Annotated in this window: 46 protein-coding genes, 1 pseudogene and 1 riboswitch (1 of these 48 running past the window's edge); of the genes and pseudogenes, 33 read left to right on the top strand and 14 right to left on the bottom strand. The window is 41.0% G+C overall.

The features are described from left to right. The 12 genes from nifN to L8106_RS10145 all read left to right on the top strand — a co-directional run. Positions 1-594, top strand: partial view of a nitrogenase iron-molybdenum cofactor biosynthesis protein NifN gene (gene nifN, locus L8106_RS10200; protein WP_039895938.1) — the final stretch only. The gene continues 768 nt to the left of window position 1, outside the view; only the last 594 of its 1,362 coding nucleotides appear in the window; the start codon falls outside the window, past its left edge; the stop codon is at positions 592-594. Between the two features lie 157 nt (positions 595-751). Continuing rightward, positions 752-1,237: a DUF269 domain-containing protein gene (locus L8106_RS10195; RefSeq protein ID WP_009784193.1), complete on the top strand. Its 486-nt coding sequence runs from the start codon at positions 752-754 to the stop codon at positions 1,235-1,237. Between the two features lie 13 nt (positions 1,238-1,250). Further along, positions 1,251-1,664: a nitrogen fixation protein NifX gene (nifX, locus tag L8106_RS10190; RefSeq protein ID WP_009784192.1), complete on the top strand. Its 414-nt coding sequence runs from the start codon at positions 1,251-1,253 to the stop codon at positions 1,662-1,664. Between the two features lie 130 nt (positions 1,665-1,794). Continuing rightward, positions 1,795-2,274: a NifX-associated nitrogen fixation protein gene (locus L8106_RS10185; RefSeq protein WP_009784191.1), complete on the top strand. Its 480-nt coding sequence runs from the start codon at positions 1,795-1,797 to the stop codon at positions 2,272-2,274. A 73-nt stretch (positions 2,275-2,347) separates the two neighbouring features. Further along, positions 2,348-2,581 carry a CCE_0567 family metalloprotein gene (locus L8106_RS10180; protein WP_009784190.1) on the top strand — a complete coding sequence of 78 codons (234 nt, stop codon included), beginning with the start codon at positions 2,348-2,350 and terminating at the stop codon, positions 2,579-2,581. Then, positions 2,578-2,907 carry a nitrogenase-stabilizing/protective protein NifW gene (gene nifW / locus L8106_RS10175; protein ID WP_009784189.1) on the top strand — a complete coding sequence of 110 codons (330 nt, stop codon included), beginning with the start codon at positions 2,578-2,580 and terminating at the stop codon, positions 2,905-2,907. Before L8106_RS10180 ends, nifW begins: the two co-directional genes overlap by 4 nt. 6 nt (positions 2,908-2,913) lie before the next feature. Then, positions 2,914-3,726: a HesA/MoeB/ThiF family protein gene (locus L8106_RS10170; RefSeq protein ID WP_009784188.1), complete on the top strand. Its 813-nt coding sequence runs from the start codon at positions 2,914-2,916 to the stop codon at positions 3,724-3,726. A gap of 40 nt (positions 3,727-3,766) precedes the next feature. Further along, entirely contained in the window at positions 3,767-4,135 is a 369-nt protein-coding gene (locus L8106_RS10165) for an iron-sulfur cluster assembly accessory protein (RefSeq protein ID WP_009784187.1), read from the top strand. 42 nt (positions 4,136-4,177) lie between these two features. Beyond that, positions 4,178-4,516, top strand: a complete 339-nt coding sequence (locus tag L8106_RS10160; RefSeq protein WP_009784186.1) for a 2Fe-2S iron-sulfur cluster-binding protein — start codon at positions 4,178-4,180, stop codon at positions 4,514-4,516. A 261-nt stretch (positions 4,517-4,777) separates the two neighbouring features. Next, entirely contained in the window at positions 4,778-5,155 is a 378-nt protein-coding gene (locus L8106_RS29525; protein ID WP_050779103.1) for a hypothetical protein, read from the top strand. Beyond that, positions 5,152-5,511 (top strand): hypothetical protein, encoded by a 360-nt coding sequence (locus L8106_RS10150; protein ID WP_009784184.1) that lies wholly within the window; start codon positions 5,152-5,154, stop codon positions 5,509-5,511. The genes L8106_RS29525 and L8106_RS10150 overlap by 4 nt, the downstream gene beginning before the upstream one ends. A 29-nt stretch (positions 5,512-5,540) precedes the next feature. Next, positions 5,541-5,759 (top strand): hypothetical protein, encoded by a 219-nt coding sequence (locus tag L8106_RS10145; protein ID WP_009784183.1) that lies wholly within the window; start codon positions 5,541-5,543, stop codon positions 5,757-5,759. A gap of 212 nt (positions 5,760-5,971) precedes the next feature. Here the strand turns inward: L8106_RS10145 and L8106_RS10140 are convergent, their stop codons facing one another. Next, positions 5,972-7,573 carry a tetratricopeptide repeat protein gene (locus L8106_RS10140; RefSeq protein ID WP_009784182.1) on the bottom strand — a complete coding sequence of 534 codons (1,602 nt, stop codon included), beginning with the start codon at positions 7,571-7,573 and terminating at the stop codon, positions 5,972-5,974. Positions 7,574-7,735: 162 nt separating this feature from the next. Here L8106_RS10140 and cofH point away from each other — a divergent pair, with 162 nt between their 5' ends. The 3 genes from cofH to L8106_RS10125 all read left to right on the top strand — a co-directional run bounded on the left by cofH (position 7,736) and on the right by L8106_RS10125 (position 12,140). Further along, the gene (gene cofH / locus L8106_RS10135; RefSeq protein ID WP_009784181.1) at positions 7,736-8,908 is read left to right on the top strand and encodes a 7,8-didemethyl-8-hydroxy-5-deazariboflavin synthase subunit CofH; all 1,173 of its coding nucleotides are present in this window, start codon (positions 7,736-7,738) and stop codon (positions 8,906-8,908) included. A gap of 168 nt (positions 8,909-9,076) precedes the next feature. Next, a complete protein-coding gene (locus L8106_RS10130) occupies positions 9,077-10,588 on the top strand; it encodes a DUF2079 domain-containing protein (RefSeq protein WP_009784180.1) in 1,512 nt (503 codons plus the stop codon). A 49-nt stretch (positions 10,589-10,637) separates the two neighbouring features. Further along, on the top strand, positions 10,638-12,140 hold the full coding sequence (locus L8106_RS10125) for a DUF2079 domain-containing protein (RefSeq protein ID WP_039895931.1): 1,503 nt from the start codon (positions 10,638-10,640) through the stop codon (positions 12,138-12,140). A 165-nt stretch (positions 12,141-12,305) separates the two neighbouring features. Here the strand turns inward: L8106_RS10125 and L8106_RS10120 are convergent, their stop codons facing one another. From L8106_RS10120 to L8106_RS10110, 3 genes are all read right to left on the bottom strand, one after another. Then, the gene (locus L8106_RS10120) at positions 12,306-13,412 is read right to left on the bottom strand and encodes a glycosyltransferase family 4 protein (RefSeq protein ID WP_009784178.1); all 1,107 of its coding nucleotides are present in this window, start codon (positions 13,410-13,412) and stop codon (positions 12,306-12,308) included. A 1,134-nt stretch (positions 13,413-14,546) separates the two neighbouring features. Then, positions 14,547-15,911, bottom strand: a complete 1,365-nt coding sequence (locus L8106_RS10115) for a glycosyltransferase family 4 protein (RefSeq protein ID WP_009784177.1) — start codon at positions 15,909-15,911, stop codon at positions 14,547-14,549. A gap of 586 nt (positions 15,912-16,497) precedes the next feature. Continuing rightward, a complete protein-coding gene (locus tag L8106_RS10110) occupies positions 16,498-16,986 on the bottom strand; it encodes a CRR6 family NdhI maturation factor (protein WP_009784176.1) in 489 nt (162 codons plus the stop codon). A gap of 279 nt (positions 16,987-17,265) precedes the next feature. Between L8106_RS10110 and L8106_RS10105 the strand changes: the two genes are divergently transcribed. The 5 genes from L8106_RS10105 (at position 17,266) to L8106_RS10085 (ending at position 25,360) form a co-directional block, all read left to right on the top strand. Then, on the top strand, positions 17,266-17,679 hold the full coding sequence (locus L8106_RS10105; RefSeq protein ID WP_009784175.1) for a Fur family transcriptional regulator: 414 nt from the start codon (positions 17,266-17,268) through the stop codon (positions 17,677-17,679). A 396-nt stretch (positions 17,680-18,075) separates the two neighbouring features. Next, on the top strand, positions 18,076-20,352 hold the full coding sequence (locus L8106_RS10100; protein WP_009784174.1) for a hypothetical protein: 2,277 nt from the start codon (positions 18,076-18,078) through the stop codon (positions 20,350-20,352). Positions 20,353-20,432: 80 nt separating this feature from the next. After that, on the top strand, positions 20,433-22,274 hold the full coding sequence (locus tag L8106_RS10095; protein WP_009784173.1) for a DUF3685 domain-containing protein: 1,842 nt from the start codon (positions 20,433-20,435) through the stop codon (positions 22,272-22,274). 174 nt (positions 22,275-22,448) lie between these two features. Next, the gene (locus L8106_RS10090) at positions 22,449-23,324 is read left to right on the top strand and encodes a PhnD/SsuA/transferrin family substrate-binding protein (protein WP_039895928.1); all 876 of its coding nucleotides are present in this window, start codon (positions 22,449-22,451) and stop codon (positions 23,322-23,324) included. A 209-nt stretch (positions 23,325-23,533) separates the two neighbouring features. Continuing rightward, positions 23,534-25,360, top strand: a complete 1,827-nt coding sequence (locus tag L8106_RS10085; protein WP_009784171.1) for an ATP-binding protein — start codon at positions 23,534-23,536, stop codon at positions 25,358-25,360. On the opposite strand, the gene L8106_RS10080 is transcribed toward L8106_RS10085, so the two are convergent. The 4 genes from L8106_RS10080 to L8106_RS10065 all read right to left on the bottom strand — a co-directional run bounded on the left by L8106_RS10080 (position 25,335) and on the right by L8106_RS10065 (position 29,932). After that, the gene (locus L8106_RS10080) at positions 25,335-25,700 is read right to left on the bottom strand and encodes a Lin0512 family protein (protein ID WP_009784170.1); all 366 of its coding nucleotides are present in this window, start codon (positions 25,698-25,700) and stop codon (positions 25,335-25,337) included. The two genes, L8106_RS10085 and L8106_RS10080, sit on opposite strands and share 26 nt — an antisense overlap. A gap of 28 nt (positions 25,701-25,728) precedes the next feature. Beyond that, the gene (locus L8106_RS10075; protein ID WP_009784169.1) at positions 25,729-26,724 is read right to left on the bottom strand and encodes a pentapeptide repeat-containing protein; all 996 of its coding nucleotides are present in this window, start codon (positions 26,722-26,724) and stop codon (positions 25,729-25,731) included. 5 nt (positions 26,725-26,729) lie between these two features. Then, positions 26,730-28,262, bottom strand: a complete 1,533-nt coding sequence (locus L8106_RS10070) for a hypothetical protein (RefSeq protein WP_156803635.1) — start codon at positions 28,260-28,262, stop codon at positions 26,730-26,732. A 386-nt stretch (positions 28,263-28,648) separates the two neighbouring features. Then, a complete protein-coding gene (locus tag L8106_RS10065; protein WP_009784167.1) occupies positions 28,649-29,932 on the bottom strand; it encodes a valine--pyruvate transaminase in 1,284 nt (427 codons plus the stop codon). 164 nt (positions 29,933-30,096) lie between these two features. Here L8106_RS10065 and L8106_RS10060 point away from each other — a divergent pair, with 164 nt between their 5' ends. From L8106_RS10060 to L8106_RS10050, 3 genes are all read left to right on the top strand, one after another. After that, complete coding sequence (locus tag L8106_RS10060) at positions 30,097-30,930, top strand: Tab2/Atab2 family RNA-binding protein (protein WP_009784166.1); 834 nt, start codon at positions 30,097-30,099, stop codon at positions 30,928-30,930. 17 nt (positions 30,931-30,947) lie between these two features. Further along, positions 30,948-31,820 carry a hypothetical protein gene (locus tag L8106_RS10055; protein WP_009784165.1) on the top strand — a complete coding sequence of 291 codons (873 nt, stop codon included), beginning with the start codon at positions 30,948-30,950 and terminating at the stop codon, positions 31,818-31,820. Between the two features lie 86 nt (positions 31,821-31,906). Further along, positions 31,907-32,341 (top strand): DUF29 family protein, encoded by a 435-nt coding sequence (locus tag L8106_RS10050; RefSeq protein ID WP_039895955.1) that lies wholly within the window; start codon positions 31,907-31,909, stop codon positions 32,339-32,341. A gap of 258 nt (positions 32,342-32,599) precedes the next feature. Here L8106_RS10050 and L8106_RS10045 read toward each other — a convergent pair whose 3' ends face one another. Beyond that, positions 32,600-33,691: a transglutaminase domain-containing protein gene (locus L8106_RS10045; RefSeq protein WP_050779101.1), complete on the bottom strand. Its 1,092-nt coding sequence runs from the start codon at positions 33,689-33,691 to the stop codon at positions 32,600-32,602. A gap of 608 nt (positions 33,692-34,299) precedes the next feature. Between L8106_RS10045 and rbfA the strand changes: the two genes are divergently transcribed. The 5 genes from rbfA to modB all read left to right on the top strand — a co-directional run bounded on the left by rbfA (position 34,300) and on the right by modB (position 40,533). Then, complete coding sequence (gene rbfA / locus L8106_RS10040; protein WP_009784162.1) at positions 34,300-34,728, top strand: 30S ribosome-binding factor RbfA; 429 nt, start codon at positions 34,300-34,302, stop codon at positions 34,726-34,728. Continuing rightward, positions 34,725-36,332, top strand: coding sequence for a glycoside hydrolase family 3 N-terminal domain-containing protein (locus L8106_RS10035; RefSeq protein ID WP_009784161.1), 1,608 nt, complete (start codon positions 34,725-34,727; stop codon positions 36,330-36,332). Before rbfA ends, L8106_RS10035 begins: the two co-directional genes overlap by 4 nt. 385 nt (positions 36,333-36,717) lie before the next feature. Then, entirely contained in the window at positions 36,718-36,942 is a 225-nt protein-coding gene (locus tag L8106_RS10030) for a DUF4327 family protein (protein WP_009784160.1), read from the top strand. 743 nt (positions 36,943-37,685) lie between these two features. Beyond that, positions 37,686-38,498, top strand: a complete 813-nt coding sequence (gene modA / locus L8106_RS10025) for a molybdate ABC transporter substrate-binding protein (RefSeq protein ID WP_009784159.1) — start codon at positions 37,686-37,688, stop codon at positions 38,496-38,498. Positions 38,499-38,634: 136 nt separating this feature from the next. Next, positions 38,635-40,533 (top strand): molybdate ABC transporter permease subunit, encoded by a 1,899-nt coding sequence (gene modB, locus L8106_RS10020; RefSeq protein WP_009784158.1) that lies wholly within the window; start codon positions 38,635-38,637, stop codon positions 40,531-40,533. Between the two features lie 23 nt (positions 40,534-40,556). Here modB and L8106_RS10015 read toward each other — a convergent pair. Beyond that, positions 40,557-40,829, bottom strand: a pseudogene (locus tag L8106_RS10015) (DinB family protein); the annotation flags it as partial. Between the two features lie 239 nt (positions 40,830-41,068). Between L8106_RS10015 and L8106_RS10010 the strand changes: the two are divergent. Beyond that, positions 41,069-41,287 carry a hypothetical protein gene (locus L8106_RS10010; protein ID WP_009784156.1) on the top strand — a complete coding sequence of 73 codons (219 nt, stop codon included), beginning with the start codon at positions 41,069-41,071 and terminating at the stop codon, positions 41,285-41,287. Here L8106_RS10010 and L8106_RS10005 read toward each other — a convergent pair. After that, positions 41,284-41,766: a pentapeptide repeat-containing protein gene (locus L8106_RS10005; RefSeq protein ID WP_009784155.1), complete on the bottom strand. Its 483-nt coding sequence runs from the start codon at positions 41,764-41,766 to the stop codon at positions 41,284-41,286. The genes L8106_RS10010 and L8106_RS10005 overlap by 4 nt on opposite strands. A gap of 745 nt (positions 41,767-42,511) precedes the next feature. Here L8106_RS10005 and L8106_RS10000 point away from each other — a divergent pair. Continuing rightward, complete coding sequence (locus L8106_RS10000; RefSeq protein ID WP_009784154.1) at positions 42,512-43,882, top strand: diguanylate cyclase domain-containing protein; 1,371 nt, start codon at positions 42,512-42,514, stop codon at positions 43,880-43,882. Positions 43,883-43,893: 11 nt separating this feature from the next. Here the strand turns inward: L8106_RS10000 and L8106_RS09995 are convergent, their stop codons facing one another. Beyond that, entirely contained in the window at positions 43,894-48,309 is a 4,416-nt protein-coding gene (locus L8106_RS09995) for a CheR family methyltransferase (RefSeq protein WP_009784153.1), read from the bottom strand. Between the two features lie 114 nt (positions 48,310-48,423). Continuing rightward, a complete protein-coding gene (locus tag L8106_RS09990; RefSeq protein ID WP_009782307.1) occupies positions 48,424-49,701 on the bottom strand; it encodes an RNA-guided endonuclease TnpB family protein in 1,278 nt (425 codons plus the stop codon). A 54-nt stretch (positions 49,702-49,755) separates the two neighbouring features. On the opposite strand from L8106_RS09990, the gene tnpA reads away from it, so the two are divergent. The 3 genes from tnpA to L8106_RS09970 all read left to right on the top strand — a co-directional run bounded on the left by tnpA (position 49,756) and on the right by L8106_RS09970 (position 56,454). Next, positions 49,756-50,160 carry an IS200/IS605 family transposase gene (gene tnpA / locus L8106_RS09985; protein WP_009782306.1) on the top strand — a complete coding sequence of 135 codons (405 nt, stop codon included), beginning with the start codon at positions 49,756-49,758 and terminating at the stop codon, positions 50,158-50,160. 1,194 nt (positions 50,161-51,354) lie between these two features. Then, positions 51,355-51,501, bottom strand: a riboswitch (cyclic di-AMP (ydaO/yuaA leader). Positions 51,502-51,892: 391 nt separating this feature from the next. Beyond that, on the top strand, positions 51,893-53,887 hold the full coding sequence (bchD, locus tag L8106_RS09975) for a magnesium chelatase ATPase subunit D (RefSeq protein WP_009784151.1): 1,995 nt from the start codon (positions 51,893-51,895) through the stop codon (positions 53,885-53,887). Positions 53,888-54,675: 788 nt separating this feature from the next. Next, on the top strand, positions 54,676-56,454 hold the full coding sequence (locus tag L8106_RS09970; RefSeq protein ID WP_009784150.1) for a response regulator: 1,779 nt from the start codon (positions 54,676-54,678) through the stop codon (positions 56,452-56,454). Here the strand turns inward: L8106_RS09970 and L8106_RS09965 are convergent. Beyond that, a complete protein-coding gene (locus L8106_RS09965; RefSeq protein ID WP_009784149.1) occupies positions 56,451-57,356 on the bottom strand; it encodes a LysR family transcriptional regulator in 906 nt (301 codons plus the stop codon). The two genes, L8106_RS09970 and L8106_RS09965, sit on opposite strands and share 4 nt — an antisense overlap. Positions 57,357-57,671: the final 315 nt, after the last annotated feature.

The raw sequence follows: 57,671 nt of genomic DNA, 5'->3' as shown, positions 1-57,671 counted from the left end.
GCGTTGAAGCAAAAGTTCGGCACGAATTACGAGGTGTTTCCTCGCTTAAATGGTTTACAAGCAATGGATCGGCTGGTGTTGCGATTGTCAAAGATTGTTCACTCCCGTCAAGATGCTCATTTTGTACAACCTTATGAGGTGCCGTCGCAGTTCAATCGTCAGCGACGTCAGTTGCAGGATGCCATGTTGGATACGCATTTCTATTTTGGTCGCAAGCGGATTTCGCTGGCTCTAGAACCGGATTTGTTGTATCAAACCAGTTGGTTATTGCATGAAATGGGTGCTGAAATTCATGCGGCAGTGACGACAACGAAGTCTCCTCTGCTGGAAAATTTACCCATTGAAAACGTAACGATTGGCGATTTAGAAGATTTTGAGAATTTAGCGGTTGGATCAGACTTGTTGATTGCAAATTCTCACGGGAGAGCAATCGCTCAACGACTCAATGTTCCTCTCTATCGCATGGGTTATCCAATTTTTGACCGTTTTGGAAATGGTCACAGATGCCTAACGGGTTATCGAGGAACGATTCAGTTTCTCATGGATTTAGGTAATCTGTTTATCGAGGCTGAAGAATCCCAAATTAATCATTAAAAGTTGAAATATACAGCTTTTGATTCGATAGGATTTGCACCATAAGCCTCAAAAACCTCAAACTGTATTGACTGAATTAAGTCTATATTCTTTCCAATGTTTCTGACAAGAGTTGCGAATCATTCACCTCCTACACTGCATCTGAAGACCTAGAACTATGATTCACCAGATCGCCATTTCTCACTCCAATTCTTCTCTGTACAATTCCTCTTTTGTCAGAGAGATCGTTAAACAAGTTCGTGTTCAAGATACAACGGCCGCTTATCAAGATTTCTCCGATGAATCGTTGCTAAAATCTTTAATTGGTGATTCGACTTTAGAGGGGAATAAAGATATCCCAAGCCTACAAAAGATTTCGGCTTTTTATCGGGCGATTGCGTCTCGTCTTGAGCAAGAAACGGGTCAAATGGCGGAGGTCTTTCTCAATCTGGGTCAAGATGATGTGGGCTGGATTTTGGTCTTTTGTGGTCGCTTGTTGGTGATTTCTCAGTTCTTACGAGATGCGGATAGTTTCGGTTTTGAATCTGTAGAACACCTCGCGGATTTTGGTGAAGGAATGATTCAAAATTCTTTGGAACGGGCGAGAGAATATTTTGACTTTCCCGTGCGTGGGATTTCTATCCCCTTAAAAAGAGCAAGCTAAAGGAGGTTATACGATGAAAGTTGCTTTCACAACCAGTGACAAGGTTCACATCAATGCTCATTTTGGTTCGGCGCGAATGATTGATGTTTATGATGTCACAAAACAGGGTTACAATTTTGTGAATACTCTGGAATTTGATGATAATCTAAAAGAAGATGGGAATGAGGATAAACTGGTTCCCAAAATCGAAGCCTTATCGGATTGTACTCTGGTCTATGTATTGGCAATTGGAGGGAGTGCCGCAGCGCGTTTAATTCGGAAAAAAATAACGCCTGTTAAAGCCCAATCTGAAGAAGAAGAAGTTTTGGCAATTCTCGATAAATTAGTCAAAACTCTCAATGGGAATCCTCCGCCCTGGCTTCGGAAAGTGATCCAGCAAGAAGAAGAAAAATTATCTTATGCTGGATTTGAAGACGAAGACGAGTAAATCCCTTCATCTAAGTCTTCAATTTCCCAAAAGTTTGTAATGATGTGTTGATGCCACGTCTTTACAAAATTGACATTCTGATTGGATGTCTTCGATTCTTACCTAATATACTAACAACGAACAAACAGCCATGAGTTCAACACAAACTGCCAGCCTAGAAACAGGCACTAATATTGTTGAATCTAATCTATTTCTCCAAGCCTTAGTTCAACAAATTCGCGCTCAAGATCACTACGGTGTTTATCGCAGTTGGTCTGATGAATTAGTTCTTTCTCCTTTTGTTGTCACCAAAAACAAAAAACGTGCAATTTCTGTTGAGGGAGAAGTTGATCCTGCGACTCGACTCCGAATTTTGTGTTTCTATCGAGCAATTGCGACTTGTGTAGAAACAGAAACCGGAAGCTTATGCCAAGTTGTGATTGATTTAAGTCACGAAGGATTTGGTTGGGCGCTGGTTTGGACGGGTCGCCTGATTGTGGTTAACCGCACGCTACGGGACGCTCAACGCTATGGTTTTGACTCCTTGGAAAAATTAGCCACTCAAGGAGAAAAAATGGTCAAATCAGGGATAGATAATATTCAACGTTATTCTGATGCGGCGAAAGCCTAAACAACCGCATCAAAAAGACGGATACTTTCCTGTTTTGTCCCTTGAAGTTACTGACTCATTAGGAGTGGATTAAATGACTCAAACATCAGAAATTCCAACTCCCGAAGCTGTTGAGGAATTGAAAACCAAAATCAAACGCCTCAATAGCAAAGCAGGTCAAAGCAAAATGGACTTGCATGATCTGGCAGAGGGTTTACCCACCGATTTTGAAACATTGCCAGAAGAAGCGGCTAAAACTTACGAAATTTTTCGTGAGTTGTCGGAACTCAAAAAACAACTCAAAACCTGGGAGGCTCAACTCAAATGACGACTACAAGTAAAAGCTTTGCTGAATTCAAGAAGCTCAGAGATGCCGAAGAATTTTTTATCTTCTTTGAGTTGCCTTACGATCAGACCTTTGTTAATGTCAATCGTCTTCATATTTTAAAACAGTTCTCGCTGTTAATTGAAGAAATTGACAAAGCGTTTCCGGATCTCAGCGAAGCGGAAAAACTAGACAAATATAAGCTCGCTTTAGAAGAAGCTTATCAAGTCTTTGTTACTTCTAGCCCGCTAGAAACCAAACTCTTTAAAGTCTTCAAAGACGCACCCAAAAACGTGGTATTAACCAAAGATATCGGTACTGAGTCATAAATTATCATGGGCGGATTAGAACTGACACCAACAGAACTTGAACGTTATCGGCGACAAATGCAACTTCCGGATTTCGGGGAAGCTGGACAAGCCAAACTGAAAGCCTCAACTGCTCTGGTTTCAGGCGTGGGTGGATTGGGGGGAACAGTCGCACTTTACCTCGCGGTTGCTGGGATTGGTAAATTAATCCTAGTCCGAGGAGGAGACTTGCGCCTCGATGACATGAACCGTCAAATCTTGATGACCCATGATTGGGTGGGTCAACCGAGGGTGCTAAAGGCGAAGGAAACCCTATCTCAAATCAATCCTGATGTCGAAATTGAGGCGATTCCGGAATTTATTACCTCCGATAACGTCGATGGGTTGGTTAAACGCTCTGATCTTGCCCTGAGTTGCGCTCACAACTTTGACGAACGGGATTTGCTCAACGCTGCTTGTGTATTGTGGGATAAACCGATGATTGAAGCGGCGATGAGTGGAATGGAGGCTTACCTAAGCACGATTATCCCTCGTCAAACCCCTTGTCTATCGTGCATCTTTCCGGAAAAACCCAATTGGGATCGGTGGGGATTTGGGGTCTTGGGTGCGGTTTCTGGAACCCTGGCTTGTTTGACGGCTCTAGAAGCGGTGAAGCTGATTACCGGGTTGGGAGAAACGCTCAAGGGACAACTTCTCACCATGGATTTAGGGAGCGCTAAATTTAACAAGCTTCGCGCTTACCATGATCCCAATTGTCAGATTTGTGGTCAAGGCAAATCAAATCAGATCACGAAGGCTAGTGAGCTTTTGTATCCTTCTTTGGAGAGGCTAGCTAGCTAACCTCCACGAACTACCCTTCATTATTGTTCAGGAGATTGGGATGACTGTTAAATTTACAGAAAAAGCTGCTTTTCGGCTTCGGAGTGTCGTTCGAGATAGTGCTAGTAGCACTGAAACTCAAAAAGGTATTCGTCTGGGTGTGATTGATGGCGGTTGTAATGGTTACGAATATTCAATGGATATTACCAGCACCGTCAAACCAGATGATCTCGTGTTCGAGCAGGACAAAGTTCATATTTATGTCGATCCTAAAAGTGCGCCACTTTTGGATGGGATTGTTATCGACTTTGTGGAAAGCTTGACGCAAGGGGGGTTTATTTTTCAGAACCCCAATGCGACTGAAACCTGTAGCTGTGGTAAATCCTTTGCTGCGGGTGAATGTACCCCTTCTGCTATTCCGTGTAGCTAACAAAAGTTTCTAATCACCGTTCTTAAATGGAGGAGAACACACATGACTGCTACTTACAAAGTTCGTCTCATGAAAGTTGCTAAAAGAAAAAATAAAGAGACGGGCAAGAAAGAAGAGATCGCAGAAGTGGATGTCACCATTGATGTTCCAGAAGATACTTATATCTTAGATGCGGCAGAAGAACAAGAAATTGAGTTACCCTCCTCTTGTCGTTCTGGTGCTTGTTCTAGCTGTGTAGGTCGCATGGTAGAAGGTGAAATTGATCAAGAAGATCAAAGTTTCCTTGATGATGAACAAATTGAGAATGGATGGGTGCTTCTTTGCGTTGCTTATCCTCGCTCTAATTGCACAATCAAGACTCATCAAGAAGCTTATCTCTAACATTAGCGACTAAAAGACGAACAAGCAGTTGGAAGTTGTAGTGATTACCCACGACTATAACTTCCAACAGTTATCTAGTCTCTGAATCTAGTTCAGATTACGTTCAAAATGAAGTTAAAGTTAAGTAAATTCCGCTCTCACTTCACCCTAGAATGTCGATTCAGTTTCAACTTCTCTGAAATCACATGAAGGCTAATTGAATCAGGGGATCAGTCAGCCGAGTGAAGGGGATCGTATCTTGTAATGAGAAGGTTAGGGCTAATGGAAATTCGATGGAAAAAGTTCTTCATCAAGGCTGGCTTTTGGGTCACAACTGAACTTTGGCTGAATATCTTAGGCCTTGATAACTTGGCTGACTATAGTGAGTTTCTCGTTGATCAAGAGTTAGAGGAAGAACTCGCACTCAAGAATCATCGTACCATCAAAATCTCCAATTCTCCGCCACAATATTGTAAAGAAATTCAGGAGTTTTGTCCGGTGAGTACGGCTAAAACTGCTGATGACGCTTCCAGACAAGAGGATTATCAGCATCTATTTAATACATTTGAAAACAAATGTAAGAAGCTGAAAACTCCTTGTACTAAAGTTTGGTGTTTACCCTATGTAAGACCAAGTTGGCTTACTTATCAACGCCTATGATGATTAGTAGAGACTATCTCGTTCAAGAGTTTGTTCATCTTGTCGAGAATTACTATCCTGAAGCCGGAAAGGTTTTAGATTTCTGTTATGTCAAAGTCCTTGAATGCTATCTCGAACGTTCAGGCCGACAATTCTACTATCTGGGGATTTATTATCCTCAAGAAAGAAGACGAGAATTTCAAGCCCAACAATACGCTTTCAAGGACATTTCTGAAAATATGGGATTGATTGAAGTGGTTTCTATTAATGCAACCCGCCTCATTCGTGATCCCATGTCTAAACTTAAAAAGGACAATCCTAAATTCTGGCTAGAGTTGTATTGGATCGCAACTCAACATCATTTTATCGCTAACTAACCTGAAAATCTGAAGGGAGGTTATCTGTTGTGATTGTTCTTTATTTGTGTTTATCAATCTCTTTGGTTGCAGCCCTCTTGATGAAGTTTATTGTTCCTGACGAAATTCATCAAATTTTGGTTGTTTTATCAGGATGTATGATTCTAGCTTGGGTGTTTTTATTAACTCCATTCTCGATGAAACTTCTGATTTCTCTAGCTCTATTTGCGATTTGTCAGCGAATTTACGAGATCACACTTAAACCTTAACTTCACAGTTTGCATTTTCCGATGCAATAGACTCCGTGTTTAATAAATTTAGACACGGGGTTCTATTCTATTAATTGTATGTTTTTACTTGATCTGAATCTCTAATTCATAGAATACCTCAATCAACCCGGTAACTTCAGTAGTCTAATTAACACTTTTCTTTATAAGAAGGTTAATTTTTTACAAAATTATCCCCAAACTGATCACCCTAATTAGGGTTGTGATTGACCTTGTTTTTGTTCCACCGACTCGATACTTTCACGAGTAGCCTTTTCCCCTTCTGTATCTCCGGTAGCTTTCAGCAACACTAACGCTTCCTGGAAACTTTCTAGTGCTTGAGAATACTCACCTAACCCCTCATAAGCCTCTCCAATCTTATTGAGAGTTGCTCCAGTTTTAGCTTGATTTTCGAGCTGCTTATACAAGGATAATGCTTGTTGATAGGTTTGTAAAGCCTGTTGATATTGACCTTGCTGATAGTAGACATAACCCAACTGATCTAAAGCTTCAGAGAGTCTACTGCGATCATCAGCTTTTTGCGCCAAGTCTACTGCTTTTTGATAGGCTGTTAGGGCTTCAGTTGGTTGTTCCTGGGCTTCATAAATTGAACCCATTAAACCATAAACTCGAGCCGCATTATCTTGATCTGCTATTCTTTCCAACAAACCCACCGCTTGCTCAAAATACACTAATGCTTGAGAATTATCACCCAATCTCTGATAAATATACCCCATATTACTCAGCAACCGCCCTACACCCGCTTGATCTCCAATTTGACGACGTAACGCCAAAGCTTGTTGATAAATTCCAATCGCTTTTTCAGTATCTCCACGACTAAAATAGAGCGCTCCTAAATTATTCAATGTGCGACTTTCATCGCGTAAATCTCCCACTTGTTCGCGGTAAGTTCTGGCTTGTTCATAATATTCAAGGGCTTGTTCAAACTGACCTTGACGAGTGTACACCGAAGCAATATTATGTAAAGACTCACCAATATTTTCAGGATCTTGAACCGATTGAGCAATTTTCAATGCTTCTTGATGTAACTTCAAAGCCTCAGAATTTTTATCTGTATTACTGTAGACAAATCCCAAAAGATTTAAACTGCGACTGACTCCAATCTGTGCTTGTTGACTGTTAGCTTCCTGCTGACGATAAATCGTCAAAGCTTTTTGAATCGCTTTTTCAGCTTCGGTATTTTCCCCCATATTCGCGTAAACATCGCCTAAATAATTCAGCGTCGCCGCGACTTCTAATGAATTTTCCTGCTGTTTTTGGCGAAGTTCTAAAACTTGTTGAAAAGTGTCTAAAGCCTCAGAAAATAACCCTTGTCGAAATTGTTCAATTCCTGTTTCATATAATTGTTCGGGATCCGCTTCAGAATCAGATTGAGAGTCATTGCGATCGCCAGGTTTATTTGTCGGGCTAGAATTGTCTTCAGGTTGAGAAGGATTTGGAAGCAGAGGATTATTGCGATCGCCAGGTTTATTTGTCGGGCTAGAATTGTCTTCAGGTTGGGGCTGATTCGGAAACAAAATATCATTATCCTCCTCAGATTCTTCTGGGGTTTGAAGATCATCTATCATCGGTTCTTCAGTGGTCGATTTCTCCTGAGTTGGCGAGTCTTCCTGAACGGGAGAAGGAGAAACTTGAGCGAGAACAACAGAACTTAAACCCCGAGAAAAATCAAAAGGAACGAGCAAACTCAAGACCAAACTTAAACTCGAAACCGGAATTAAAAACCTCAACAACTTAGAGATAAAAACCCCAGAAAAGTTGTTAGCCGATTGAGAATGATCAGGTTTAATCAACATAGACTTAAAGAGATTAAAAAGCGAGTGTATATTTAAAGTTCAAAATCGAAACTCAAAATCGAACCCAAAAATCATTATCATAATTGATAGCAAGGGCGAGGCGAGAAAAACGGTTCACACTGGATATCAGAATGAGCCTTTTCTCCAAACCTGCCTGATATCATGCAACATTCCACAAAAGCGGGCTTTCTCATGTTCACTCAAACCATAGATGCTATTTTAAACCGTGCTGTTGCCCAAGAGGATATTTCAGCAAAAGAAGCGGTTGTCTTACTCCAACAAACCGATCCGGCAATCATCACAATTATCCGGGATCTCAGCGACAAATTGCGCCATCAACAAGCCGGAGATACCGTCACCTACGTGATTAACCGCAATATCAATTTTACAAATATTTGTGAACAGCATTGTAATTTTTGTGCATTTCGGCGAGACGAGGGAGAAGACGGTGCATTTTGGTTAGATACTGCTCAAATTTTAGAAAAAACAACCGCAGCCGTTCAACTCGGAGCAACCGAAATTTGTATGCAGGGCGGACTCAACCCCCAAGCCAAAGTAAACGGTGCATCTCTGCCCTATTATCTCAAATTAATTGCCACAATCAAACAAACCTTTCCCCAATTACATCTTCACGCCTTCTCACCCCAAGAAATCCAATTCATTGCCCGTCAAGACCATCTTCGCTATGATGTTGTGATTGCCGCCCTCCAAGAAGCGGGATTAGACTCCATGCCAGGAACCGCAGCAGAAGTTCTCGATGATCGTGTGCGTCAGGTGATCTGTCCTGAAAAAATCAACTCGGCAACTTGGCTAGAAATCATTGAAACCGCCCATCGTTTAGGCGTTCCGACAACCAGTACCATGCTCTGTGGTCATATTGAAACTCCGCAACAGCAAATTGCCCATTTAGAAAAACTGCGATCGCTTCAACAAACCGCCATTAAAAACAACTATCGCGCTCAGATTACTGAGTTTATCGCCTTACCATTTGTGGGTCAAGAAGCCCCTCCCTCTCTACGCCGACGAGTTGGACGAGATCAGCCTGTCTTAAGCGATAATTTGTTACTCACCGCAGTCGCCCGTATTTTCCTCGGAAACTGGATTTCCAACCATCAGCCGAGTTGGGTCAAACTTGGGCTTGCAGGGGCGACAGAAGCCCTAAAATGGGGCTGTAATGACATTGGCGGAACTCTGATGGAAGAACACATTACCACAATGGCAGGAGCAATAGGCGGAACTTGTATGGAACCCGAAACGTTACAGCAGGCTATTACTTCTATTGGGCGTCCTTTTCAACAGAGAGATACTCTTTACACTCACCAGTTAGGAGTTTAGGAGTTTAGGAGATGGGGAGGTGGGGAGGTGGGGAGGTTGGGAAAAAACTGAAAACTGAAAAAACTGAAAACTGGTAACAGGTCACTGAAAAAACTGATCGCATTTTGTCTCTAATCCTGTACGATCAATCCGACATTATTCCCGAAATTACAGATAGATTGAATCTTAATGCAAATATCGCCTGAACCTTCTTCCTCAACAAAATCTCAAAATCGGCTTCCACCTTCACCTGTTGTCTCGATGATCGGGGGGGCGATCGCCATTTTTTGGATCTGTAGCAGCCTGCGACACTTGCTATTTCAATCAACAGGCTATGATTTAGGCATCTACGATCAAGTTACTTATCTGATCAGCCAGGGAAAGCCGCCTATTTCCTCTATTTTAGGCTTTCATCACATGGGAAATCATGGTGCGTGGGCGATGTATCCATTGGGGTTGCTGTACAAAATCTATCCCAGTGTATACCTGTTATTGCTATTACAAGCAATCGTTTTAGCGCTAGGAATTTGGCCGACTTGGAGTTTAGCGCGAGGCGCGGGTTTGAGTCAACGGTTATCCCTGGCGATCGCCGCAGTTTATATTCTTTATCCGGTTGTTTTTAATATTAACCTGTTTGATTTTCACCCCGAAGTCATGGCGCTTCCGGCGTTATTAGCCGCAGTATTAGCAGCGAAGTTGCGACAAACGTTGTGGTTTTCTGTGGCGATCATTTGGGTATTGGGATGTAAAGCGGTGTTATCTTTAACGATTGTGGCGTTAGGATTTTGGTTATTAATCTTTGAAAAACGGCGCATTTGTGGGGCGATCGCACTGCTGTTAGGAATGGCGTGGTTTGTGGTTGTGACGCAGGTGATTATCCCCAACTTTAGTGGGCGAGAAGTAGAAGGAGTTTGGCGTTACACTTATTTAGGCAACTCAGTTTTAGAAATTCTCGTTAATCTGATCTTGAAACCCGATTTGGTATTGGGACGATTGATTTCACTCTCAACCTTAGATTACCTCTACCAACTCTTTTTTCCCGTCATTTGGTGGCTTTCTCCCCTCTCTTTAACGTCTTTAGTTCCCGCAATTCCCACAATATTGATTAATAGCTTATCTGACGTTCCGTTTCAACGCAGTCTCGCCTTTCAATATTCGATTCCCGTTCTACCTTTTTTGCTCATTGCAGTAATTTCTAGTTTAGAACATCACGGTTCTAGTCTGGGAACAGTCATTCTTAAAATCTGGCACAAACTCAAAAAAACAGAACAAATACAAGATACTATCAGTTTTCAGAACTATAGCAAACTGCCTCAATTTATCCTCATCTGGTCATTGATTGTTTTCCTGATGTTTGGAAAATATGGTCGATTTTGGGTTTATTTTAATCGACTTGATACCTGGAATGCAACCCGAGAAGCAATAACGCTTGTTCAACCCCGAGGAAATGTATTAACAGATAATCGACTCGCGCCCCATTTTACCCATCGTCCAGTGGTTAAGTTATTAAGTCAAGTGACAGTCGATGATAATTTAACTGAATTTGATTATATTGTTTTAAATTTACGTCATCCTTGGCCAGATACAGAAAACATCGGTCAAAATATTGCCAATAAACTAACCACTGATCCTCGATTTCAAGCCCTTTATCAACGAGATGATGTTTTCGTCTTTCAACAAACAACCAATTTTTCCCGTTAAACTTAACTACAAATGCAGAATTTATGCAGAATTTTAAGTGTCAGATGAGATGAAAAAGTTCCCTTTCCCAAGAATTAAACGATTTCAAGGGAGATCATTAAAATTACATCCGTTAGCCGGAATGATCGCGACTGCATCAATCCTTTTCTTTTTTTGTAGTAGTTTACGTCATGCTTTATTTCAGTCTACTGCTTTTGAACTCGGAATTTATGATCAAATTGTTTATCTCATCAGTCAAGGAAAACCTCCCATTTCCTCTTTTTTAAATATTCATCATATGGGAAATCATGCGGCATGGGTGATGTATTTTATTGCTTTATTTTACCGCATTTATCCTTCTGTACATTGGTTACTTCTGATTCAAGCTATTTCTCTGGCGTTAGGGGCTTGGCCAACGTGGGGTTTAGCCAGACAAGCCGGGTTAAACCGCTCTTTATCTTTAACAATGGCGGTCGTTTATTTATTATATCCTGTTGTTTTTAATATTAATCTCTTTGATTTTCATCCCGAAGTGATGGCGTTACCTGTATTTTTAGGTGCTATTTTAGCCGCTAAATTAAATAAAACAGGTTGGTTTTGTCTGGCGGTTATTTGGATTTTAGGCTGTAAAGATGCTTTATCCCTAACAGTAGCGGCGATGGGGATTTGGCTCTTTTTCTATGAAAAGAAACGACTCTATGGAGTGATTGCATTATTTGCGGGAGTGAGTTGGTTTATCATTGTAGTTCAAGGCATAATTCCTTATTTTAAAGCAGGTGTAGGGCCAGGTGGAGTCGGACGTTACAGCTATTTAGGTAACTCTGTTTTAGAAATTATCATTAATTTAGGTTTAAAACCCCGCCTCGTTTTAGGTCATTTTTTTTCCTGGAAAACCTTAGAATATATAACTTTATTTCTTTCGCCTGTGGTTTGGTGGTTATCACCCCGACACTTAGCCCCTTTTGTAAGTGCATTACCTGCATTAGTCAAGAATATTTTATCAGAAATTGATGCTCAACGAGATTTAATTCATCAATATTCTATTCCTATTTTTCCATTTCTGATAGTCGCCATGATTTCCAGTTTAGCGCATTCTGAGGAATATTTAGGGAAATGGGCTTTAAATATTTGGCAAACTCGCAAAACCATCAACGTCTCATTAATTCAACAAAAAAAGATTATCCGTAAACTCATCTTAACCTGGTCAATTATTTCCTTTTTGTGTTTAGCAAAATTTGGTTATTTTTGGTCTATTTATATCCAAGAAACTGATACTTGGACAGCCAATCATTTAGCGATTAATCTTGTTCAAATTAATCAAGGTTCAGTCCTGACAACTGCTAATTTAGCCCCTCATCTTACCCATCGTCCGGTTGTAAAATTTACCAATGTTGATGCACCTCCAACTGATATAATTCAATTTGATTATGTGCTTTTAAATGTTCGACATCCCGGTTGGAAAAGCAACTCAAAATTTGCCAAAAATCTTGTTGATAAACTACAAGAATTACCCCAATTTAAATTAAAATATTCTCAAGATGATGTTTATCTATTTGAAAAAATAAATCCTTAAAATTATTAATCAAAAATTTAAAATAGGTAGGGTGCATCCAAGCCATTACCATTGTTAGACCGGGAAAAGCTATGATGATTTGACACACCCTACTGATACTGAGAAATGATTTCCACTAACAAAAAAATCGGATAGTCAATACAGTTTCCTGTTTTTTCAACCGGATTAATAAGCTAAAATGAGTTTTTGTTCCTGCTCTAAAGACATTAACTGGTTGGCAATACCATCGACGTATTGTTCGCTGTTATATTGTTTTTGAACTAATTCATAACCTCGCTGGGCCTGGGCTTGGGCTTTTTCAGGATTATTCAGTAAATCAAGAATAGCTTGACGCATTGCTAGAGGATTTTGGGCTTGAACCCCGGTAATAATTCCAGCTTCAGCCAACTCTTCTGCTAAACCAGGAGTTCGGGTCATAATCACCGGACGTCCGCAAGACATCGCTTCAAATAATGTCGTAAACCCGGCTTGATAGTTGTGAGGCTTGAGGCTAATGACAACAATGTCAGAATCTCGGTACAGTTGGCGTAAATCCGGCCAATCATAAAATGCCCGTGACATATTTTTGGGCATGACTTCGGGGAAAGTATCTCCTAGCGCTTTGGCGTTGGGAGAAACGGCACAGATTTTGACATCTAGATCTAAATCTTGGGTGGCTTCTGCTAAGGTGCAGTAGTCTCGCTGTTCTAAACCGCCACTACCAATAATTGGACGCTTTTTATCGGCGGAAGCAGGGCTAGGGGTGAAAAACTGGGTATCGGTTTGTTCAGTGACCAGGTAAACCCGCTCTGAAGGCAAGCCCAAATAGTTTTGCAGGAAGTCAGCTTTGACCTGGGTATTGGTCATAAACACATCAACGCGATTGGCTAAGTTGAACAACTTCAGCGCCACGCGGCTGCGGGGGCGATCGGCGTTGTGAACAAAAACAGCCATTTTAGGTCGGTTGACCTTGGCACCACAAACGGTGGCGATCGCAAAACCGGAATCTTCACCAATAGAAAAGATTATATCATTCTCGCCCACTTGCTTTGACATTGCCCGAGCCATCGCCCAATGTTCGGGTTGGCTACCTCCCATGAGTTTGGAGAAGAAGCGATCGGCCAGTGAAATGGGATGTTGTCCCGGTTGGTGAACGGTTGCTCCCAGTTTTTGAGCCAGTGTCCACATGGTATGGCGAGGGCATTTTTCCTGTTGAGCGTTTTTTGCAAACTGTTCTAAATCAAAGGGTCTACTTAAAACAACGTGATATTTGGGACTTGTTTGGGTAGTCATGTGTCAGTCTATAATTTGCTCTCATGTCCGGAAATAATAAACCTCTAACCTACATCTATACAACCTAGTTTTTGTAAAATTTCACCCGGTAATTATCAAGCTTTTGTAAAGCTGATTGATCGATGTAGAACTTAATTGAGATCTTCAAAAATCTTAACTTCTCAAATGACCATTTCATCGGGTTTATCGACCTATGTTTGACAAAGCAAACTTCAAAATATACGGGACTATCGGCTCAACAATGCTTTTTCTGTTTAAGAAATTTAAACCAAATTGGTAAGTTTTTTATACAAACTATTGACAAGTTTTATCGGTGAGGCTTGGGCAAGTTGTATACAAAAGTTCATCATTTGTATAGGATAACCAGTCCAATATCAATCAACCCGTTAATGCTCACAAATTAACCGATCGCTTCCCACTCGGACTCAAGTTTGAAATTAAGTTAAGTTTTTCTAATCAATCTCCGCTAATCGTTTTGAAAAATAAAAGATTAGCCGAAAAATCGGATTTTTAATTGAGAAAATTTCTTAAATAGTTGACGAAATTCTAGGGGTTCTGGTACAGTATAAAAAACACCACCCAAGGGGTTACTCTGTCTGCACGTCAAAATAGAGCCGAAAACCCCGATTATCTCGTTAAATATCAGCATTTTATGACAAAAAAATCGAAACCCAAACGCACGAATTTTCAAGGCCCAAGCCCAACCCCCAAATTGACACCTTGACAAAATCGATAATTTATGTAGTTAGTCGGGAGTCGGGAGTCGGGGAGATGAGGAGATGGGGAGATGGGGAGATGGGGAGAAAGAAGTCAGAAGTCGTGAGGTTACTGAAAACTGACTACTGTTATCACTGGTGACTGGTGACTGAAAAAACTCTCTTGCAAACTTTGCTCTATGCGCGAACTTCCGAAGCGACTATTCCGCGCCCGCCGCAAGGCAAGCGCTCTCGGCGGAAACCGCGCCCGCCGCAAGGCAAGCGCTGGTGACTGGTGACGGGTTCGGCAGTGCGGTCTTGGGGTCCCCCCAAGTGGAGCAACGGACGTTCCCGTAAGGGTGACTGGTGACTGTAAACCCCCTCTCCGAGAAGGAAAGGGGGAATGGAGATGAATTGAAACCAGGAACTAAGCTTGATATCAGTTAGAGAGGGTCTCGGGTGCGATCAACGTTTGGAAGTTCTGCTCAACAGAGGAAGACTGTTGTTCGGGAGCTTTCTTGACTTGACGGAGTGTTTCTGCAAAAATCTCAATGATGCGATCGCATTTGGAGTGCCAGTCAAAATAATCTTCTCGAACTCGAAGAATCGCGGATAATCCCATTTGCTCTCGAAGTTCGGGAGATTCAGCCAGACGAATCATCGCGCTCGCTAACATAGCTGTAAACTCAGTAGTTGAACTGGGGTCTACGAGAATCCCACAACGGGAGTCCACAATATAAGAAGGTCCTGCCCAATTGGTCGCGATCGTCGGTAATCCAATCGCCATTGCTTCCATGATCGCATTTCCACCTGCTTCCCGCAGAGAAGGCATGACAAACACATCACATTCACGCAGAAGTTGATTAACTTTGGCTGAGGGCTGCCATCCATGAAAACGGATGTGGTTTTGTAGACCTAACTCTTGAACTCGGTTTTCAAGCTGTTGTTGTAACTGACCGTTACCGACTAACTCCAAGACGGCGTTTGTCCGATCAGCGACTTGAGCAAAGGCTTCGATCAAAAATTGAGCGCCTTTCCAGTCTACCAGGCGTCCGACGTAGATAAACCGAACGGGTTGGTCGGCGTTCGTCGGACGGGATTCTCTCGGCGGCCAGAGGTCTAAATCAACTCCCGACTCGATCACTTGATAGATTTTCCCTTGACAACCTGCAGGTAAAGCATCTTGAGTCTGTTGGTTGGCAACAATCAAAGCTTCGGCTTTTAATTTTCCGGGAATTAATTTCTGGAGAATCTCGGAGAAAGAACGACTAATGTTGATGGAAAGACGGCTAATTTTGGAGTCCATATACCGAAAACCCGGAGGGAACTCCAACCCGCCTGAGAGTGGCCCGATGACCACAGGCACACCCATGTTATAGATGAAACTTAGTCCTTTGGGGGTGATCGGTGCTGGCTCAAAAACCAGATCAATCTTATGGACTTTAATCAGTTTCTTGGTTAACTTGCGGATGTGGTATTGGGTGATCCAATGGATAATTTGACCAAAGATCAAGTCTTGAATGCGGTAGGGAAATAGTTTGCCAATCCGCCAAACTAGAGGCTGATACCAAGTATCATCTACAAAATGGATTTTTTTGAACTGTTCGGGATCTTCAGCAAACTCTTGACGAAGCTCTTCACGAACTCGCCCATGACAAACTGCTCGAACCTCAATATTTCGTTCTCGCAAAAGTCGTAAATAATAAAAACTTTTGCCTGCTTCACCCCCCATTTTCCGAGAGATATTCTCAACGACCATGAGTACACGCATTGATTCTAAATCTTGGCTTTCAGTTCCAGTCATAGCTTGGGTAAAAGTTTGATAGAGGTATTAATTTTTCTAGTTGATTGAACTAGAGTTAGCCGTGAACAGACTCTACCTTGAAAACAAAAACGATTTCTCAGAAAAAGGCTGTGCAACTCTCTGAGAAACTGAAACGCTTTTAAACTAAAAAGAATCGTCACTTGTCCTCAAAAATATGGCTGGCTTGGTTTTAATGAGTAACAATCTCGCTTCAAGGCTTTACACACACGTAAAAAATTCACTCTAGGACGATGGACATAGAGCATAGATAGATGCTTTTGAATCAGCTTCGATGCTTCCCTGTGATTAATCTAAGTGGTTATTACAACCTTAAAGTTCCCCAGATTAATTGCATTAAGGCTCACGTGCTAGCTGCACCTCAATACTAATTGTCTAAATCATAACTCAGCTAACTCGACAACTACAACCGATCTCGATGCCATCAACTACCCTAGAAGGGAAAGTAGAATTTCTGTAGAGGAGTTTCCCCGATGATCTAGAAATCAATCAATGAGTTTTTTTATCGTTTCACCCAAAACGAGGTAAGCGCTCAGAAGACTAGAAAGCAAACGGTATCGAGAAGAATTCAAGTCGAACTTGAAGTAATCAACTCAAATAAACCATCATCCAAATCATAGCCGAGCATCTGAGACATAGACTTGAGTCGGGAAATACTGGAAATGCCCTGCTGAGGGAGCCAATCGGCTAGAATAAAAATCTTACGCATTAGAAAAATTTCCAACGCTTCTGGGTTATACTGAATACCCTCAGTACGATGGAATTGGTGAGGAACGTGCATGGCGACATAACGAGCCAGTTCGCCTGCTTTCCAGTCGAGCAAAAAAGGAAACCAAGGATAACGAGCATCCAAGCGAACAAACCAAAGTCGGATTTCTGGAACTTCAGACAATTCGCGGGGGTCTTGAGGATCGCGAGGATAGTCAACCTCAAAACGAATCTGTTGCTCACTCTGTGCAATTTGACCTTGTTTGAGTAATTTCTCAATTGTCGTTTGAGCGGGTAACAAGTCTAACTGATCTATGGATTTAGAATTAAGCTGGATGGTAATGGTCATCTTTATGTGAACTGGGGTTGATATTGCACCAAATTTCGCCTGTTGCGATTGTAGCTTGTCCGGGTCAAAGATCGATTTAACCTGTTAAACCCGCAGTCAGACTCAGGAAATTTCCTTTACTCAACCCACTAAAATGCCTAAGATAAAATAGAAGCCGTAGGTTAGTATACAAACCTTTAACAACAAAGATAAAAGATAGTTTTAGAACAAACAGAGGCGTAAGAAGTGAAACCTATTCGTTCATTAGAGGATGCATTAAATCGGTGTCAGACGCGAGGAATGCGACTGAGCCGTCAGCGTCGCTTTATCCTCGAACTCCTCTGGGAAGCACAGGAACACTTGTCAGCCCGTGAAATTTACGACCGACTCAATCAACAGGGTAAAGCAATCGGCCACACATCAGTGTACCAAAACTTAGAAGCCCTCTCCCGTGAGAGTATTATTGAGTGTATTGAACGTTCTGAGGGTCGTTTATACGGACATATCAGTGATTCCCATTCCCATGTCAATTGTCTAGATACGGAGCGGATTGTTGATGTTCATATCGAACTTCCGGCATCCGTGATCGAACAAGTCGAAAAACAAACCGGAATCAAAATTACAGATTATCGAATTGATTTTTTTGGCTACAGTTCATCAGACTCAGCCCAGAGCGAGGAAAATAGCAGCGACTCCACCCCCAAAGCATCCTAAATCATCCAGACACCGAGGCTCACACACAGAGACTCAGGCCCCGATGGGGTGTTGACCTTTGATCTCAGCCCAACCGGGAAAACACTTAAGTTTGACGAATTTAGCTCAGGATCGCTAATATATGTAAGACTTAGAACAATTTGATTATATTTTTTTAAATGATGAACCAAAATAATCAAACTGGGTTCATCACTGTATAAAATCACAGCAGATTCACGTCAAACTCCCAACCACTCGACGGTGAGAGCCAAGTCCAACTCAGAAGAAACCCCAGACTCAAAATAGTCTAGATTAGCTCTCAGGTGAGCTGTGGCTCCGGGTTAAGCTGAGGCTGAACAAGCTCCTCAAACAGGGTGAGACCAAACCAAGAACGAATCGAAGGAAAATGGTAAAGTCATGACGACACCCCAATTTAACCAATCCACTCACTTCAGTGCAGCAGGAGAAGCGGATCTCTCTCCGACTTCCCCCTTGGAGTTAGACCCAGAGAACAATCCCCAAACCGATCAAAAACCGACAAATCGACGTTCACTGAAATTACCCAAAGGCTTTTGGGGATGGCAACTTCTCTGGCTCACCGTTCTGCTTGGATTTGGAACAATGGGGGCTGGAGCTTTACTCTGGCTGCTGATCACTCCACCTGCTCCCAACTGCCAAGAAATTTCACCGTTATCAGCCGATGGAGATCGCCTCTACTGTGCAGATCAAGGCGCTCAGTCGGGAGAACTTACGGAAATTCAAGCGGCTTTTAATTTGGTCGAAAGCTGGCCGGCGACTCATCCCCTTCAGCCTCAAGGTCGCAAGATGATGGAAAAATGGGCCAAACTTTTGATTATCCAGGCGAACAAAAAAATAGACGAAGGGAACTTAGAAGGAGCAATTGAATTAGTTAGTATTGTCCCAAAAACCAGTCCGGCCTACTCGACAGTCGAAGAAGCAATCACCGACTGGAAAAATGACTGGGATGATGGTCAAAAACTCTACAACACAGCGATCGCCGCTTTGAAAAAACAAGATTGGGCGCAAGCTTTTATCAATATTCAGTCCCTGGCGAAACTCAATAATGCACATTGGCGAGAAAAACGCTTTAATGAGTTAGTTGATCGAATGTCGGTTGAACGACAAGGCTATCAACGACTTCAAGAAGCTCGCAATATTGCCCAACAAAACACAGCCAATAGCCTCGAAGAAGCCATTACACTCGCTCATCAAGTCAACTCCCAACTCTACGTGAATTCAGTGGCTCGTCAAGAGATTAAAACTTGGAGCCAAAGACTGATTGACCAAGCCAAACAAGAGCTAGAAGCTAAAAACCTCTCGAACGTCTTCAATATCGCCCAACGAGTTCCTGAATATTCCCCTCTCTATCAAGATGCTCAAAACTTACTGTTGTTGGCTGAAGTCCAAGATGTTTCCCTCAATCAAGCTAACAGTAAGCCTTTTATTGAAAAGTTGGTGATCTTACTCGAAGGAAAAGCCGCTCTCGATCAACAGTCAATCGATCAAACCCTGTACCAACAAGCCCACATCCCCACCGAACAATTAGACGGACAAATTCAAGATCTGGTGGCTCTACAAGTCGCTGATGGGATTGCCAAAATCGGTCATCCCTTGGCGCTCAAACTAGCCATGGATCAAGCCCAAACCATTGGTTCCCAACGACCTCGGCGGATACACGCTCAAACCTTAGTGGCTCACTGGCGCAAAGAAACTCAACGAATTGAAGACCGACCTCATCTCGTTCTGGCTCGGATGCTCTCAGAACAAGAAAATCTAGATGGTTTTAAAGCGGCTGTCGCTCAAGCGGCTCAAGTTGTTCTGGGTCGTCCCCTGCGGATCGAAGCTCAAACCTTGATCGCTGAGTGGACAAAGCGGGTTCAGATTATTGAAGATCAACCTCTCCTAAATGAAGCCTTAACGTTAGCCAAAGAAGGAAACTTAAGTGCTGCGATTGATAAAGCCTCAGAGATCGAGAAAGGTCGCGCTCTCTATTCTCAAGCTCGTGACCAAATTAACGAATGGGTCGCAGAAGTCCAAATTGCGGAAGATCGTCCCATTCTTGATCAGGCTTACGGTTTAGCCGATAAAGGTAGCTTGAGTTCTGCGATTTCTGAAGCCTCTAGAATTCGCTATGGTCGCGCCCTCTACTATGAAGCTCAAGGGGCGATCGCTCGTTGGGTTGAAGAACGAGATGCTTACTGGGCTTCTCAACAACCCAAGCCTTCACCTCCTTCGAGTTCCTCAAGTTCTAGCAGTTCCCAACAAAGCGGCTATTCGGGTAGCTATTCGTCTGGCTCCTCTAGCTCGTCGGGATACTCTAGTGATTCATCGGGTTATAGCAGTGGATACTCTAGTGGCTATTCTGGTGGCTATTCTTCAGGTTATAGCAGTGGCTACTCCTCTGACTACAATTCTGGGTATAGCAGTGGATACTCTAGTGGCTATTCTGGTGGCTATTCTTCGGGTTCTAGTGGCTACTCTGGAGGTTACTCTGGGTATAGCGGTGGATACTCCTCGGGTTCGGGGGGCTATTCTAGCGGGTCGGGTTATTCCTCATCGCCGAGTCCAGCGGCTGCTCCCGCTCCCGCTCCCGCTCCCGCAGCTGCTCCCGCACCTTCGTCTTCGGGAAGTGGGAGTTATAGTCCTCCCGATGCCAACTTATTTTTGGAGTAGCGCATCGGAGTCTAAAAATAGAGAGTAAATGGTAGAGTCTGAAATAGCGCTAGTCCTCCTTTTCAGACTTCGGTGAATCCATGACCCAATCGACTGTGCGACTCCTGCTAATTGATGATGACCCGATTTTTCTGATCGGATTACGAGCTGCTTGTCAAGAGTATCCTGATTTAGAGGTCGTCGCAGAAACCCAAACCGCAGAAGCCGCACTCGCTATTTTAGAACCCCAACGGATAACGAGTGAGAATTCTTCTGTTCGCACTTCGGCGAATAATATTATTCACGTGGCAATCTTGGAGTTGGGGATGGAAAATCTCAGTACCCCGCTTGTCCGCCTTGATTCTACAACTGATAGTGCGATCGCTTTTTGTCAACATCTGAACACAAACTATCCGGATCTCGTGGTTCTGCTCCTCACTTCTGTTCAGCAAACCTACCGACTTCAAGCCGCCCAACGGGTCGGGGTTCAAGGCTATTGTCCGAAAGGGGTGAACATTGAAAAAATTATAACTGCGATTCGGATTGTCGCTTCTGGTGAAACGCTGTGGGAAAATCTAAATACAGAGCTAGACATCGCGACCTCTGTTCCCCCGGTGGGACGTCTATCTTTGTGGGGTCGTTGGCGTTATCGGATGGGAAAATCAGGACTGCGACAAATTGACGAAACCTTAGCAGAAGTAACCACTCAACTTCCCAATCCCTACGATATCAAACGGGGAGAACCGATGGCCGTCCTCAATTGGTTAATGATGACAGGTCAACGGCGAGAACTTTTGGCGGCTCGTTGGATTGTCAGTCAAGTTTTACCCGCTTCTGTTCGCTCTCAAGCCCCTGCTGCTGAAAAAACGAACTCTCTCCCCAATACTCCCCCAAATCCCCCTCTCAGACCCAAAGAATCCCTGGTGGTGCGTCCAAACGCCTCGCTCACCTATCAAACCCCGGTCTTAGCAACGGAGGTGAAATCGTTTTTATTTGATGTCACTTTTTCTAAATTGCAGTCGGGGTTAATTAATCTCACGGGTTCTCCTTTAGAAATTGATATTTTACGGTTCACTCAAAAGCGAGAATTGATTTATCTGATTTTGCAAAAGTTTGAACAGACCTTAGATGAGTGTGAATTTTCTGAGATTCAGGTTGAGCAATTATCAGATAAATGTCAGACCCTACTCCTCGATATTTGGTCAGCGACGGTCACGAACTTTTTTGGAAAATACTACACTTTAAAAGTCCAGGAAAAAGAGATCGAAGTCGTTGCTGTTTTGTTGCAAGATGCACTAATTGTTCAAACCGTAATTCTAAATAAAATCCCCTTAGTTCCGGATTTAATGGCTCATTTATTATTTCAAATTCCCTTGATGATTGATAATAATTCTTATCCTGTGGGAAGTCCAGAAGCAATTCTCCGAGCAGAAGCAATCTTACAAAACTTAGTGATTCAAATGGCGAATGCGGTGATTCAACCGTTACTTAATCATTTTGCTGACTTTGAAGAAATTAAGCAAAAATATTATGATCGTCGGCTGTTATCAACCCGAGAACTAGAGAAATTTAGAAATAATCTGTCTTGGAAATATCGAGTTGAAAAGTATTTTAATGAACCTAAAGAAATATTTGAAAGTTTATATACTTTACGCATATTAGGAGAACGCGGGATTCAAAAACAAGAAGTTTATTCTCCTCGAAATGTCGAACTTGAACAACTGGTTGGGGTACAACTAGCCGTGACTTTAGTTTTAGAAACTCGGGATGCAGTCGCGCCGAGAGTCAGGGCGACAATTGCATTTTTAGGAAGTGGAGTGGTTTATGTTCTCACTCAAGTTTTAGGTCGAGGAATTGGGTTAATTGGTCGGGGAATTTTGCAAGGAATTGGGAATTCATTACCGGATAGCCGAGTGAGGAAAAAAAATGGTCGTCAACCGTGAAAATTCCGTAAAATTTGATGTTTTTACCGGAAAATAATGGTTAAACTCAACGTTTGAAAGACTGAGGAGGTTTTAGAGGTTAACTTACGGTGGCAATTGAAAGGAAAAGGTCGTAAACTAGACGCGGGTATACTTGTTTGAGCGTTGATCATTTTGGAATTAAGTCAACATTCTATGAAACGCCGTCCTTTTCTAAAGTATTCTTTACTGTTTCTTGCTGGATGTAGCACCACGACTCAAAGGGCTAATCGTTCTTTTACTGGACAGAAACCTGAACTTTTACGTTTTACGGTGACTGACGAACAAGGGATAGAAGCGTTAGAACAAAATTATGGTCAATTTCGTCAAGCTTTAGAAGCAGTTTTAGCGACAAAGATTGAATTTTTTCCCGTTACAAGTTATACTGCTGCTGTACCTGCACTCCAATCCAATCAAGTAGATTTGTTGCTAACGGGGCCTTCTGAATATGTGGTGATTAATGCTCGCACGGATGCAGTCCCTTTGATTGGAATTGCTCGTCAAGATTATTATTCTATCATTGTTGTTCCAGAAGATAGCGAGATTCAATTTTTAAATCAATTACAAGGAAAAACAATTTCTTTGAAAAAACCTGGTTCTACCAGTGGTCATCTTGGCCCAACAAAATTATTACTGGATGCGGGACTTAAACCCAATGAAAATTATCAAGTTCGGATGTTAGGATCATTTGAAGGCATGGAAGCTTTAGCTGAGGGTCAGGTGGATGCTTGGGGCGGTTCAAAAACAGATTATAATATTTATACACAATCGGGAAAACCTTTTCGAGAAATTCAGCAAGGTGCTTCTCTCCCGAGTGATTTGATTGTGGCGAGTGATTTATTACCTGCGGAAGTTATTGCTGAGTATAAACAGAAAATTATCAAAAATCAAGATCAATTAATTCAAGCTTTAGTCACAGGTGAAGCGACTCAAAAATATAAAGGTTCCCGGTTAGTTCCAGTTGAGGATGCGGATTATGATATTATTCGTGATGTATACAAAGCAATTGGAGAAGGGGATTTAATTCGGTAAATTGCAGAAATTGATGTAGAAAAAAGACTACAGGTTTTTTAGTCTATTGAGTGAGTTTGATCTCAGCGGGTTTCAATCAAATTGGGGTGATCAATTGACGGATATCTTTATAAACTCATCAAAAGATTCACACCTAAAGATTCATTAACCTATTATTAACCTCCAAATGTTAAGTTAAAATAAATATATATGCTTAACCTGGTTCTATTATGCGGCTTGGGCAAGAATTTGAAGAAACTCAGAAATTTAAACGAACTGGAAATATTTTTTCTCATTTGAGCATTCTAAAAAAAATTGGTTATGGATATGGTTTAGCAATTGGTCTGGGTGTGATCGGAACTTGTGTTGGGTTAGCGATTGGAGAGTCATCCCAACAAAAAGCTTTATCTCAACTCAAGATCGCCTATCAACAGCAAAATATTATTACTCAACTGGAAAATGCTCTCAAATCTTTACAGGCTCATCCTCAACAGTTAATGGTTGTATTAGGAGATAGTATATCATCTGATTATGAAGTAGTCAAGCTTTATGATAGTTTAAATCGGATTCAGCGTCGGATTCACGAACTTGATGTTTTTACAGAGGTTTATGCTGAGGATATTGTCGTTGAGAAAGATGATGTTCAGCAGTTATCGCAAGCCTATCTGACGACCATTAAATCCTATGTTGAACTGATGGAATCAATGGGGGAAAATATTAAGCCAGGAACTCTAACTCAAGACAAAATTCCGGATGCACAACAACAAATTTGGAGAACTTTAAAAACTGAAGAAGCGAGTCAAATTAGTTTAGAGTTTGAGCGCATTTTTGAACATTTGACTCAACTCAATGCGAAAGCAGAAATCCAACAAAAAAAAGCTGATCTTCAACTCCAAAAAGCCCAAAAGTTGCGAGTTTTGATCATTATTGGAAGTTTAGTTCTCTCAACCACACTAGCGACAATACTCGCGATTTTAACCAGTCGCGCCATTGCTTCTCCCCTCCAAAAATTGACTAAAGTTGCTCAACGAGTTACCCAAGAATCAAACTTTAGCTTGCGAGTTCCGGTGACTTCTGGCGATGAAGTCGGGATTTTAGCCCTGTCTCTCAATCAACTAATTCAATGGGTAGAACAATACACTCAAGATTTGAGACAAGCCATTCAGGATTTAAAAATGACTCAAGCTCAACTGATTCACACCGAGAAAATGTCAAGCTTAGGTCACATGGTAGCAGGAATCGCCCACGAAATCAATAATCCGGTGAGTTTTATTCATGGAAATATTGATCCCGCTTTTGATCATATTCAAGATTTACTGAGTTTAGTTTATCTTTATCAACAAAACTGCTTTCAACTTTTTCCTGAAATTGAAGCAAAAATTGCAGAAATTGATTTAGACTTTATTGCAGAAGACTTACCTAAATTACTGGCTTCGATGAAAATGGGAACTGAACGAATTCGTGAGATTGTCTTGTCTCTACGAAATTTTTCACGCCTTGATGAAGCGGAGATTAAAAAAGCCGATATTCACGAAGGAATTGATAATACACTTTTAATTCTAAATCATCGTTTCAAGTCAAATATTGAACTGGTAAAAGAGTATGAGAATCTCCCTTTAGTTGAATGTTATCCCGCGCAACTCAATCAAGTATTTATGAATATTATCGCCAATGCTATTGATGCTTTAGAAGATGCTAAGAGTTATATTTTGTCTGCGGCGAAACCTCCACGACAACCCCAGATTACTATTGAAACGATCCAAATCAACTCTGAGGAAGTTCAAGTCAAAATTCGAGATAATGGCTTAGGCATTCCAGATCAAATTAAATCCAAACTTTTTGATCCCTTTTTTACGACCAAAAAAATTGGCAAAGGAACAGGAATCGGACTGGCAATTTCCTATAAAATCATTGAAAATCATCAGGGAAAAATTGACGTTGTTTCTGAATACGGTCAGGGTGCAGAGTTTATCATTACACTACCGATTTTATCAAAAAAAATGTCACAACACTCTAGAAAATCAGAAGTTATTAGTCCATTTCAACGAAGACTGTAACCGCCGCCACTGCAATCAACATCTCATCATTTTTATCCTCAAGTTCTGCGATCGCTCGTCCTTGTACAACCATACCACCTGACTCCAGTTTAAGCGTTTTTTGACCAAAAGGTAAAACCGCCAACACTTCTTCTGATCGCACTTGTTCAGGATAGGGAACCGCAATTTGTACCTCGACAATCATCTCGTTGGGATGACTTAACCCAGCAACCTCCCAAACTCCCGGTAAAGCATTATGAGCGATTGCATTACGAACCGCCCGGGCTGCGGCTACAGTGGGTTCTTGTCCATGTTGATCAATCCCCATTCCCATTTCAATAATTAACCGTTTGCGAGCCATAATTTAAGAATGAAATAATTAAAATTATTTACTGGTGAATTTCCCCATTTGGCATAATTGCCCCATGTAATTGTACGCCAATTGTTGTCGCACTACTAAACTCAACCCGGGTTAAATAAGCATAACTCAAATTGGCGTTGCGGAGATTAGTTCGCGCCACCGACGCATCTGTAAGATCAGCTTGGGTTAAATTGGCGTTACTCAAATCTGTGCGGGTTAAATCGGCTCTGACTAGGTTTGTACGGCTCAAATCTGCACCGGAGAGATTGGCACTACTGAGCTTAACATCCGGTAAAATCGAATCACACAATTCTACACCGGGAAGTTGAGCCTCGATCAATATTGCTCGTTCTAGTTTCACCTTTCTTAAATTCGCTCCGATGAGTCGAGCGCCGGATAAATCTGCTTCCGTTAAAAATGCCGATTGAAGATTGGCTTGGGTGAGGTTGGCTTGCTTCAAAATCGCCCCTCTGAGAACCGTTTCGGCTAAATTCGCCCCTCGGAGATTAGCGCGAGTTAAGTCAGCACCCGTCAAGTTAACCCCTTGTAAGTCAGCCCCCCGCAAGTCAGCCCCTCGCAAGTTCACCCCGTCGTAGATGCGACGTTCATAACGCAGGTTCGCCCCCCGTAAACAAGCGCCTCGCAAGTCAGCACCTTGAAAGTTGACTCCGCGTAAATCAGCTTGAATGAGGTTGGCATCGAGTAATATTGCTAAAGAGAGATTAGCTTTGCGAAAATCGGCTCCTTGTAAAACGGCACCGTGAAGATCTGCGTCACTGAGGTTAGCTCCGCTAAGGTTCGCTTTATTGAGGTAGGCTCCACTGAGTTTAGCACTGCCTAAATTGGCTCTGACGAAGTTGACACTATTGAGATAGGCGAAAACAAATTCGCTTCCTTGTAAGTCGGCGTGATTGAAATTGGCATCGATCAAATCCGCAGAGTTGAGATTAGCATTTCTTAGATGAATATCTCGGAAATCTCGTTCTCCGGCTTGATATCTGTTTTGTAGTTCAGTGACATCCATCGAATTTAAGTTTTGAGTTGATTATAGGTATATTCTTGTGTCCAGGCGATAGATTTTGTTCCTGTTTTTCGTCCATAAATTTTGATGGTTTGAATCGATTGAATTTTCAGAAAGATTAATTTTTTGTGAATGAAAGAGGCTGTGGTTTCTGAGTCGGGAATGGGTTCAGCCGTGAGAACAACGTGTAAACAACGGTTTTGAGATTTGACTTGAGTATTAATTCCTCGGTGTTTTAGGGATTGGTTAATCAGTGTAGCGATCGCTTTGGCGTTTCCCTGTCGAGCAAGTCCCATCATTTTTTGTTGAGAAAGATCGAGAGTTTGCCAAGATTGTTGTTCGGGGGTTTCGAGTTTGTCTAGTGACTCTTGTAATTCATTAACTTTGAGACTAATGACGTTGAGTAATTCTTGTAAAGCGTGTTTTTTTAGGTCGTTACGTTCAGCCGGAGGGAGATTTTTAAAACAGAGATCCAAAAGATTTTGTAATTCGTCCCAGGTTTGATTAATGGGATAAATTGTTTTTTTTATACTTTTGTTGACAATACGAGTAATTTGAGATTCTAATTGATTGTTGAGATTGACAAGTTCTTCTGTTTTGAGATTGGTTGAGATCAGGTTAGATTGAGTTAGGGAAAGTTTTTCACTGATAAAGCTATCGAGGTTGGTATTGTCTGAGGATAAATTTAAGGGTGAGTTTAACTGAGAATTGGCTTGATCGGTTGGAATTAAGTTGGAGTTTTTTAAGCGTTTACTGGTTATTTTGTGATCAATCGAATCTTTTTCTTGATTGAAATTTTCGGGTAACTTCTGAGTAGTTTTTTCTGGCGTTTTTGTATAGATCGGTACTAAGGCTTCTATGACTAATTCTACCGTTTTAATATTTTCATCTGGGTTTTCTAGATAGTTTGCCATTTTGATGAGATGATTTTCCAAACCTGCAAGGCTAGAAAAGTTGCGGATTAGCTGTCTGAGTAAATCATCTAAACTGTGTAACTTGAGTTGTGACCAATCTTGAGTATTAAAATCAAATTCTCGTTCTAAGGTTGAAAACAGTAAAATTTTTACCCGCAAAGGGTTAGTATACTGCATAATTCTCCATCTGATCTCAAATAAGTTGGGGATAGTTGACAGAGAATTGAGTTCAGAATAGGGGGCTGTTCTTTCTGAACCTGAAGACGCAGAAGATGGAGGAGAATTATAAATCAGAGGTTCAGAACCGTTAAGTTTGGGGGGCTGAAGTTGATTTTCTACATACAGTTCCCCCATCAGTTCCAGAATTCTGTGAACAATCAAAGTGTATTCTGATTTTTTATTGATTTTTGACAAAATTCGTTCTAGAATATTAGCAAGATTGTCAGGAGTTTGAGTTTTCCAGTACAATTCCTGCACTAAATCTTTGATGTCAAAATTATTCAGGCTTTGTTGATTATTTTCCCATTTGCCTCGACAGGCACAAATCATCACCTTTTTGATGCGATTAAGATTAACATCTTTTTCTAAAATTTTAATAATCTCATCCAACTTTGATGTATTGGACACCTTCTCCTCCTCTAGAAACAAGAATTAAACAAGAAATCTTTCTTTATACTTATTCCCAATCTAGAATTCAGACCATGATACAAAAGTTAAAATTAAACACAATTTTGAGAGGGAACGGAGAGTAAAAACAATTCAGGGAGTCATGTACTAAGGTTCAACAGATCAATTCCAGCCAGTCGCCACTCCTGTAAAATTTAGTATTAAAATTGCCCCAATCTCACAATAACTCGTCATCGCAGACTAACCTTTGATAACGCTTGGGTTTCACGATCCCCTACCTCATTTTAAACGGGAATCTTCCCGAAGCTTATTTTTCTCAGCTTATGCAAACAGGGGTACAGCATTAGCGCTTTACCCCCTGAAGTTAGATCAAATGCGACACAGCTTTAGACATTTGCCATCACACCCTGATAGACTCGTTGTGTAACCTGTGCCAAGCGTTCCATTGCTTCAACAATTTCCTCATCACTGGCGGTGAGACTCATGCGGATACATTGCTGCTTATGAGGCCAATCTTCCGACAGCCCTGGAAAGAAAGAACTTCCCGGTACACAAATCACACCCACTTGCTTCAATTCTTGATAAAACTCCCAATCAGAAATCGGTAAATCTTCAAACCACACCCAAGCAAAAATCGCCCCTTCTCCCCGATGCAAATACCAAGGTAAATCTTTCGGCATGACCCGATCCAAAGTTGACTCTAAAACGGTAAACTTATTTTGGTAGTAGGGTCGAATCACCTCAACCGAAATATCCGCTAACATTCCCGAACCAATTGCCCTCGCTGCGATCGCCTGTCCGTATCGAGAAGAATGAATACAAGTATTCGTCTGAAACGCTTGCAGGACTTGAATAATTTCTTCATCTCCAATCGCCACCCCTAACCGTTCTCCGGGGAGTCCTGCTTTTGATAAGCTAATACAGTGAACAATATTCCCCCCAAAGACAGGTTCCATCTCCGTAAAATTCAACGCCGGGAATGGGGGGGCGTAAGCTGAATCAATAAAAACAGGTATATTGTAAGCAGCAGCCATGGCGGCAATTTTTTTGACTTCCTCTTGAGTCAACACATTTCCCGTCGGGTTGCAAGGACGAGAAAAAATAATCGCACCCATCGTTTCATCAACCGCAAACCGATCAAAATCTGGATGATATTTAAACCGATGCGTCTCAGGAAAAGTCTCTAATGTTGGTTGATAAGCAACCACCGCTTCAGGATAAAGGCTAACGCTGCCATATCCGGTATAATCAGGACTCAGAGGTAAAACCACCTTTTTGAGTGTTCCATCCTCTGCGTAGCCTCCAAAGGCATTTGCTGCAAAAAAGTAGATTGATTGACTTCCCGGCGTGATCAAAATATTGCGATCGCTGAGATTGAGTCCATAACGTGAGTTAAAATCTTCTACAATCACATCGATAAACGGTTGATAGCCTTGACTCGAACCGTAACGACAGATCACCTCACCATATTCGGGACAGGAAAGAAGTTGATCGGTACAATCTCGCCACAATTGTTCGACTTCTGGCAAAATTACCGGATTACCCGCACTTAAATTAATAAACTCTTTTCCTTGACCCGATCTCAGGGTTTCGATAATATCTTTCATAATAGCTCGCACCCCACTCAGATGGGACATACGATTGCCAAATTTAGATAAAGCCAGATCCATAGCGCAGCAAACGTACTCGATTGACATTGAATTCATCTTAACCACAGTCGGCCAAGATGGGGAAGTCTAGCAGATAAAATATAGATTTTTTCACGAATACTGAGATTGATGATAGCTTGGATCTCAACAGAAACAGCAATCATCGGTTCAATTTCCCTTTCCCCATGTTGATTTGGCAAGCTGACTTTTATCGTCGTCCTCTCCAAGATACCACCGGACAACCTCTCTGGGAGTTGTTGATCTGTGATCAGAGTCGCAATATTGAATATCTCGCCTTTTGTCCCCAGAGTCATGCGAATTCAACCTGGTTGACTCAGCAGTTGCAGCAAGCGACCCAAACCGAGAAACCGGATTTGATTTGGGTTTTTCGTCCTCAGTCTCTAAGTTTAATCCAAACTGCCGCAACAGCGTTAGGAATTCGGGTGGAACCCAACCGTCGAACCGTTACCCTCAAACAGTGGTTACAGCAACGCAGCCAAGATTATCCCCAACTCGCAGGTTATACAAACGAACCCTACAAACCCGTAGAACTTGATAAACCGCCTCCTGTTCCCATTCCCGAGAATTTATGGGGGGATGTTTGGCGGTTCGCAACTTTACCCGCAGGAGACATTGTAGATGGGTTTCGCGATCGCCCCATTCCGATTTTAGAAATGCCGGATTTTTTGTATCCGATTAATTTAGGATTACCTTCAACCCTTCCAGTTCCCGGTATTGTAATTAATGGCGGGCGTCAGTCGATGCAATTGTCGCGTTGGTTGGCTGAAAAGAAACCCGTTTCTTTACATTATATTCCCGGTTCTCCCGATGGTTTAATTTTAGAAGCGGGATTAGTTGATCGTTGGGTATTGGCAACCTTTGAAGATGCGGAAGTTACCGAAGCCGCGAAGATGTTTACCGAACGAAAACAGTTAACCAAAGGGTTACATTTTTTGTTAGTTCAACCGGATGATTCGGGGATAACTTATACCGGGTTTTGGTTGTTAAGACCGGAGTAAAATCAAAATTTAACTTTATGAAAGAATTAACTTGGGAAAAAATTCTCGTCTCACAACAACAAGATTTTATCGCTCGTTTTAAATATTATGTTCAAGAATTCTGGCTAGAATCATCAGGTTATCCTCGTGTTAGCGAGCAATATTTATTAAGTAAAGTGATATTTTCAGATCCAAGTTATCATAATAATTATTATAAGTATCATAATAATTATTATGATGTTTGTTGTGAATTAATTCAGATAGACTTGATTTGTTCTTTTTATTGGGAAGATAAAGACTGCGAAATTTGTTTTCAAGAATACATCCATCGGTTTTGCCTGGAAATGAGTTGGAAATATTATCAAGAAGATGAGAATGACTGGTATTGTGGAGAAAGTGAAGATTTTGAGACTAATTATCAAGCGGATCAATATATGAACCATTACATAGGCAAACTCGGAGAAGAAGCTGTTAACCTCTATTTAGGAGGATTAATCACAGGAGTTGACTATAAACGATACCCACATGGAGATGGAGGAGTTTACTTGAACTTAAAAAAAGACAAAAATATTGGTATACAGGTTAAAACTCATGCCTTGTTTCGGATTGATACTCAAACAAAGGTTTATGATGATCTTGATGATGAAGAAGTGTTTTTAAGTTTTTTTTATAACATCAGTACATCTATACAAGAAGTTAAATGGCGAGTTACACAAGATGAGTTAAAGAAAAATAAAGTGTGTATTTTTGTACTATTGTTGAGTTTTGTTGAAGGAGAGCGGACAAGTTCTCAACCTGAACTTTTGATGGCGGGTTGGAAACCTACTCAGATGATTAATAATCCCAACTGTATTCGGATGGAAGATTTATTTTATATGGGTGGAATTCGTAGCTACTTAGAATCTCTATGAAACAAGTATTAAACCTAACAGGTTCAAAGGAATTTAGAGAAGTTCTCAATGCTAAAATCAAATTATCCTTGATTAATTTTCAGATAATGGAAGAAATTCTAGAATTAAAACAATTGCTACTGAAAGGCGACATCAAAGGATCATTAACCCTAGTTGACGAGTTAGAGGAAATGGGTCGCAAAGATATTATTAACAATATTCGTAGTTATGCCATCATTTTGCTACTCCATTTAATTAAACAACAAGCCGAAAATCGCACCACTCGTTCCTGGGATGTTTCCATTCGCAACTCCGCTTTAGAAATTCAAGATTTAAACGAACGTCCCAAATCAAAAGGAGTTTATTTGAAGACAGAAGAATTGTATCAAATCTTAGAAAAAGCCTATCCCCAAGCTATTAACAAAGCTTCTCTAGAAGTGGAAGAAGGACGCTATGATTATCGAGAATTAGAACAAAAGGTTAATCGAGTCGAAATTTTGAATCAAGCGATAAATTTAATTAATACAGATGAAGTGAAATAAGGATAGATTCTTAAAGGTCTTTCGCCTCGCAGGAGAGGGATTTAGGGAGAGGTTATTCTAAAAAGTGATCACATCTACTCTATTTAATCAAAAACTTCATTGTTGATAATTTTGTTATTTTATTATAATTAGATATTTACGTTCAAGTTGATATTGAAACTCCCGAATAAAAAAATGAGATGGGCTAGGATAATTTAACCCATCGTTAACTCAGTTATTTTGATGTTTATTTAGACTCAAAATAACATAAACTTTTGTCTATGTTGTGAACCGAAATCCCCCTAAATATTTATAGGTTCCATACTCATCTCGACTGCTAAAAAGCCGAACTTCATGGTTTCCTGAACCCGGTAAAGAACAACTAATATTAGAGGTTTGACGAGTGGGAGGACTACAAAGAAATGTTTGTCTGCTTCCTTGGGGAACAACTTCCGCCATCATCCAACGATTTTTAGAGTTTTCTACCTGAATAGCAACTTTATTTTGAACACGAATATTTGAACGTTTGGGTGCTATTAACCGGAACCCTTCAGCAAAAAAGTCGGGTTGTAATGCAGGCTGTCGAATAAACTCAGGACGAGATAAAGGACGAGGTAATAATTGCCACGCGGGGTCAGTGGGAAAATGAGTCATTGACATCACATCAGGCGGTGCAAGTAAATAGTTGGTTCGGTACTGTTTTATATACTCCGAACCGTTTAAATATCCGGTATCCCAAGTCGCATCTACCAAATACCATTTACCATTAATTTTAACTCCATTCCAGGCATGACCTTCACCACTTAAACCCCCAGTCAGATCTCGATAATCTCCAGTAATATAAGCGACTTCTATACCAGCTACTTCTCCTAATGCTTGCATTAATCTAGCATATCCTGAACAGACTGCTTTACCTGTTCTAAAAACGGTTTGGGCGTCTTGAGGTGGATAATATTTGCGTTTATAAGCAGCCATATCATATTCAACCCTTGTCACAACATAATCATGCAAGGCTTTAACGACTAAAAAAGGATCAGATTCTCGTTGTGTAATATATTGGGCGACTGCTGCTATACTGGTTTCTGCGGCGAGGGGCATTCGAGTCACCAGAGGATGAATATTTGTTCCTTCCCAGGGCCAGTTTTTTTGAGCTTGAAATGTGGGGGTTTGTCGTTGTAAGCTATCTGGAAAGCGAGAATAACCTGCAAAGGCTTTGAAACTGGTTAGAGGACTGAGTACCGCAAAACAGGTGAGAAGTGCTAAACTAATCGCAAAGATTTTTTTCTGTGTTCGTCGGATTTTGATTGACTTGAACAACCCTAAAATTTTAATAGGACTGGAAAAGACAACTTGATGATTGAGATTATTCATATTATTTTTTGAGGATAATATCAGCTTGATTCCAATAATGAACAGGCAGAAAAAACTTACCCCAACTAGCACCTGATATTGGGAAAGTGCGAGTAATTTAATTGACATGATAAACTCACTCAGAATTCAACTTGAGCGTATTTTGTGGTCTGACTTGGAGTTGTTCTAATTAATCTTTGACAAACTCTCTTGTAAATTTAATTTCGATCTATTTTTGAGTATCTCCGGCAAATTTGAGAATTAAATTAATTTTTTTTATTTGATGAATTCTATTTTGAGAGGGTTGATCTAATACTTCAGCTTAGAGTTATGCCTCTTAAAGTCTCTGTATTTTAGACCAATCTTTTCAAGGGGTATTCAATTCGGATCTAAAACCCCTTCCGAAAAGTTAGTCATTTTGAACAGCAGAAAAGCACAATTAATGAGATTTCAATAAATTTCTGATCAACAATTTTTGAAAAGTTGGGACTGATAAATAACGGATAAAATTGCCTGTTAAGCGATCTGACTCCGTAGAGTGACAAAAGAGTTCCCCAGATTGAGAAGTTGAGAAACAGGGGAAGACCTCACGCTACACTGGTAGGAGTCTAGCTTAGGTGAAGATTGTCATGCCTACAGATCGTCGCGTTTCCCGGGTTGCTGCGTTGATTAAACGGGAGGTGAGTCAAATATTATTGCAAGAAGTGAAAGATGATCGAGTTGGAAGTGGTATGGTGAGCATCACAGATGTGAATGTTGCAGGTGATCTTCAACACGTTAAAATCTTTGTGAGCATTTACGGTACCGAAGAAGCTCGAAAAGAAACGATGGAAGGTTTACGAGCGGCGACAGGCTATATCCGCTCCTCTCTGGGTCAACGAGTCCGTTTACGTCGAACTCCAGAAGTTTTGTTTTTAGAAGATCGTTCGTTGGAGCGAGGTGATAAAATGTTGTCGCTGCTGAATCACATTTCTGAAAACAGCAAACCAGATGAAGATCCTCTTCCTCTGGAGGATTCTTCAGAGCAATACATTTCTGATAATTCACAACCGGAATGAATCTCTCGCTAGCAGAACAAGTCGCCCAGATGGTCGTGGTTCGAGCCTCTGGTTATCTTTTTGACCATCAAATTCGCTATCGGGCTTGGGAACCTCCCGCCGCACAGTTAAAACATTGGTTACAAGACTTAGGGGTAGGCGGGGTTCTCCTCGTTGATGGTAGCGCTGTGGAAATAGCTGTTCGGACTCAACAACTCCAAGCTTGGGCGAAGTTCCCGTTGCTGCTAGCCGCAGATATTGAAGAAGGGGTGGGTCAACGCTTTGCAGGAGCAACTTGGTTTCCCCCCCCGATGGCGCTCGGTTCGTTGGCAAGTTCCCAACCTCAGCAGGCTGTAGAAGCGGCGAAACAGATGGGGAACATCACCGCTTTAGAAGCGCAGGCGATTGGTTTAAACTGGATCTTGGCTCCGGTTGTAGATGTCAATAATAATCCAGACAACCCGGTGATTAATGTACGTTCGTTTGGGGAGACTCCAGCTACAGTCAGTCGGTTGGCGAGCGCTTTTATTCGGGGTTGTCAATCTTATCCGGTTCTGACGACAGCCAAACATTTTCCGGGTCATGGTGACACGGCGATTGATTCTCATTTAGAATTACCGACAATTCCTCATTCTGCTCAACGACTCAATGAACTAGAGTTGATCCCGTTTCGAGAAGCGATTTCTACGGGGGTTGATGCGGTGATGAGCGCTCATCTGTTGATTGCGGCTTGGGATAACCAACGACCTGCGACTTTATCTCGTTCGATTTTAACGGGTCAGTTGCGTCAGAAGCTCGGATTTAACGGGTTGATTGTGACGGATGCTTTGGTTATGGGTGCGATCGCCAACCAGTATAGCCCAGAAGAAGCCCCGGTGTTGGCAGTTGAGGCCGGAGCTGATATTATACTCATGCCTGTTGATCCAGAGGTGGCTATTCGCTCGGTTTGCGATGCGGTGGTTTCGGGTCGAATTTCCCCTGAGCGGATACGATCTTCGGTTCAACGAATATGTTCGGCTAAGGCGAAAGTTTATCCGGGTTGGAATGCACAACATCCGGGTCTATTTCCGTCTGAAATTGAAAAACACACTTTTCGGGATTTGAGTCAAAGGTTATCGAGTGCGGTGGCTCAAGCAACGGTTTCGACTGTTTTGCAGGAAACGCTGAAGATGGGGGGAACTATCCCCGTCAAACAACCTTCACAGACCGAAACCCCTCAACTGCGAAATGTGGTGATTGTCGATGATCTGTTAAACTGTGGTTTCTTAGGAAATCATACTCCGGCGATCGCACTTCCGGCTGAATGGGGTTATCAACTACAATTAATTGATTCAAAAAATCAACCTTTTCAGGAATCCCTCAACTCAGAGACGAGTTTAACGCTACTTCAGATTTTTCTTCGAGGAAATCCTTTTCGGGGGAGTGCGGGTTTAACTGAGGTTGCAGAGATTATGCTTAAGAATTTATTAAAAATGAGTCAATTGCAAGCCTTAGTGATTTACGGTAGTCCTTATGCTTTAGAACGATTTCGATCTGAAATTCCATCGCATTTGCCCTATATTTTCTCTTTTGGTCAAATGCCATCGGCTCAGGTGATTGCCTTAAAAACTTTATTCGGAATGTAAAGCTCTGTACAGTTGTAGAGTTGCAAGTTATGTAAGAATGGAGAGGCGATCGCCTGCGGACTTAAGGTTGATCTCATCAAGAAATTACAGTTTTATTATCCATCCGTATTTGGCATAGCATATTTCAGCTTGCCAGGAGATTTGTTTTTTTTATGAATCAACATCGGTTGAACTTGAGCAATGAACGAGGGACTTAAGTCCCCTAACCCCGTCCTAGTCAGCTTTTGATGCTGATATCATGACATTTTAATCGGTTAATGGAAAGATTAGGGCAGAATTGTATTCACTTATACTGAAAAAAACACTTCCCTAAATGCAATTTTTCCATTATGATTAGATACTGATGCCATAAACCACCCAAGGCAACCCCAAGAGGGAAAATCTTATGACTTACACCACTGTTCAATACTCACTCAACTTGATCAAAGACGAGGCCCGCGAACTCGTCAGTAAAGGTACTGTTAGTCGTCAACAGCCTATTTATACGCTTTGCCAATATATTCCGGCTCGGGAATGGGCAGGTGTAGAATGCGAGTTAGAAGCTTGCAATTTCCTGCTACGAGATCGAATTGGCGATTTGATCGGTTCCGAGAAGTGGGACAACGATTAAGTTTCCAAGCTGGCAACTGAGTTAAATGGTAAGTGTACCTAGCATAACTCTATAGAGTTCACTGTAATGTAATCGAGTTAACAATTGTCAAAAATTGGGCAAGATGTTGTTGTTATCGGTTACATGACTCAGCTCATTGATTTTAGTGACCCCAAATAGACGAAAACAGTTCATCAGAAACTACATCAGCCTTACATCTAGGAAAATCCTAGATTTTTCAGTTGAAACGAATTCATCCGCTTTAAGACTCCCCTAAGTTCATTTGGGGGAGTTTTTGGACGGAGACAGCATTTTGCGATCGCAGGTAAAAAAGCCGCTATCTATTTTTAACCCGATGAGCCTTTCCCCAAGGGAACTATTCGCGACTCCCCTAATCTGAAACGCAATTTAGGCACTATTGAGTATATTGGCAGGGCGTCACGTCTGTCAAGAGAGTGACCTGAATCTACTCCCCATAAAGACATACACGACACAAAGGTAGCAAATTTTGTCATCTGGGTGTCTTTTTTTTGTGACTCTCCTGAGATCATTGAGGGGGAAGACAGATGTTGACTTTCGCGGACTCGTTGCTAAGATTGCGAACTTTTTTTGACGCACTTTGCGCTTCTGATTAATAGCTAACAAAATATTTATATTCTGTATTGGGAACTACACAAACAAAAAAAGAATTCACTTAATGTGGTAAGTATTTTGTACATACGTCAAAAAAACTAGCAAACTGATTCTCCAGAAAGAACCCACTTATGAATCGTCGTCGTATCCTGAACCTGGCTTGTGGCTTTGTCCTTTCTTTCGTTCTAGCGGTTGGCTGTAGCCAAACCAATCAACAAACCAATACAACTCCGGTGAGTTCGACAGAACAAACCGAATTAATCGTTTCCGCCGCCGCCAGTCTCACCGATGCAATCAACGCCATTCAACCCATTTATGAACAAGAAAACCCAGCAGTAAAACTGACTTATAATTTGGCTTCTTCCGGTTCTCTCCAACAACAAATCGAACAAGGCGCCCCGGTTGATGTGTTTATTTCTGCTGCTCCCAAACAGATGAACGCGCTAGAAGAAAAAGAGCTGTTACTCTCGGGAACTCGCCAAAATTTACTCAAAAATGAAATGGTTTTAATTGTTCCCAAAGCAGAAAACCAAGTCAAAAGCTTTGAAGACTTAACAACCGATTCAGTGGAAAAAATAGCAGTCGGTGAACCCGAAAGTGTTCCGGCGGGAAAATATGCTCAAGAAGTCTTAACTTCCCTCAATTTACTGGAAACTGTACAACCCAAAGAAGTTTATGCCAAAAATGTACGTCAAGTTTTAACTTATGTTGAAAGTGGAAATGTTGATGCGGGAATTGTGTATAGTTCCGATGCCAAAATCTCGGACAAAGTTAAAATTGTGGCAACTGCACCCGCAGAGTCTCATTCTCCAATTATTTATCCGGTTGCCGTCATTCAAAGCAGTAAAAACCCGGAAGTTGCAAAAGATTTTATTCAATTTCTCGACCGTGAACAGTCAAAAGCGGTGTTTGAACAATATGGATTTGGAATTGTAGAACCCTAAATATTGTTGAGAACAGAGTCAATTAACACAGCCAATTATGTATTCAAACGCTACAGTTTTTAATTGGCAAATGAGTTAAGATTTTCCAGTCAAAAAACAAGATCAAAAATAGTTTTTACACCCGATAAATAGATTAATGTTTGAAGAAGTATTTTCCGATCTCTCTCCCGCTTTTATTTCCTTTAGAGCCGCGATTATTGCCACCATTATCACTTTCTTTTTAGGAACAATTTCAGCCCGTTTGATGTTCAGTTATCACGGCAAAGGCAAAGGATTAATTGATGGAATTTTAACTGCTCCTCTGGTTTTACCGCCAACCGTTGTCGGTTTTCTTCTGTTAGTTTTATTTGGTAGATACGGCCCTTTAGGAAAACTGCTATCAACGGTTAATTTCTCGGTAATTTTTACGTGGTATGCAACCGTTATTGCCGCAATAGTCGTCGCCTTTCCCCTAATGTATAAAACGGCTTTAGGTGCTTTCAAACAAATTGATAGGAGTCTATTAGCTTGTGCGAGAACTTTAGGTGCTTCTGAATGGACAATTTTTTGGCGAGTTATGCTTCCTCTGGCTAAACCCGGATTATTCTCAGGAACAATGCTAGCTTTTGCTCGTTCTTTGGGTGAATTTGGGGCAACTTTAATGTTAGCAGGAAGTATTCCCGGACGTACTCAAACCATCCCGGTTGCGATCTTTTTTGCGGCTGAAGGTGGAAGAATGGATGTAGCTTTTGCCTGGGTTATTGTGATTTTAGTGATTTCTTTAGGCATTATTACGGCGGTGAATTGGTCAGAAGAAGCAAGTTCTCGGAAAAATAAAAATGGGAGAAAATCTCAGAATTCTTCTTTAGATTTAGAATATCATTTCTTTCCTATTTCTGAGACAATTTGCCAACCCGAATTGATTGTTAATATTCAAAAAGAACTACAAAATTTTGTTTTAGATGTGTCGTTTAGTACCTCCGAACAACCGTTAGGATTATTGGGCGGTTCAGGTGCGGGAAAAAGCTTTGTTTTGCGATGTGTGGCGGGTTTGGAAACGCCTGATCGGGGTCAAATCATCCTCAATGGACGGGTACTTTATGACTCTGAACGGGGGATTAATTTACCTAGTTGTCAGCGAAATATCGGCTATTTATTCCAAAATTATGCTCTATTTCCTCACTTAACTATTGCTGAAAATATTGCCTTTGGTTTGCCGAAGGGGTTGTCATCTTCAATGATTAAACAACAAGTTGAACGACAGCTTATTTCAGTTCAGTTAGGTGGAATGGGTGATCGCTATCCTCGTGAACTTTCAGGGGGTCAACAGCAACGGGTGGCGTTAGCGAGGGCGTTAGCCAGTAAACCGGAAGCGTTATTACTTGATGAACCACTTTCGGCGCTAGATACTCATCTACGTGATCAAGTCGAAAAACTGATTATTTCCACCCTTAAGGAACACAACGGAGTCACATTATTTGTCACTCATAACCTAGAAGAAGCTTATCGCGTTTGTGAAAATTTGTTAGTTATTGATCAGGGTAAAATTATCACTCAAGGACGCAAACAAGATATTTTTGAACATCCTTCTGTTTTCAGAGTTGCACAATTAACTGGATGTAAGAATTTCTCTCCGGCGATCGCTTTTAATCAAAATCAAAATCAAGTTGATGCGATTGACTGGGGATGTATTTTACAAACCGCAGAACCGATTCCAGAAACTCTTTCTCATGTCGGATTTCGCGCCCATCAATTTACCTTTCCTGAAACCAATAATCACCCGAATACTTTCCCTTGTTGGTTGGCAATGACCAGTGAAACTCAACACCGAATGACGCTTTATCTCAAACTACATCGACCTTCAAATAGTCCTGATGATTATCATTTACAAGCCGAAGTTTTTAAAGAAAAATGGGCGAAATTGAGAGATCGTCCCTTTCCTTGGTTTGTTCATCTTGCACCTGAAAGATTAATTCTTCTTCAGCCCAATAATCAACACATTTCTCGCCTTGAAACTCAATATCAAAATACGACAGTCGAGGGAATCAAGAGTTGAGATCAAATCAAAAAAATATAGAATTAATTGGATTTTTCAACCGGATCGGGTCGTAAAATACGGTGCATATCCAGACTGGGTGGTTTAACCGAGGTTTGAGTGAGTTGATCATGGACTTGTCCTCGGTGATGAGTTTGGTGGTTAAAAAAATGAGTTATTAAAAGTTCGACGGAATCAACGTGAAGATTTCCCGCACTATTGCGATATTGAATTGTTTGTGTGAGAAAATTCTGATCTAAATTTGCAAAAAAAGCCTTAATTTTTTCATTTTCTGCTTCTCGAACTTGACGCAATTCTAAGAAGTCTTCTTTTTAGAAAATTATTATAACATATAGCGGATCAATTTATCAGAAAGTTTTAATCTCTGTTGGGTGTGACCCATCTAACACCTTACCCCTGTTTTAGATCACGGGTTTCTACTGCTAGAAATCACTGATTTCAGCCTAGAAAATCACGGCTATAAACCCTGTATCGTCACGGGTTATACTGAATAAATAAATTAGAATACATACATAGAGAGTAGGTTTTCAGTCCTATGCAACCTCCTGTTCAACTCCTTCAATCTGCACTTGGCGATTTGTTTGCAGAAGTCAATGCGACAGGTTGCTTGACTCTGGCAGATCGTTATGGCTTGATGGCTGCGATTTTAGATGATTCACTCACCGAAGAAGAAAGACGCTGTATTGATAGACTATTACGAGCCATCTATCGAGGTCGAATCAAAGTGGTAGATGAACTATCTACAATACACTAGCAAGGCCCTTTTGTGCCATCCGGCATTGTTGCCCCACAAAAATTTGTTCCATCTAATTTTGCATCATTGAGATTAGCATTTTCTAGATTAGCGTCATTAAATATTGCTTCCTCCAAAAAAGCTCGATACAAATCTGCCCAAGTTAGATTAGCTGCGCTTAAATTTGCTTTTCTCAATGTCGTGCTGTGTAACTTCGCATCTCGCAAATCTGCCCCAGTCAGATCCGCTTCGATTAAATTTGCTGAACTGAGATCAGCGCCTTTTAATTTCGCGCCTCTCAGAATCGTTTTTTGTAAATTCGCGCCTAACAAATCCGCCCCCGTTAGTTCAGCTTCACTGAGATCGGCTTCACTGAGATCGCACTGTTGACAACGTTTGGTGTCGAGTAGGCGTCTCATATCGGCTTGAAGTTCCGCACTTGCAGGGATGCTTAATCCGGTTAATACCAATAAACTAATCAAAACCTGAACTGATTTCATTTTGAGTTCTCCTGTGAGATTATGGGGGAAATGATAATGATTCTGTTGATTCGTCCGACGATCAAATCATGGGGCGTGACGGGTTAGGATCATGTATGAGTGATCCTACTTGGGAATTTTAAATGAAAAATTGCCGATCGCTGTGGTTTTTGTGGATAAATTTGAAATTCTGACTGTTCTCTAATTTTTATTCTCCCGAAACCGACAAGAGATATTGACGAAATCAAGCTCAAATTTGCTCCCGATTCACTCAATCTATTTTTTGATTTTGTTGCTCTAATTTTTTTGACGAAACAGCTTGACCTAAAAATCAGACTTAAGATTGACTATTTTTGAGTAAAATACTGATTAGATTATCATAGAAGTTTTGGATAAAACTATCTTAAGACAGATTATGATCGAAAAAATAATTAAATTATGTCTGGAGATAGAATCAGTTGGTGGGAAATAAATGCAATTATATAGCTTGTGTTCATTAGATAAATATTGCTTGATATCTATTGATAATCAAGATATTTGTCTATCTGTTATAATCTTAATAAAAGTATAAAGAGGTTGCCTGGAAATCAATGCTATGATATTTTTTGAGAGAATCAGTCTTTTACAATAAACAAATAAATAGAGTATTCCGGATTAGTAAACCATCCTTGAGATGGGGTACTAAATATTATTTTTTGAGATTATATCCCATTAAGTCAAGAAAAAACCTCAAATCATTGAAATAAATCCTCATCAATTCAAAGCAATGGATAATTTGAATCATAAATTAAAAACAAATATATTAGTTGTTGATGACTATTTAGATAATTTAACACTTTTAACAATAATTTTAAATAACTTAGGTTATCAAGTTAGACAAGCAGATAGCGGAAAAACGGCATTAAAAGCAGTAGAAGAGAAGTTACCGGATCTGATCTTACTCGATATTCAAATGCCGGAAATGGATGGATACAGTTGTTGTCAACAGCTCAAAGCCAATCCCAAAACCAAAGACATTCCGATTATTTTTCTGAGTGCTTTTAATAATGCTGTGGATAAAGTTAAAGGCTTTGAAGTTGGTGGCGAAGATTATATTACTAAACCTTTTTTATTAGAAGAAGTGATTGCTCGGGTCGAAAAACAACTCATTTTAAAACAGCAAAGAAACCAACTAAAGCAAGAACTGAAATACCGAAAAAAAATTGAAAAAAAGCTTTTAGAATCTCATCAAGCTATAGCTCAAATTCTAGAAGCTTGTCCAGATGGAATTGCCGTCTTAAAATTTATTCCAAGTCGCCCCAATAAACCTGCTTATTTTTATTGCACTTTTATCAACTCAGTCATGGAAAGCTTCCTAAAAGCCAATACAAACAAATCTATTCATCCCCAAATATTGAAAGGTTCTCTAGATATTTTTGATTCAAGTTTATTTGAATATTTTATCAAAGTTGTCAAAACTAGACACCCTTTTGAACGAGACTTATACTATGAAACCCCAGAAATAACAGCTTGGTATTCAGTTAAAGCCATTCCTTATGGACAGGGTATACTAATCATTGTTCGTGATATCACTGAACGCAAGCAATGTGAACTCGTTCTTCATGAAACTAATAGTATTTTATATCAACAAGCGATCACGGACAATTTAACAAAAATTTCTAACCGACGAGCTTTTGATGTCTACCTTAAACAAGAATGGAAACGAGCCAAACGAGAAGCACTTTCTCTGGCTTTAATGATGATTGACATTGACTACTTTAAACGGTATAATGATCATTATGGACATGAAGCAGGCGATCGCTGTTTGTATACTGTCGCTCAAACAATTCGCCAAGCCGTTAAACGTCCGTCTGATTTTGTTGCTCGTTATGGCGGTGAAGAATTTGCGGTGATTTTGCCGAATACGGAGCGAGAAGGAGCGGAAACGGTTGCTGATAGTATCCAAAAAGCGATCCATGATTTCAAACTTCCTCACGCTCAATCTCCGATCAGTTCATGTATTACCCTCAGTATCGGAATTAGTATTCAAATACCAACCTCTGAAGATTTTACGATTCTGATCCAGACTGCTGATCATGCACTTTATGAAGCGAAACATCAAGGGCGCGATCGCATTCAGGTTTATGGGAGTGATTAGCGAGAACCTATTCAAGTCTCAGAATAGTCACTGTTGATAAATTCACTGATCGCATGAAACTGATCATCTAAAGCCAGTTTACTCAGGACTTGTTTGAGTTGAACTTGTTCTTCGGGAATCTCCTCTAATAATTGTAAAATCCTGTATAAATTACAAGTAAGCGCTGCTTCATAAAGTTGCGATCGCCATTCATTCGACATCTGATCGAGTTCTTCTAAAAGTGCGTTATCATCCCTTTCTTCGCCATAATCCGCCTCAAATTCTGTAGACTCTAGAGAACGATAAACATAACGTACACCCAGACACTCAGCAATTTTATCGAGTATAACGTCTTCTTTAATGGGTTTAAATATGATCTCATCACAGCACCGATTCAGTCTTTCCTGTTGACTGTCATCTAAAGCCGAAGTCAATATCGCAATCATCACTGTCCCCTCACCTTTTGGAGTTGCTTTAATCTGTTCTATCGCTTCTAATCCATTAAGAATCGGCATTCGGATATCCATTAAAATTAATTGGGGTTCATGCTGTTCAAATTGAGTGATCGCCTCCAACCCATTCGTCGCTTCGATGATCTCAAATCCTACCGATTCTAATATCAATATTAACAGTTGACGACTATCAGCTCGATCATCAACCACAAGAATTGTATATTGAGGCTCGTCAGCAGCCAAACCAATGATTTCTTGACGCAACTGTGGGAGTGTAGCAGACCGTTTCACCGGAGAATTACTAACAATAGAGAAATGAATTCTCGTTCCCGCTCCCAAGGTACTATTAACCCCAATTTCACCGCCCATCATTTCCACAAAATACCGACAAATTGCTAAACCCAAACCTGTTCCTTGCTGAGAGTTCCGTCCAGATTTTCCCTGAACAAACGGTTCAAAAAGACGATCTAATTCTTCAGGGGGAATTCCTCGACCTGTATCTTCGACTTCAAACCTCAGCTTCAGAGATTGATCTTCATTCTGATTCGATAACGTTGAATCAACATTCACTCGTAAGCAAATCTGACCCACATCTGTAAATTTAATCGCATTAGTAATTAAATTAATCAAAACCTGACGCAATTTCGTTTTATCGGTTTGAATCTGTTGAGGAACCTGGGAGTCGAGATTAACCCGAAATTCTAAACCTTTGCGCTGAATCTCGAGTTTAAACATTTCCTGAAGTTCATCCATCAAACAATATAAATCAAACCACTCGACATTCAACTCCATGCGGTTTGCTTCGACTTTTCCGAGATCTAGCAATTCGTTAATCAGTTTTAAAAGTTGCTGACCATTATTAAAAATCAGGTTAACTTGTTGCTGTTGCTGGCTGTCGAGGTTATCACATCGTTCTAACAATTGAGTAAACCCCAGAATAATATTCAGCGGACTTCGGAGTTCGTGAGTGACTCGGCTGAGAAACTGGCTTTTAGCATTGTTTGCGGTTTCCGCTTTCTGTTTCGCTTCTTCAAGTTCTTGGGTGCGATGGCGGACTCTTTCCTCTAAACTTTGATTAAGCTGATCTAATGCTAACTCGGCTTGTTTGCGAGCAGTTATATCCACAATAATCCCACCAATCGCTTGTTCTCCGTGATCCCATTCTACGGAATAATAAGTAACCAACCAATAGCTTTGTGTTTGCGGATCAGTCGATTCTCTACCCTGAACTTCTATATTTCTGACGGGTTCTCCAGTCCCCAGAACGTGCTGATAAACTGGCATCAATTGCTCGTCAGCTAACTGAGGAATTACTTCTGAAAGTCTTTTGCCGAGATAGTCTTCTACAGACCTATTATTCATCTCAGCCAGCCTCGGATTGACCCGTAAAAACTGTAAGTTAGAATCAACTATAAATAAACCCACCGGACTACTCAAGTTGAGATTTTCTAATAGATTATTCGTATTTTCTAGCCGTTGCTGAACTTTTTTAATCTGATTAATATTGACAAACGTGATCACGATACCATCACAACTATTCTCCTCTCGCAAATAGCAATTCATTCGCATCAATAACTGTTCGCCAGTGGTTGATAAAGTCACTTCTTTTTCTTGCGCTTCCTCAGTGGCGAGTACCTGCTGCAACACTTCTAGCAAATTCGGACAGTCGAGATTATTGGTAAAATCAAATAGCGAACGATTAACATCGCTCGGTCTAATATTAATCGCCTGGGTTGCTGCGGGGGTAAATCGACGAATATTTAGGTTTAAATCGAGAAATAATACTCCCAGATTGGTACTTCTCAGCAAGTTATCTTCATCGTCTGTTAGCTGAGTGAGCTGTTCAATTTTTAACTGATATTCGGCATTAACCGTGTAGAGTTCTTCGTTGGCAGACTGCAATTCTTCGTTTGTACTTTGCAGTTCTTCATTGGAGGCCAGCAATTCTTCATTGGTTGCCTGCTGTTCTTCATTAAACGTTTCTAATTCTTCGACAACCGCTTGTAAATTTTCTCGGGTTTGTTGCAGTTCATTTTCCAATGCTACAATTCGTTGAGCCGCTTCTGATTCGATTTCATAGCGGGTTGATTGCACTGACACAGGGGGTTGATTTTCCGGATTTTCTACTTCTAATAAGACAATAAAATAATCTTCCAAGTTGTCGATATCAGGTTGATAACCGATCTTCAGCCTCACCGTTTCAGACTGATTATTGCGGCTAATTTTAATCCCGTTATACATAACAGGTTCTTTGTTTCGTTTAGCCCGGTGCAGGGAGGTAGCCAGGGGCAATTTTAAATCGGAATGGATTATTTTAGTAATATCCAAATCCGCCTCCCCCAAGCGAATTTCTAAAAGTTCGGCACTATTGTAAAAAACATTAATTAATCGATTGTCTCGATTCACCAACACGCAACTAATCAGCCTGGACTCAAAACTCTGTTTAAAAATCTCTGCTAGTAATAGCTCAAACTGGGGAAGATTTGACGGATTCGGTAAAATTGAACTCATGGAAGTTCTAACAATAGCAGGCTGGCGGGTGACAGACTGGGCGAGGGATAGCTTGATATCTCGACGTTTGCTGAATATTTTCCACTGGGGATTGATCACAGCAAATTCCCCGCTCAACTCTCCCAAAGATTCCGTATCGCCCAGAAACAAAACTCCCTGCGGCTTCAAAGAAAAATGCAGCAATTGCAACACTCGCTGTTGTAACTGGGGCTGCATATAAATCAAAACATTGCGACAAGTCACCAAACTCATCCGAGAAAAACCCGGATTATTAGTTAAATCGTGGGGCGCGAAAATCAGCATTTCCCGCAGCGATCGCTTCACCCGAAAACAGCCATTACTATAAGTAAAATACCGTTCCAAACGTTCGGTCGAAATATCATTGGCTATCGCTTCGGGATAGATGCCGTTAGAAGCTGTTTCTAGGGCTTGAGTATCGAGATCGGTGGCAAAGATTTTATAATTAATCGCTTTTTCGCTGTTGCGAATGGCTTCATCGACTAAAATCGCGATCGTGTAGGCTTCTTCTCCCGTCGCACAGGCGCTCACCCAAACCCTCAGTTGATCTTCTGCGGTAAGTTTATTAATTAGTTCCGGTAAAACTTCGTTGGCGATAATTTTCCACGCCTGGGGATCTCGAAAAAACCGAGTCGCCCCGATCAGAATATCCTGACAAAGTTTTTGCTGTTCTTCGTTATTTTTGCCTAAAAATCGAATATAACTTTCAATCGTTCCCATCCGAGACAGGGCGAAGCGATGCCCGATGCGACGGTTGAGGGTGGTAGTTTTGTATTGAGAAAAATCCGTTTGTTGTTTTTTGGTGAGAATGTTTAAAATCAGCCCCAACTGCTCCGTTGTGACGATATTGGGGGCTTGAGAATAAATCCGTTCTCCGCCCAGGTGGATAATATCATAGACGACCTCGGCCAATTCTACCGGGGAGAGGATTTCATCGACCAAACCCGAGGGAATGGCGCTGGTGGGCATTCCTTGAAATTGAGCGCTGTCGGGACATTGAACTAAAGCAATTCCTCCGGCGCGACTAACGTTTTTTAAGCCTTCCGACCCGTCGCTTCCCGAACCCGATAGGACAATTGCGATCACCCGTTCGTTGTATTCTACGGCTAGCGATTGAAAAAAGTGAGTAATGGGATGGCGGACGCCCTCTGTGGGAAAATCAGTTAAATACAGGCAATGATCCCGGATATTGAGATAGGTGTGCGGGGGTTGGACATAGATGTTATTTTTATCGATCGCGCTTTCATTCTCGATCACATTGACGGGTAGGGAGGTTTGGCGCTGTAGAATTTCGGCTAGCCGATGTCCGGTGTCGGGTGGCTGATGGAGAATCACGATAAAGGCAGCATTGGGATTTTGGGGTAGATTGGCAAAAAAGGCTTGTAGGGCTTGTATTCCGCCCGCAGAGGCTCCAATTGCAACAATATAAAAATTTTCTTGTTGATCGGATGGATTGGGATTTGACATCTATTCTCAGGCCGGCAAATTTTTTCTTGAGAGCTATAGCAGTTCGCGCTGGTAAAAGGCACTCTTGCGAGAGGAAGTAGAAAATCTTTGTGACGTACTCCAGACGTTCGTTGCTTAGGCAACAGAACGCTGGCTTCTCCTCTTCTTATTATCAGAAGATTTGCGTTTTATAGTGAGGCGAACGCCCAACCCCACTTTTTTTATTAATATTGCCGAATTAATGTCTCTTGACATTGATGCACCACAAGCGCAAGAATGCCAACGATCTGATAATTCTTTAGGAACACGATTAAGACAAATTGCACAATGTTGAGATGTACCTTTTGGATTGACTTTAACTACTTTCTTGCCAGCTTTTTCAGCTTTGCCAGGAAGTATCTCGCTAAGAAATCCAGAGATACCAGCATCAGCAAAACTTTTGTTTAACCCAGATTTAGCTGATTGTCCATTAGGTAGAAATGTTCCATTTTCTCCCTGCTTAGGTTGATTTCGCCTAGACATATTGGATACCTTTAAGTCTTCAACAAATAAGACATCAGCTTTATCTAAGAGTTGATTAGCAATTTCATAGTGCCATTGTTTACGTTGCCTTGCGATCTTTTGATGAAGTTTCGCTACTTTTTGGTTGAGCTTTCTTCTGGCTTTAGACCCTAATTTTCTACGATCTCTTTTTGATTGAAGTTTAGCTAATTTATCTTCGGATTGGCGATAGAATTTAGGGAGTTTAACAGCAGTTAAATCACTGCAAGCAACAAAAAACTCTAAACCACTATCAATACCTAAACTGTTTTCTTCTGTTGGTTGAATATCTACAGTTAGGCTAGGAACTGATTTATCTTCAAGTGTTAGTGTTACATACAAGCCATCAGCTTTTTGGGTAATTAAAGCTCTTTTAATTGTCAACCCATCAGGTAAAGGACGATGTTGAATAAACTTAATATTGCCTAATTTGGGGAAAGTAATATGATTATTGTTAACACAATCAGGCTTAATAGAAGGAAACCCAATTGTTCGATATCTATTCTTTCCTTTAAATCGAGGCTTACCGCTACGTTTTCCATTTTTATCTCCCTTGATATAACGACTAAAAGCTAGATCGACTCGTTTGACCATATCTTGCAAAACATGAGCATGGATGTCTTTATACCAAGGTCGCTCTTGTTTTAATTGAACAAGGGATCTTTTTTGTTTATAGTATTCTGGTTGTTCTCTAGGTTCAGCAATACTACAAACTAAAGGACAAGAATTAACGTAATTTCTGTTGTTTTCCCACCAATCAAATCTATCAGCTAACAAATAATTGTACTGACACCTTAATTTTTCTAGCCAACTGTTGAGACGACAACGTTGTTCGTAATTAGGTTTTAAACGATATTGGTAAGAAATTATCATGGTAAACCTCGACCTGTTACAATGACTGTAACATAAAACAGGCACGGTGACAACATGAAAGATGATTTTGTCTCTAGCGGGAGAGCAATATCAGACTTAAAAGCCCACTTGGTTTTGACAACTAAGTATCGACGTAAAGTGTTTACAGGAGCTATAATAGAGCGACTTCAAACCATCATATGGGAACGCCGTAAATGGGATTGTCAGATGATTGAAGTTAATGGGGAAACAGACCACATTCATTTGCTTTTCCAATATTACCCACAATTAGAATTACCTAAGTTTGTAGGTAACTTAAAATCTATAACCAGTCGTCGTTTAAGAACTGAATTTCCAGAATTAGCTGATGTTTATAGAAAGTCAGTTTTATGGAATGAATCATATTTTATTGCTAGTTGCGGAGGTGTAACTGTTTCACAATTAAAAGAATATGTTGAGAATCAAAAAACTCCTAATTGACAAAATTTCGGACATCGAGTCCTTAATTTGTCGGGCTATCCTTCCCGACGTTCATCTTCGATAGAACGCGGGGCTGTCGCCATTAGCTCAGTAAAAGTTTGAGACTTTCTCAATTTTATCAATTTGTCAATTCATGACTTGCGACCTAACTATATTAATAACTTTTTATAAGGATATAAGATTGGCTCAGTCATTGAGCGCTCATCAGTGATTAGGGATACTCAATCCGCTTAACCAAAATGATATCAAAAAAAATCAAAACCCTTGCCAAAAATCGATTTTAGAATGTAGGTAACTACTGTATTACAACCGATTTTGGTAGAATTATACTTAATCCAGAAACATTAAGCATCGGTTTTAAGTTTTGTGAAGTCGGCTAGTCTCTCTTTAACATCTTCAGTTTACTCTAATCAAACGTTTAAAAGATCCCCCCTCTGAGCATATATAAATCTATACCTATAGAGGGATGTTATAGCGCTACGCGCAAGTCAGAAGTCAGAAGTAGACTACAGAAGGCTTTCAGCTTTTACTAATGTCTAATGTCCTAACCATAATGCGTAGTGCTATATTCGAGATTCTTCCCGGAGTTAACAATATCAAAAAACTCCCGATCTCCCGATCACTCTATCACTAATCATCGGTCACAAGCATTTAAGTATTTTATATTTAGGATACAAGGCTGTTCTCTGTTTGATTTGAAAAGATTAGGAAGTTAGATTTTATCATTAAATACTAGAGTTGAGGTGAGTTGTCTCTGTTCTGATCACTCACCTCTATTGATTTGCGATTAAATTTGGGGGTTAATCTTAACCCACTGCGACATTTACTGATTTTCCGATTAAGCTCATTACCTCCAAGTAGTTCCTAAAAAGTTTAGCGAACGTTAAACTGGAGTTAACCAGCATGGGTAATGTTGGTGTTGGCATGGTGGTCACCAGAAAAGAATGGATGATCAGCCATATTAGAAGCATTCCTACACTTCCAAGAACGGGGATTATAATCATATCACTCGTCTTCAGCCACAGGAAAGGAACCCACGCAGCTTTCTCTGAAAGTGCGATCAATGATAATGGAATTCGGGGTGTCATGGTAAACCGTTCAGGTTCTAGGGTGGGTACTACAAATCAGACCTATACCAACCAAGGAAACTGAATTGACAATCTATCTAATTGTGAATATTAGAAGGTTGACGCTTCAGCCTCCTCTCAATGCCTACGAAGTTAGCTGACGGGCGAGAGCTGAGAGATGCTCTTCTCATTGTCTTGGTCACTCTGTTTCCAAAGACTCCCTTTGCGAGATTAGCCCCAAATAGTGGTTCCTCCGTTCCAGCAACACTTTTATTATTTATCTCACCGATCAAAAATCAGTGTTCTTAAAAAGTGCTTTGTTTCTGCCGGATTAGGCTGACTGTTTGTTTTAATTTTCTGTATCTATTCTATCTTTATTTTTGCTGAATTGTCAACAATTTTTTAATTTTTTTTGATAGATAAAATTAGATAAGATTTCCTTGGTGATCTCGGTTACAAAAACTGATGAATCCAATTGTTTTTCACTCGGGGTCAGAGATCCTCCGGAAAATTCTCCGATTTGAGATTTGTAATCTTTTTTACTTCAGTTTGGTATCAGAAATCACTAAAATTACGGAGACAATCCTCAAGGTGTCAACCCAAAGTTAGTCAAAACACACATCAATTGCTATGATCAAAGGTTGTACCTAAAAAACTATAAAGTCATGCCTGCGGCAACCGCTCCCACACCGATCAGCTTCCCGTTGAGTGCCGTCGTTGCACAAGAAGCGATCAAACTCGCCCTCCTACTCGCCGCCGTTGACCCAGGACTGGGAGGGGTGGCGATCGCTGGACGTCGAGGCACAGCCAAGTCCATTATGGCCCGCGCCCTTCATGCCTTGTTACCGCCCATCGAAGTGGTCAAAGGAGAAATCGCCAACCTCGAACCCGATCCCGACAACCCCAACCTCGAAACACAAGTTATCCCCGCACCTTTTATACAAGTCCCGTTGGGCGTAACCGAAGATCGTTTACTCGGTTCAGTCGATGTCGAAAAATCAGTAAAACAGGGAGAAACAGTTTTTCAACCCGGTTTATTAGCAGCCGCTCATCGAGGTATTTTATATGTTGATGAGATTAATTTACTTGATGATAATATTAGTAATCTTTTATTAACCGTTCTTACCGAAGGCTGTAACCGCATCGAACGAGAAGGGTTGAGTATTGAACATCCGTGTAGACCCTTATTTATAGCAACTTATAACCCCGAAGAAGGGCCACTACGAGAACACTTATTAGATCGAATTGCCATTTCCCTTTCAGCCGATAGCGCTCTAACCTTAGATCAACGAGTCGATGCAGTAGATCGAGTCAATCGTTATGCCAGTTCTCCCGAAATATTTTCCAATCAATATAACGAAGATATTGATAACTTAAAAACACAAATTCTCTTAGCCCGAGAATGGTTAAAAGACGTCACCCTCAAACCCGAACAAATTCTGTATCTAGTTGAAGAAGCCGTGCGAGGGGCGGTCAAAGGACATCGGGCCGAACTATTTGCCGTGCGAGTAGCCAAAGCATCTGCGGCGTTTGAAGGTCAAACCGAAGTTCTCGCTGATGATCTGCGACGTGCAGTAGAATTGGTTATTGTACCCCGTGCAACTGTTATTCAGACGCCACCCGAAGAAGAACAACAACCCCCGCCTCCACCTCCCCAGCCCCCTGAACAGTCCGATCAAGATCAAGATCAAGACGAAGCTGAAAGCGAAGACAACGACGAAGACCAAGAAAACCCCGAACCCCCCGAAGAAGACCCCAGCAGCATCCCTGAAGAATTTATTTTTGATCCGGAGGGTGTTATACTCGATCCAACTGTGCTATCCTTTGCAAATACAGCAAATCGTCAGGGTCAATCTGGCAGTCGCAGCTTAATATTTTCAGATGATCGGGGTCGCTACATTAAACCGATGTTGCCAAGAGGAAAGGTTCAACGAATTGCTGTCGATGCAACACTAAGAGCTGCGGCTCCCTACCAAAAAGCTCGACGTCTGCGTCAACCTGATCGACAGGTGATTGTGGAATCGGGGGATATTCGCGCTAAATTGTTGGCGAGGAAGTCCGGGGCGTTGGTTGTGTTCTTGGTTGATGCTTCGGGTTCGATGGCGCTTAACCGGATGCAGTCGGCAAAAGGTGCGGTGATGCAACTTCTAACTGAAGCTTATCAAGGTCGCGATCAGGTGGCGTTGATTCCCTTTCGTGGAGAACAGGCTGAGGTGTTGTTACCGCCAACTCGTTCCATTGCTGCTGCCAAACGACGATTAGAACGAATGCCTTGTGGGGGCGGATCACCTTTAGCTCATGGGTTAACTCAAGCGGTTCGAGTGGGGATGAATGCCAAGCAGTCTGGTGATATTGGTCAGGTGGTGATTGTGGCGATCACCGACGGACGGGGAAATATACCCTTAGCGCGATCGCTCGGTGAACCGATATTAGATGAAAAAAAGCCAGATATTAAAGGAGAGTTGTTAGAAATTGCCGCAAAAATTCGCGGGTTAGGGATTCAATTGTTAGTCGTAGATACCGAGAATAAGTTTGTTTCAACCGGGTTTGCAAAAGAGTTAGCCAAAACCGCAGGTGGGAAATATTATCATTTACCCAAAGCAACGGATCAAGCGATCGCAGCCATGACTCAAAACGCCCTAAAAGATGCGATTGGTTAATGTTTTCTCCTGTTAAAAAGGAAGGTTGATATTGATATTGACTCGCCCCCTAAATCCTCTCTCCTGTGACTGCGATGGGAGTAAATAGGGGGCTTTGAATAGTTCTATTCCCCTAAAGTTCTCCAAAAAAATGACTCCATTCCCCAAGTCTTTTGTGAAGTATTCGGCTGAGTTGCGTTGTCATTGACTTTCTTTTCCGGTTTCATTCCTTCAACTAAATAACGAGTATAAATCCCGCACCTTCTTGTTCAAAGGAAAGTTGAATTGCATTTGAAGATGTCAGTATTGCTTGTTCTTCACACCCAATTGTTGCAAACCTTATGCAAATGCTCCACTGTAACAATAGTCTAGAATTATAACCTGTCGCTTGCCAGGGCTATTATTCATCATTTCGTGAACAAAACCCAGCAGGAACGGAGGTTGCCTGGAATTGAGGGGATGATTGGCGTCGCAGTGTTCGTTCAAGGAGTTTAGGTGCAAACACAAGCGCCCCTACAGTTTGAAATTATCAGATGATCAAAAATATGGGTGTATTTTTCATTGGTAAAAATTTATGATTTTTCTATATTTTTTTAACAATTATATGGATAAATTTAACTTTTAAAAATCTTGATTTATTATTAAAAATGATCTCAATCACTTTAAAAAAGTATAAAATTACTTATCGACAAAAAAATAAAGAATGTCTTAATGTTTGAAAGCTTAAAACACCATCAAGAAGTGGGAAAGAGTACGATCTCTAACGTTAAGATTATAAGAATAGTGATCAGAATAGTCAAATCGGGAAAATGTACCGTGAACCTCTTGAGTCTGATGTGATTTTAGTTGTAGATGACAGTCTGAGCGATCTACAGGTGTTGGAGACGGCTTTAAAAAAAGGCGGTTTTAGTGTTTTCACTGCTGAAAACGGAGAAAAAGCACTCCAGATTGCAGAGTCTGTTCATCCAAATCTGATTTTAATGGATGTTATATTGGATGTTATCAACGGATTTGAAATCTGTCGTCATCTCAAAGCTAACCCGTCTCTGCGAGAGATTCCGGTGATTTTTTTGACAAATCTTTCTGAAACGATTAATAAAGCAGAAGGCTTTGCTGTCGGTGGTGTTGATTACCTCAGCAAACCCATAGATGAAAATGAACTTTTAGCCCGTGTTCGCACGCATCTAACAGTTCAGCAAATGCAGCAACATCTCGCGATTCAAAACCGCACCCTCCAACAAGAAATTAAATCTCGTCTCCAAGTTGAACATCAGTTAGAACAAGCCCTCAACTTTCAAGCTGTCGTTGAAGACATTACTGAGAAAATTCGCGATAGCTTAGACGAAGAACAAATTCTACAAACCGCCACCGCAGAATTAGCGAAGGTACTGGGGATTAATCGCTGTCAAATCGAACTCTATAATCTCGATCAAACTCAAGCGACAATCGCCTATGAATATAGTACCGGATTACCGAAATGTCAGGGAATGATCCGAGAGCTTGACGACTTTCCCGAGTTGTATCAACAGTTACAACAAAAGATGTCGTTACAATTTACAGAAAAAATATCACTATCGAGTTCTCAACAATCCCCTCAAACTTGTTTAGCTTGTCCGATTTTTGAAAGTCAAGAAGTAGTCGGTACAATTGGCAATTTACGCTTACTCAAACCCTGTCACGAAGTCTTTGAAGACTTGGAAGTTCAGCTTGTTCAGCAAGTTGCAACCCAATGTGCAATTACCATTCGTCAAACGCGACTCTATCAAGCCGCCCAAAAGCAAGTTGAAGAGTTAAAGAAACTCAACCGAATTAAAGATGAATTTCTCAAAACAATTTCTCACGAACTGCGAACCCCAATGAGTAGTATTAAACTGGCAACTCAAACCTTAGAGAAGTTTCTCGAAGACGAGTCAGCCCTACAAAAATCTTCTACATTTAGGAAAGTTTTAGATATTTTTCGTCAAGCGTGTAAGCGACACAATCAACTGGTTGATGATTTAATTAGTTTGTGTTATTTGGAAGCCAAAGCAGAAACGATGGTGTTTGAATGGCTAGATTTAGACACCTGGCTACCGGAAATCGTCCAACCATTTTTAGAACGAGTTCACCATCAAAACCAACAATTAAATCTTGATATTTCTCCTGAACTTCCTTTGCTCAAATCTGATATTTCGATCTTAGAACGAATTGTGCGAGAGTTACTCGATAATGCGTGTAAGTATACCCCCGTTGGAGAAAAAATTACGGTTTCTGTACAAGCAACAGATGAGATTATCTCCTTGAAAGTCAGCAATTCAGGAATTGAAATTCCTCCTGACGAACAGCAGCGAGTATTTGACCAATTTTACCGCATTCCCCATCACGATCCTTGGCAACATAGCGGCACCGGATTAGGATTAACTTTAGTACAGAAATTAGTTGAACTGTTAGATGCTTCAATTGAACTGGAAAGTTCAGCAAACTTAACTCAGTTTTTGATTAAATTTCCCCAAGAGCGTCTAGAAACGACTCCGAGTTACTATTCAAATTCTAGCTATATTATTCATTGCCAGTCAAACTCGGCTTGTCCAGCACAATGTAAATGTTAAACAGCCGCTTTCTCAACAAATTGCCCTTGATGTCGGAGTGCATCTAAAAACGCATAAATTGCGGGAGAGTGTAGGGCATTGTTCAAAACAGCCACCCCAATTACTCGTTCTAACGGTGAAGGTAATTCACAAACTTGTATTTGAGGAGGAAGGGGTTCGGCTGCTAGACGCGGCAAAATTCCCACACCTAAACCCTGCTTAACCATACTGACAATTGTAGAGTCTTCTCGAACCTGATAGGCAATACTCATGGGATATTTTGACGTTTTCAGATAAGTCGAAATCAACTGAGCGCAACAATTAATTCCAGTCATAATTAACGGATAAGACGCTAACTGTTCCCAAGTCAATTTTGAGGTTTGTATGGGATAGTTTGGCGGGAGTAAAGCAATATATTGATCACGAATAATTTCCCAGGTTTCAAACTCATCACTCGCCGGGAGATAAGTAAAGCCAATATCTGCCCGTCCTTCTCGCACGGCTTGTTCCATATTAATTGTGTCGTCCATTTCTGTTAATGTCACCGTAATCTCCGGGAAACGTTGGCGAAATTCAGAAATCACCGTTGGTAAAATATGAGTCGCAATACTGCGAAAACAAGCAATGCGAACCTTTCCTCCTTTGAGTCCTTTTTCTCGGTTTGCTTCTATCACTATATTGTCTAATAAATGCTGAACCTGACGGGCTTGGGTGACAATTCGTTCTCCAACTGGAGTTAAAGAAGCCCCATATCTTCCTCGTTTGAGAAGAATGACTCCTAATTCTTCTTCTAAGGTGGCGATCGCATGGCTGATCGTAGACTGAGATAGATTTAACTGAAGTGCTGCTTCACTAAAGTTACCGCAAGAGGCGATCGCAACTAAAGCACGGAGTTGGGAGAATTTCAACCCTTGAGTATTCATACTGTTGGCTCCCGATGTTAAAAAAATTGATGGGTATCTATCGATTTTATCGATAAATGTCATAGATAGCATCCGTTGATCATAAGTTAGGTTAAAAGATATAGTAAATCTATCAGGAAAATTAAAGACTAAAAGCCGATTTGGGGGGATGATTCATTATGGAAAATTGTGCAAATGTTTCCGACAGAGATCGTCTGGAAAGAGTTTGGCATCAACAGCAAAAATATTTCCGCGTTTCTCATGATCTCAGAGAACAGATTCGCAAAGTTTTTTATCGGTTAATAACAGGCTTAACAACTGAGGATCAGCTCAAAA

Source organism: Lyngbya sp. PCC 8106 (assembly GCF_000169095.1).
Taxonomy (GTDB): domain Bacteria; phylum Cyanobacteriota; class Cyanobacteriia; order Cyanobacteriales; family Microcoleaceae; genus Capilliphycus.
This window is presented reverse-complemented; position numbering and strand designations above follow the sequence as displayed.

Coding starts and splice junctions, on each gene's coding strand:
- nifW (WP_009784189.1), top strand. CDS start 2,578: ATGACGACTACAAGTAAAAGCTTTGCTGAATTCAAGAAGCTCAGAGAT.
- L8106_RS10160 (WP_009784186.1), top strand. CDS start 4,178: ATGACTGCTACTTACAAAGTTCGTCTCATGAAAGTTGCTAAAAGAAAA.
- L8106_RS10115 (WP_009784177.1), bottom strand. CDS start 15,911: ATGACTGGAACTGAAAGCCAAGATTTAGAATCAATGCGTGTACTCATG.
- L8106_RS10080 (WP_009784170.1), bottom strand. CDS start 25,700: ATGGCTCGCAAACGGTTAATTATTGAAATGGGAATGGGGATTGATCAA.
- tnpA (WP_009782306.1), top strand. CDS start 49,756: ATGAAAGATGATTTTGTCTCTAGCGGGAGAGCAATATCAGACTTAAAA.
- L8106_RS10065 (WP_009784167.1), bottom strand. CDS start 29,932: ATGGATCTGGCTTTATCTAAATTTGGCAATCGTATGTCCCATCTGAGT.
- modA (WP_009784159.1), top strand. CDS start 37,686: ATGAATCGTCGTCGTATCCTGAACCTGGCTTGTGGCTTTGTCCTTTCT.
- L8106_RS10130 (WP_009784180.1), top strand. CDS start 9,077: ATGCAAATATCGCCTGAACCTTCTTCCTCAACAAAATCTCAAAATCGG.
- L8106_RS10045 (WP_050779101.1), bottom strand. CDS start 33,691: ATGAATAATCTCAATCATCAAGTTGTCTTTTCCAGTCCTATTAAAATT.
- L8106_RS09990 (WP_009782307.1), bottom strand. CDS start 49,701: ATGATAATTTCTTACCAATATCGTTTAAAACCTAATTACGAACAACGT.
- L8106_RS10000 (WP_009784154.1), top strand. CDS start 42,512: ATGGATAATTTGAATCATAAATTAAAAACAAATATATTAGTTGTTGAT.
- L8106_RS10105 (WP_009784175.1), top strand. CDS start 17,266: ATGCGACTGAGCCGTCAGCGTCGCTTTATCCTCGAACTCCTCTGGGAA.
- L8106_RS10125 (WP_039895931.1), top strand. CDS start 10,638: ATGAAAAAGTTCCCTTTCCCAAGAATTAAACGATTTCAAGGGAGATCA.
- L8106_RS10060 (WP_009784166.1), top strand. CDS start 30,097: ATGTTGATTTGGCAAGCTGACTTTTATCGTCGTCCTCTCCAAGATACC.
- L8106_RS10165 (WP_009784187.1), top strand. CDS start 3,767: ATGACTGTTAAATTTACAGAAAAAGCTGCTTTTCGGCTTCGGAGTGTC.
- L8106_RS10085 (WP_009784171.1), top strand. CDS start 23,534: ATGCGGCTTGGGCAAGAATTTGAAGAAACTCAGAAATTTAAACGAACT.
- L8106_RS10185 (WP_009784191.1), top strand. CDS start 1,795: ATGAGTTCAACACAAACTGCCAGCCTAGAAACAGGCACTAATATTGTT.
- L8106_RS10140 (WP_009784182.1), bottom strand. CDS start 7,573: ATGTTGATTAAACCTGATCATTCTCAATCGGCTAACAACTTTTCTGGG.
- L8106_RS29525 (WP_050779103.1), top strand. CDS start 4,778: ATGGAAATTCGATGGAAAAAGTTCTTCATCAAGGCTGGCTTTTGGGTC.
- L8106_RS10120 (WP_009784178.1), bottom strand. CDS start 13,412: ATGACTACCCAAACAAGTCCCAAATATCACGTTGTTTTAAGTAGACCC.
- L8106_RS10150 (WP_009784184.1), top strand. CDS start 5,152: ATGATGATTAGTAGAGACTATCTCGTTCAAGAGTTTGTTCATCTTGTC.
- L8106_RS10090 (WP_039895928.1), top strand. CDS start 22,449: ATGAAACGCCGTCCTTTTCTAAAGTATTCTTTACTGTTTCTTGCTGGA.
- L8106_RS10035 (WP_009784161.1), top strand. CDS start 34,725: ATGAATCTCTCGCTAGCAGAACAAGTCGCCCAGATGGTCGTGGTTCGA.
- L8106_RS10010 (WP_009784156.1), top strand. CDS start 41,069: ATGCAACCTCCTGTTCAACTCCTTCAATCTGCACTTGGCGATTTGTTT.
- L8106_RS10180 (WP_009784190.1), top strand. CDS start 2,348: ATGACTCAAACATCAGAAATTCCAACTCCCGAAGCTGTTGAGGAATTG.
- nifX (WP_009784192.1), top strand. CDS start 1,251: ATGAAAGTTGCTTTCACAACCAGTGACAAGGTTCACATCAATGCTCAT.
- rbfA (WP_009784162.1), top strand. CDS start 34,300: ATGCCTACAGATCGTCGCGTTTCCCGGGTTGCTGCGTTGATTAAACGG.
- L8106_RS10170 (WP_009784188.1), top strand. CDS start 2,914: ATGGGCGGATTAGAACTGACACCAACAGAACTTGAACGTTATCGGCGA.
- modB (WP_009784158.1), top strand. CDS start 38,635: ATGTTTGAAGAAGTATTTTCCGATCTCTCTCCCGCTTTTATTTCCTTT.
- L8106_RS10030 (WP_009784160.1), top strand. CDS start 36,718: ATGACTTACACCACTGTTCAATACTCACTCAACTTGATCAAAGACGAG.
- L8106_RS10100 (WP_009784174.1), top strand. CDS start 18,076: ATGACGACACCCCAATTTAACCAATCCACTCACTTCAGTGCAGCAGGA.
- L8106_RS10005 (WP_009784155.1), bottom strand. CDS start 41,766: ATGAAATCAGTTCAGGTTTTGATTAGTTTATTGGTATTAACCGGATTA.
- L8106_RS10055 (WP_009784165.1), top strand. CDS start 30,948: ATGAAAGAATTAACTTGGGAAAAAATTCTCGTCTCACAACAACAAGAT.
- L8106_RS10110 (WP_009784176.1), bottom strand. CDS start 16,986: ATGACCATTACCATCCAGCTTAATTCTAAATCCATAGATCAGTTAGAC.
- L8106_RS09995 (WP_009784153.1), bottom strand. CDS start 48,309: ATGTCAAATCCCAATCCATCCGATCAACAAGAAAATTTTTATATTGTT.
- L8106_RS10075 (WP_009784169.1), bottom strand. CDS start 26,724: ATGGATGTCACTGAACTACAAAACAGATATCAAGCCGGAGAACGAGAT.
- L8106_RS09970 (WP_009784150.1), top strand. CDS start 54,676: ATGTACCGTGAACCTCTTGAGTCTGATGTGATTTTAGTTGTAGATGAC.
- cofH (WP_009784181.1), top strand. CDS start 7,736: ATGCAACATTCCACAAAAGCGGGCTTTCTCATGTTCACTCAAACCATA.
- L8106_RS10095 (WP_009784173.1), top strand. CDS start 20,433: ATGACCCAATCGACTGTGCGACTCCTGCTAATTGATGATGACCCGATT.
- L8106_RS09965 (WP_009784149.1), bottom strand. CDS start 57,356: ATGAATACTCAAGGGTTGAAATTCTCCCAACTCCGTGCTTTAGTTGCG.
- L8106_RS10050 (WP_039895955.1), top strand. CDS start 31,907: ATGGAAGAAATTCTAGAATTAAAACAATTGCTACTGAAAGGCGACATC.
- L8106_RS10195 (WP_009784193.1), top strand. CDS start 752: ATGATTCACCAGATCGCCATTTCTCACTCCAATTCTTCTCTGTACAAT.
- bchD (WP_009784151.1), top strand. CDS start 51,893: ATGCCTGCGGCAACCGCTCCCACACCGATCAGCTTCCCGTTGAGTGCC.